Raw genomic sequence first — 57,671 nt, forward strand, 5'->3', positions numbered from 1 at the left:
TAATCGCTGCATCAATGGCAGTTTTCGTATCAGCAGTTTTTTCTTTACCTGTTTCTGCAATTTCTGCTAAAATTCCATCAACATCTTGTTGAATTTTTTCTTCTTCACTATCTATTTGAGCTTGCAGCTTTTGCAATTCTGACTGAGTTTTCACTATAGATTCATGTCTTTTGGTGTTAACTCCTTCAATTGCTCCTTCAATTGATGCTGTGACTTCTTCTTTTAACTCAGTGCCTCTATCTTGAAGATTATCAATTACCACTGAAACGGCATCTTTGACAATCGCACGGATGTCATGCGAACCTTCTTTAAACTCAGCAGTTACTTGAGCAACTGCTGATTTCACAATTTCACGAATGCGTTCAGTTCTTAACTGACCAGTAGCTTTTGCTTGCTGCAAATCAGATTGTATTTGTTCTTTGATATTAGTCATTGTCAACTCTATTATTTAGCTAATCATAGTTTTATAAGAATATTATGATGTGTATTCTTCAGTTTAGGCACTTCCTTTAGATAGAATTTGGCAGGGTTATAAGCCCAACTAGCTGCGGTAGCATTGATAATATCTGTGTCAGCAATACCTCCAGCTTCACTAATGCCTACTATATGAGAAGATAGGTATTGGTTGATAATTATGATAATTAACAGGAATAATATCCGTGAAAAAAATAATCACATTATTATTTATCATGTTATTTATGACGACTACCTTTGCATTACCTGTGAATGCCGCAGATACGGCCAATGGTGCAAATATCTTTAGTGTTCACTGTGCTGGTTGTCATATTAATGGTGGTAACATCATCAGACGGGGTAAAAACTTACAAAAAAAAGCCCTAAAAAGATATGGGATGGATTCAATAGAGGCAATTACAGCCATTGTAACTAATGGTAAAAGTAATATGTCCGCATTCAAAGACCGCCTCAGTGAGCAAGAAATTCAAGATGTTGCTACTTATGTTTTAGAACAAGCCGAAAAAGGTTGGCGTTAGTCAATTAAAAATTAAAAATTAAAAAACAATGAATCTACCAATAGAAAGTCGCTTACAATTTAGGCCTGATTTAAATATTTGTCGGATATTAAATGGAATGTGGCAAGTATCGGGCGCACATGGCAAAATTAATCCCAAAGCTGCCATTGAAAGTATGTTTAAATATGTCGATGCAGGTTATACAACTTGGGATTTAGCAGACCACTACGGCCCCGCAGAGGATTTCATTGGAGAATTTCGCCGTCAGTTAGCCGCTACCCGTGGACAAGCAGCTTTATCTCAGATACAAGCTTTTACAAAATGGGTGCCTCGTCCTGGGAAGATGACGAAGAAATTTGTTGAGGAAAATATTGATATTTCTCTGCGAAGAATGGATGTTAAATCTTTAGATTTAATGCAGTTTCATTGGTGGGAATATCAAGATAAAAATTATTTGGATGCTCTCAAATATATGGCTGAACTGCAAACTGAGGGCAAAATTAAACATTTAGCTTTAACTAATTTTGATACCGAACATCTGCAAATTATTACCGACGCAGGCATTAAAATTGTATCGAATCAAGTACAATTTTCTTTAGTTGACCGTCGTCCCGAAGTGAATATGATCAAGTTTTGTCAACAGCATGACATTAAAATTTTTACTTATGGTTCACTTTGCGGTGGGTTTCTATCAGAAAAGTATGTAGGTAAACCAGAACCACGTAGTTTTGATTTAACTACAGTCAGCTTACGAAAATACAAAAATATGATTGATGGTTGGGGTGGTTGGCAATTATTTCAAGAGTTATTATCTACCCTCAAAGCCATCGCTGATAAACATAAAGTTAGTATTGCTAATGTTGCAGTCAGATACATTTTAGATCAGCCAGCCGTCGGTGGAGTGATAGTTGGTGCAAGACTGGGGATAGCTGAACATATAGAAGATAACGCCAAAGTGTTTAGTTTTAATTTAGATACTGAAGATAGCGATCGCATCAATAGCATATCCCAAAAATCACGGGATTTGTATGAGCTAATTGGTGATTGTGGTGATGAATATCGGAGGTAATTCGTAATTCGTAACGATGCTCCGCCCCGCTACGCTAACGTAATTATATAGGTGGTTTATGAACAGTGTTCTTCTCGCTGGGAATTTACGGAAGGTGCATCACATTGCGCTAAATGTGAAAGATATGCAGGCTTCTCGGTATTTTTACGGGACTATTTTGGGATTGCATGAACTGACTGGGGAGGAAGTTCCAGCTACTTTAGTGGAACTAGTCGCGGAGGGAAAAGTTGCTAACTTTGTTACACCAGACGGTACAATTTTAGATTTATTTTGGACACCGGATTTAACACCACCAAATCCAGATCCAGAACAGGGTTTTACTAGAGCATATCACCTCGCCTTTGACATTGACCCGCAATTATTTGAAAAAGCTGTGGCAGTTTTGCGAGAAAATCAGATTGCGATCGCGCATGGCCCAGTCAGTCGTCCTACTGGTAGGGGTGTGTATTTTTATGACCCCGATGGCTTTATGATTGAAATTCGTTGTGACCCACAATAGTAAATATGTCAGCAAAAATATTTCAGGTAATTGAAGACGTAATTCAAAAACCACCCATTCCCCACGAACCACATAAACAATCATTAAAAGCTTGGGCAATGTATTGTTTAAGAGACAGAGGGTTTATCGTTGTTTATGCCCAAAATGCCGACTTTGCCATTGAACCTAAAGGTGCAAACAAGCTTTATTTTAAAGTCACAACTAATCAAACTGATGTCGATGATGCTTTTAATTGGATAGTTTGGGATAGCGCAACTCAAACCGCTAGCCTCATTCCAGCCAAGGGAAATTAACGGAGTAGGGGATGGGGAATATTTAACCAAAACTAATGAAAACGTATCAAATCATACTAGATACAAATGTCTTACTGGCTGGTTTACGCTCTCGACGTGGTGCATCTTATAAACTATTAACAATACTCAACAACAACCGTTGGCAATTAAATATTTCGACTACTTTAGTATTTGAGTATGAGGAAATCCTTAAACGAGAACAAAGGCAGTTAGGTTTAAGTTTGGAAGATATTGATAATGTTATTGATGCTCTTTGTGCTATTGGCAATAAGCGTAAGATTTTTTACCTTTGGCGACCATTATTAAACGATCCAGATGACGAATTTTTGCTTGATTTAGCAGTAGAAGCGCAAGTAGATTATATTATAACCTACAATCGAAAAGATTTACAACCTGCTGAGAGATTCGGTATTAAGGTAGTCACACCATTACAGTTTTTACAGACAATGGGAGAAATTATATGACTGACTTAAACGTAAAAATTCCTGAGTCTTTATACAAACAAATAGAAGCCTTAGCAACAAAAGAAAATATTTCAATTGAACAACTTGTAGCAGTTGCTTTATCTGCACAAGTGTCTGCATGGATGACGAAAGATTATTTAGAAGAAAAAGCTAAACGCGGGAGTTGGGATAAATTTCAACAAGTTTTAAATAAAGTTCCCGATGTAGAACCAGAGGTTTACGACAAACTAGATTAAATAAATTCCAGATAAAAAAGTATTCAATATTTAGGCTGTGTCAATTCGAGAAAAACTAAATATAACAAGAACCTTCATCGGGTAGACAAGAGGCAGGGGGCAGGGGTAGACAAGGTAGACAAGGGAGACAAGGAGAGAAGTCTGAGCGGAGGTTTCCTCCGAACAGAACTTCAGGGAGACAAGGGAAAGAATTTTAGATTTTAGATTTTGCGGAAAGTCTGAGCGGAGGTTTCCTCCGAACAGAACTTTCCAAGACGGATTTTAGATTGAAATCCAATCCAAAATCCAAAATCCAAAATTGAATTGCCCAATGCCCAATGCCCCATGCCCAATTCCCAATTCCCAATACTATCTCTTAAAAAATCTTTGACGCATCCGCACAGCAAAACTATTCACCTCTGGTATTTTCATTAATGAAGCAATAACAGCAAATACCAAAATCCCCACTAAACCAGATACGCACAACTGCAACAATTGAATAATTAAACCCTGTGTACCTAATAATTTTTGAGTACCCACTAATGTGGCAAAGCTAGCCACACCAGCTACTACACTACCAGCCGTCAATCCTAAAATTGGTAAACTCCACTCACGTAACGGTAAACCATCGAGACGACGGTGCAACAACCATAACAACATTAATATCGAGCTACAATTTACACCTACTGTAGCTAAGACCAAACCAGGTGCGCCGAAAGGTTTTACCAAAATCCAATCTAGTGCCGCATTTAAGAGAATATTAAAGGTACTGATACGGAAAGGTGTTTGTCCATCACCCAAAGCATAAAATACCCGTACCAAAACATCCCGTCCCAAATACGCAAACATCCCAATACCATAGGCGATAAGTAGTGATGAAACTAACTGCGTAGCCTCCTGTTTAAATGCACCACGCTCATACACTACCTGCACAATTGGCACAGACAACGCCACCATTAACGCCCCCAAAGGCAACATTGTCACAGCAGTTAGTAATAACCCCTGACGAATGCGTAACTTTAAATCTGGCCAGTTTTCTGGTTCTGCGAGTTTGGCGAAAATGGGTAAGAGGGGTAACAAAATAATATTAGAAATAATCCCCAAGGGAGTCTGTACTAATAAATTGGCATAGTTAAAACCAGCCGCCGCCCCCTGAATGGGACTAGCAAAATATAAGTCAGTCGCCACATTAATGGGCATCATCCCGGAAGAGACTGTTGCTGGAGTCATGATTTTAATGACTTCTTGCACTCCGGGGGATTTAAAATCAAACCTGAGCCTTAATGTACCGAGTCCTAGCCGCCACTGTACAATTAACTGCACTACCCACTGAAGAATAGCCCCCGCTAAAGTTCCTGCCGCTAAAACTATGCCACCGATGAAGGCATATTCTGGCTTAATGATGTCTTTGCCATACTGCAAAGCCAATACACCAATCCCAATTACCACCGTCACACTAGATAACAGGGGACTAATAGAAAGTAACCAATATTGATTAGCGGCGTTGAGAGTACCAAAACCAATGCCAATCAATCCAGCAAATAAAGCCATTGGGGCCATAATTTGCAGCTGTTGAATAGCGATCGCTCTTGTTTTGGCATCCAAACCATAACCGACAATATCAACAATATTACCAGCAAAGACAATTTGCGCCACTGTCACCAGCAACAGCACACCCCCCACCAAAGTAGTCACCGTTTCTACTAAGGGGGCAGCTTCTTCTTGCTTGCGCTTGGCTAAAACGCTAATAATCGCACTATGTAACGGCCCGTTCACACCCCCTAGTAAGACTAATAAGAATCCAGGGATGACATAGGCATAACTATAAGCCGTAGCAGCCGCACCTACACCAAAAGCAGCTGCTATTGCTTGCTGTCTAATTAAACCAAATACTTTACTAATTAACGTGGCTGCGGCAACAATGCCAGCAATTCCAGCGAAAGAACGAGAGGGTTTTTGGTCTTGATTGCTCACAAATAATACCCGACAACTGTTGCAGTCTGCATCTCTGACTAAATTAAACCGGAAATTTTGCAGCCTGTCAGGCTAATTTTAAGTGATCATGACCAACACAGCATAGGTTATCTGTGTATTGCTAACCCAAAATGGGAAATATAAAAAACGAACATATTTTGAAATTATTCATAGCCCAAACATCAAAAATACCATTTTGTAAAGACACAATTCATCGCGTTTAGAAACATTGCATCTGAAAACTAAATGTTCTCCCTTTGGGGAAATTAGGTATAAAAAATATCCATCATCCCATCTAAAAAACTGACTGCTATGGAATCCCCCACAAATCCACTGTTATTATCTAACACTGAACTACAAGAACAATTAGAACAACAAAAAACCCTAGCCGGAGTAATTCGTAGAATACGGGAATCTCTAGACTTAGATACAATTCTCAAAATTACTGTCCAAGAAGTGCGCCAGTTGTTAAATGCTGACCGAGTTGCCATCTTCCAATTTTATCCTGAGCGAGACTGGGCAGGAGAATTTATTTCTGAAGATGTTGCACCAGATTGGATATCAGCCATTTCAGCTAAAGTCTACGACCACTGTTTTGGCGAAAAATTTGCGGCTCAATATCAACAGGGGAAAGTACAAGCAGTTGCAGATATTTACGCCGCCGGACTCAGTGATTGCCATATAGAAATTCTCGGTAAATTTCAAGTACGCGCTAACCTGATTGTTCCTTTATTAAAAAATCGGGATTTGTGGGGATTAATTTGTATTCATCAATGTAGAGAACCTCGTCAATGGACAGAATCAGAAATTGAATTTATTCGGCAAATTGCTGGCCATCTGACTATTGCCATTCAACAAGCCCAGCATCTGCAAGAAGTTGAATTACAAGCTGCCAAATTAGCACAAGCAGCCTTGCGTGATCAAGTAATTTCTCAAATTGTTGATCAAATTCGTACACCTCTAGATATTGAAACCATCTTTCAAAGCACAACTCACCAAATTCGCCAGTTACTCCAAGCTGACCGAGTTGCTATATTTCGTTTTAATTCTGACTGGAGTGGTAAATTTGTCGCTGAATCTTTCGCTGAAGGTTGGACACCTTTGGTTGATGTGCAACCTGTAATTAATGATACGTACTTACAACAAAATCAAGGAGGACGTTACGCTCACAATCAGACATTTACCGCCAACGACATTTATCAAGCTGGATTAAGTGAATGTCATGTTGTTTTGTTAGAACAATTTCAGGCGAAAGCTTTTGCTACTGCACCAATTCTTCAAAGTGATCAACTCTGGGGAGTTATCGCAGCTTACCAAAATTCTGCTCCTAGAGAGTGGCAAGCTTATGAAGTTGAATCTTTAATTAAAATCGGCACACAAATTGGTGTAGCCTTGCGCCACCACGAGTTATTAGCCCAAGCTCATTATCAAGCAGAACAACATAAGACCTTAACTGGTGTCATTACCCGTATTCGCCAATCCCTAGATTTAGAGATCATCTTTCAGACTACTGTCACCGAAGTCAGGCAGATGCTACAAGCTGATAGAGTAGCCGTTTTCCAATTTGACCCTCAACAAGACTGGGCAGGAGAGTTTATTTCTGAAGATGTCGCCACTGGTTGGGATTCAGTCGTAGCTGCCAAAGTCTATGACCACTGTTTTGGGGAACAATTTGCAGCCCATTATCAACAAGGTCGGGTACAAGCTGTAGCTGATATCTACGAAGGGGGATTAAGTGATTGTCATGTTAAGATTCTAGGCAAATTTCAAGTTAAAGCTAATTTAGTAGTACCCCTACTCAAACAAGGTAATCTCTGGGGTTTATTGTGCGTGCATCAATGTAGTAAGCCGAGAATTTGGCAGCCTTCAGAGATTGAATTTGTCAGCCAAATCGCTGAAAACTTGGGAGTAGCGTTACAACACAACAAGCTTTTATTAGCAGCCCAATACCAAGCAGAGCAACAAAAGACACTAACTAGTGTAATTAACCGGATTCGAGCTTCCTTAGATTTAGAAACAATTTTTCAAACCTCTGTCAGTGAGGTGCGACAACTGCTACAAGCAGACAGAGTAGGAGTCTTTCTTTTTGACAAGCAAACAGATTGGGAAGGGGAATTTGTCTATGAAGATGTAGCTGAGGGTTGTAATTCGGCAGTAGCAGAAAAAGTTTATGATCACTGCTTTGGGGACAACTTTGCTGCATTTTATGCTCAAGGTCGAGTTAATGCGATCGCTGATATTTATCAAGGCCGTCTTCCCAAATGCTACATCCAAATTTTAGAACGATTTCAAGTCCGTGCCAATTTAGTTGCACCCCTCATCATCCAAGAGGGTGAACTTTGGGGACTATTGTGTATTCACCAATGTAAAGCTCCCCGTCATTGGCAAGACTCAGAAATTGAATTTGTCAGCCAAATTGCTGAACAACTAGGAGTTGCTTTAAAACAAGATTCCTATTTAACACAAGTTAAAATTCAAGCCGTCCAGTTAGCAGAAGCTAACGAACGAGAAAAAGCAATGGAACGGCAAGAATTATTAGCTGCAACTATCGATAAAATTCGTCAATCTCTTAATATCAAAACTATTTTTAAAACCACTACTCAAGCTGTGCGGGAGTTGTTAGAAGTAGAACGAGTTGCTATATATCGCTTTAACTCCGATTGGAGCGGTAAATTTGTGGCTGATTCCTTCAAAGATGGCTGGAAACCTGTAACACAAATGCAACCATTAGTTTTACAAACCTTTGAAGACACAGACGAAGATGATAAATTACCCCGCAATGAAACTTTTGTTCCGATTCGCCAAGGCGAACAATTATGGGGATTATTAGTAGCTTATCAAAATTCTCAACCCCGCTATTGGAAAGATGAAGAAATCAACTTACTCGCTCAAGTCGGTGTACAACTAGGAATTGCCATTCAACAAGCAGAATTACTTGAACAAACCAAACGTCAAACTCTAGAACTGACTCAAACTTTGTATGAATTAAAACAAACTCAAACCCGATTAATTCAGGGTGAGAAAATGGCAGGACTTGGACAACTAATAGCTGGAGTTGCCCACGAAATCAACAATCCTGTTAATTTCATTTTTGGTAATCTTAGTCATTTAAATGAATATACTGAAAGCATTTGTCATATATTACAGCTTTATCGTCAACATGAATCTCAATTTCCAGATATCCAAGCAGAAACAAAAAAATTGGATTTAGAATATATCATTGATGATTTACCTAAAACACTCGATTCCATGAAAATGGGTACGGAAAGAATTTTACAAATTGTGCTTTCATTAAGAAATTTTTCTCGTACCGATGATGCTGAATCTAAATCCGTAGATATTCATGAAGGTCTGGATAGTACATTATTAATTTTGGGACATCGCCTTAAAGATAATGGTCAACATCCAGCAATTGAAGTTATCAAAGAATATGGCAATTTACCTTTAGTTGAATGTTATCCCGCACAACTAAATCAAGTTTTTATGAACCTTTTGTCTAATAGTATCGACGCATTAGAAGAAAAGTTTCAAACTCTCTGGAATAAACATTTACAGATTTCCAAAACTTGCCCGCAAATACCATTAACTATTGGGATTAGTACAACAAATATAGATCAGAAAATTATTATTAAATTGTCTGACAATGGTTTCGGTATCCCCGAAGAATTAGCCGCTAAAATTTTTGACCCCTTCTTCACTACCAAAGAACCCGGTAAAGGCACAGGTTTAGGTTTGTCTATAAGTTATCAAATAATTGTGGAAAAACATCACGGTAATATTAAGTGTTTATCTACACCAGGGAAAGGAACAGAATTTATCATTGAACTTCCCTGTAGTCATAGTAAGTAAATATTTTTACTTATAGCTTAATGACTAAGTGATGAGCGGGACTTATACCGTTTCTTGATGAAGATGCACTTTATTCTTTACTGTAGAGACGTTGCATGCAACGTCTCTACATCATTTATTATTAGAGGTTGTTCTTGAGGCTGAGAAACCGGGTGTTTTAAGTTAGTCTTTTTAGCCACAAAAACCCGGTTTCTGATTTTTAAGTTAAACGAAACTTCGGTCTTTTTAGCCACAAAAACCCGGTTTCTGATTAAGCTTTAAATCACCGACAGCCTAAACTTTCTCGTGTAGAAACATTTGTTACAGGATTAATACCTGCGGCTCTTTCGCATAGTAAAGATACCTGATATCTGTCAATAATTGCGTCTGTAAAATCAGCCCCAGTAATATCAGCATCATAAAAACGGCTGCGGGTTAGAGTCGCTTCGGTAAAAATCGCATTTTTTAAATTAGCACCATCTAAAGTTACTCGATCTACCAAAGCACCTGTTAAATTAGCACCTTCTAAATTAGCTTTTAATAATACGCCCTTAGTCAAAATAGAATTGGTGAGATTTGCACCTTGGAAATTTGTCCCCCGCATTTCCGCCGCTACGAAAGTCACACCGACTAAATCAGTGTTTGAAAAGTCACGATTCTCTAGATTAGTATTACTGTAATTAATTGTATTAACTTGAGAAAAAGCTGGCTGGGGATTGATGATAATCCAAAACCAAGCCAGCAATAAAATTACAATTAAGCTAAATAATCTCAGCAAAAATTTTCTCATAACTTTACAAACTTGATTGATAGTCAAAAGTCAACAGTTCAAAATTCCAAGGAATAACTATTGACCCTCCGAATTTTAGATTGTAAATTTTGGATTTTGGATTACCGGATTGAATCTAAAATCTAAAATCCAAAATCTAAAATTGATTGACTTTTGTACATACGACTACACTCTATTAAGAGTATAATCGCCTCCCTACTACTTCCAATCCTTCCCAATACGGATTGTGATGTCTGATTCTAAATCTCCTGTGGATTTGACTTCAACTAAACCCAATCCTAAGATTTTTTGTAGGTTAATTGCTGCCGAGCGATCGCCTTTTTGTACAATAATTTGAGTTTGACGTTGGGTATCAGGCCAAGCTGGGACAGTGTAAATATTTGTAAAGCCTTTCTGTTTCAAGTAAGCAATAACTTTTTGAGTTACTTGGGGTTGATTAGAAGCATTTTGAATAGCAATTTTCAGCTTAGAAACCGGCCGTGTATCTGGTTTCAGACCAGGTATGTCTACGCCTACATAATTATTCAATAGATTTTGCTGCCCGTTTAAATTCAGCCAATAGCTATTGGGATCTTTACTAAATTTGCTGAATGTACCGGGTAACATGGTCATTTGGAAATTATCCCGCTCTAAGTTGACGGAAAAATTCACCAAAGCCATCATTTCTTCTATCTTCAAATTTGTATCAAAATATTTCCGCATCAGGCGGGTTAATTGGGGCAATCTCGGTAAGACTGTAGGACTATGCAGCCTTTGCAACAAGGCCATCACTAATACTTGTTGTCTTTGTACCCTGGGTAAATCCCCTAAACCTTCCTCACGATAACGAGCAAATAGTTCTGCTTGCTCACCATTGAGAGTTTGCCAGCCACTTACTAAACTGACAGTTGCGCCACTACTAGGATCTTGATAAGACATCGCTTTGGGAACAAAAACTTCTACCCCACCCAACTGGTCAACTAATTGTCTCAATCCACTAGTAGAAATACGGATATAACGGTCAATCCGGGCGTTATTGAGAGTGCGGCTAACAGTCCGTGCTGCTAAAACTGGCCCGCCTTTAGCATTGGCTTCTGAGACTTTAGTTAATCCCTGTTCTGGGATAGCAATCATTGTATCGCTGGGAATCGATAATACCCGCATGGTGTTACTGCTGGGGTTGATTCTGGTGAGCAGCATAGTATCACTTTGTCCAGAAAAACTTTCCGGTGAACCATCAACAGCACCTTTGACTGGTTCAATCCCCATAATCAAAATATTCATGGGTTTGGATATCTGATATTGGGAAATTTTGCTCCAAAGTTCCCCAGGTAGGGGCATTTTCTGTTCATCTTGACTAGCAAATCCCAATTCTTCATCGGTGCGGTCTAGGTTACTCCATAAAGGAGTCCACAGTGCCAAGGTGGATACTAACAGCCCAGACATGATAATGCCTAGCACAGATGTCAAAACCCACAGTAACCAGCGAGGCATAGTTAAGCCCAGCCGATCATACAGCTCATTAGGAATTGCCCCTACAGAATCAACGAGATTGCGAGAACTGTTAGGTGTTTCTACTTCCTGTTGAGGTATAATCTCCATCTCGCCTGCTGATGGCGATGTGACTTGATGATCTATACGTTGTAGTTGTGAAGGTCTAACCTCTAAATCTAGATTCGGTATTGCTTGAGGTGTAACTTGATTTTCTGACCATTGAACCTGTTTAATCACAATTATCTCCCCACTTATCCACTCCCTAAAATTTATGTTAATGCAACCCACCAATCTTGCCAGTGTCAGACTGCACTGTACACTTGAAATGTTCTAGCGTAGGTGTGTATGACAACATGAGTAGTTCTTTGTTCCCAGTAATCCTGGCAGGTGGTAAAGGTGAACGTTTTTGGCCTCTGAGTCGCCAAGACCGACCCAAACAATTTTTAAGTCTTGATGGTAGCTCTAGAAGTCTATTACAAGCAACTGCCGAGCGACTACTTGATTTCGCAGGTAGTTGGGATAACTTGTGGGTGATTACTTCTAGCCAGCTAGCAACAGGAGTGGGACAACAATTACCAGAATTGCCATCTCCCAACTTGTTGGTTGAACCGCAAGGTAGAGATACTGCTGCTGCTGTTGCTTGGACGAGTTTGGAAATTCAAAGACGTTATGGAGATGACGCAATTATCGGCTTTTTTCCCTCTGACCATTGGATAGCTGACCAACAGGCGTTTAAACGCACATTAGATGCGGCTACCCAATTAGCGGCAACGACACCAGCAATTGTCACGTTGGGTATTAAGCCTACCTTTCCATCAACTGGTTACGGCTACATTGAACAAGGTGAACACATTGGTAGCTTTAATGAGCTGCCAGCTTATCACGTCAACCGCTTTACTGAAAAGCCCAACCGTGAGACAGCAGAAACATTTCTGTCTACGGGCAGATTTAGTTGGAATAGCGGTATGTTCGTGTTTCGGGCTGGCGTTGTTCTCAAGGAACTGTATACCCATGCACCAGAAATTATTGAACAAATAGCACAAAAAGGCGTTGATGTCTATCCCCAGTTGCCGAAAAAAAGTATAGACTATGCGCTCATGGAAAAAACCAATTTAGCATATGTTTTACCGGCAGACTTTGGGTGGGATGATTTAGGCGACTGGAATGCCATCGAACGCTTAATGAAACAGCCCGAAAATCCCAACGTCGAGCTTGCTACCCATGTGGGTTTAGATACCCAGGGGGCAATTATTTATGCTAGTAATCCAGAGGATGTAGTTGTTACTATTGGTTTAGAGGATGTAGTGATTGTGCGCGATCGCAATGTCACCCTCATAGTGAATAAAGAACGCACCCAAGAAATTAAACAGATCCTCAAAACCCTACAAAGCGATCGCCGATTTACCGACTTACTCTAAATTTAAATCTCAAAGGTAATATTTAAAACCCCTGGCAGATGCTGAAAACCATTACCTGTATTATAACTTGACTATCTGTGTAGTCAAAGAGGCAGGGGGGCGGGGAGCAGGGGGCAGGGGGCAGGGAGCAGGGGGGCAGGGAGACAAGGGGACAAGGGGACAAGGGGGACAAGGGAGAAATTTTTACCCCAATGCCTCATGCCCAATGCCCAATGCCCAATGCCCAATGCCCAATGCCCAATGCCCATGCCCAATGCCCATGCCCTTAACCCAATTCCCAATTCCCAATCCCCAAAATGTTTTTAACATACACTGTTCCGCGCCAAAGAGAAATTATTGAAGTTGTTCTCCGCAATGGTTGGGATTATATGCGGCGGCTGCTCACGGGTGGCAAAGCTGATGAACCACAATTACCCACCCCGGCGGTGTTAAAAAATATTCTGGTGGATTTGGGGCCTGTTTATGTGAAACTGGGGCAGCTACTTTCTACCCGTCCAGATTTACTTAGTGCTGCCTATATTGAAGAACTTTCTACTTTACAAAACGAAGTTCCTCCTGTACCTTGGGCAGAGGTTGAAATAGTTATTCGCCAACAGCTAAAACGACCTCTAGAAGAAACTTTCAAGCACATTAATAACGTTCCCGTGGCGGCGGGATCAATTGCTCAGACTCATCGCGCTACATTAATTGATGGTCGAGAAGTGGCTTTGAAGGTGCAGCGTCCGGGAATTGATATTACGGTTGTTCAAGATATCGCCTTAATTCAAGGGATTGCTGATTTAGTGGCGCGGACTGATTTTGGCCAAAACTACGAAATCAAATCTATTGCGGAAGAATTTACGAAAGCTCTAGAAGCCGAGTTAGATTTTACACGGGAAGCTGGGTTTACAGACCAACTGCGACGTAATTTATCTAGTAGTCGTTGGTTTGATCCCCAACAAATTGTAGTTGCGGAAATTTACTGGCATCTGACTACAGAAAAATTAATGGTGATGGAGTGGCTAGAGGGAGTACCCATACTGTCAGCCAATTTAAATGACAACAATGGTAAAGATCCAATTGCCGAACGCAAAGCTACAACTACATTACTATTTCGGGCTTTCTTTCAACAGTTATATGTAGATGGCTTTTTTCATGCTGATCCCCATCCGGGTAATATCTTTTATCTGAATGATGGGCGTGTAGCTTTATTAGATTGTGGGATGGTGGGTAGACTTGATCCCCGGACTCAGCAGATATTGACAGAAATGTTATTGGCAATTGTCGATTTAGATGCGGGGAGATGCGCCCAATTGACTCTGCAACTAGCAGATTCTGCACAGCCTGTGATTGTAGCGAGGTTAGAAAGTGACTATGACCGGATGCTGCGGAAGTATTACAACGTCAGTTTGACGGAGATGAATTTTAGTCAAATCTTTTATGAAATTTTGCAAGTTGCCCGCAATAATAAAATCCGCTTACCCAGTAACATGGGCTTGTACGCCAAAACTTTGGCGAATTTAGAAGGGGTAGCCCGTACCTTTAATCCAGAGGTAAATTTATTTGAAGAAATACAACCTTTAATTACAGACTTATTTCGGCGGCAGTTATTGGGGGATAATCCAGTGCGATCGCTCCTGAGAACCGCCTTAGATATTAAAAGTCTCTCTTTACAATCTCCCCGACAAATCGAACTGTTATTAGATCGAGTGACATCAGAAACCCTACGCTTGAATCTTTCCCTACACGGTTTAGACGGTGTACGCCGAACAATGGACGATGCCGCTAACCGCCTCTCTTTTAGCATCCTCGTAGGTTCACTAATTATGGGGGCAGCAATGATTTCCAGTAAGGCACAAACAACACAGTTATCCTTTGTGAGCAGCGTGTTGTTTGCAGCCGCTAGTTTATTGGGATTGTGGCTGATTATTAGTATATTGCGATCGGGACGTTTAAAATAATACCTCTATTAATTAATCCCCTCTCCCCACATTGAAAATCAGCTTTTAATTTGCATATTAATGTAGCTGTTGTGAATTTTGTAGCTTTAGCTTCTCTAACGAGACGCTACCGCGTACCTGTAGGGTATTTGGAATTGATTCCTGTAGGGTGCGTGACGCTGCGAAAGTATTTGAACGTAGTCATCAAACTTATAGCGTCACGCACCAGCCATCAATTGTGACACTTACGTAAGTCCTATCTCCAACATGGCAGGATTTTCGAGTTAAAAATTTTCACTATGCAAATCAGATTTCCTTACCCACACAATAATAAGTGGTTTTAACATTTATATATGTCCATTATAATTGCCGAAAACCTCAGTAAATCCTATCCGGTGGCGGTAAAAGAGCCAGGAATTAAAGGTACAATTACCCACTTGTTCCGCCGCACCTACCGTTCCATCAACGCAGTTGAAAATGTTTCGTTTGAAATTACCCCAGGTGAGGTAGTGGGCTTCTTAGGGCCAAATGGTGCTGGTAAAACCACCACACTTAAAATGCTCACCGGACTCATTCACCCTTCTAGCGGTAGCGTCAGAGTAGCAGGTTATGTACCATTTCTGCGCCAAGCCCCGTTTTTACAAAAAATCACCTTGGTAATGGGGCAGAAACAACAACTACTCTGGGACTTACCAGCACTAGACTCTTTAAAAATTAATGCAGCCGTCTACGATATTTCTGATAAAGAATTTCATCGTCGCGTCGGGGAATTAACAGAAATGCTGGCGTTAGAAGGGAAACTTAACCAACCCGTGCGAAAACTCTCTTTGGGAGAACGCATGAAGGCAGAATTACTAGCAGCACTTTTACACCGTCCCCATGTCTTGTTTTTAGATGAACCAACATTAGGCTTAGATGTCAATGCTCAAGTAGCAGTACGGGATTTTTTACGTGAGTATAACCAGCGTTATCAAGCAACCGTTTTGTTGACTAGCCATTACATGGCAGATATTACTGCTTTATGTCAACGGGTACTACTAATTCACCAAGGTAAACTCATGTATGACGGTAGTTTAGATAGACTCCTAGAACGTTTTGCCCCCTACCGAGAAGTTTACGTAGAGTTAACCCAACCTCTGCCCCTAGAAAAACTCCAAGTTTATGGTGATGTCCAACATTTAGAAGGACGAGCCGTGTGTTTTATGGTGCAACAAGAGGCACTTACCCGTACAGTTTCTCAGATTTTAACAGAGTTAGCAGTCATAGATTTAAAAGTTACTGAACCACCTGTTGAAGAAGTTATTGCACAAGTTTTTCAAGCAGGAATTGTCTAAAACGTACCCAACTGACATATTTTTATGTAGGGTGTGTGACGCTAAGAAACTATTGGAACGTAGTCAACAGAATTAATAGCGTCACGCACCAACCATTAATGCAGACACTTGTCTAATTCCTGTAGTCTAAAAAATTCAACAGTCAATGAAAAAAATTATTAGAAAAGCTCTCACTTTGCTGACAGTTTACTACGCCTATATGGTGGAGTATCGAGCCGAACTAATTTTATGGGTTTTGTCTGGTTCTTTACCAATTATTCTCATGGGAGTTTGGATAAAAGCTTCCCAAGGAGGACAGTTTGGTTTATCATCTGTTGACTTTGCCCGTTATTTTCTCACCGTTTTTGTTGTCAGACAAATATCTGTCGTCTGGGTAATTTGGGAGTTTGAAAAGGAAGTTGTAGAAGGTAAGTTATCACCAAAATTATTACAACCTTTAGATCCTGTCTGGCATCATGTCGCTGCCCATTTATCAGAAAGAGTTGCTCGCATACCCTTTGCCATAATATTAATAGCTCTGTTTTTTTTCTTATATCCCGAAGCGTTTTGGCTGCCTAATTTATCCCAATTCATAGCATTTACTTTGGCTGCTAGCTTGGCATTTGTTTTAAGGTTTGCCATTCAATACACCTTTGCAATGTTTGCTTTTTGGACAGAAAGAGCAAATGCTATTGAAAATTTCTGGTTTTTGTTTTATTTATTTCTATCTGGTTTAATTGCACCGTTAGAGGTGTTCCCTGAACCTATAAGAGAAATAGTATTATTTACACCTTTTCCCTACTTAATTGGTTTTCCCGCCAATATCTTAGTAGGATTACCAGTGGATTTAACACGGGGATTTGCCTCACTCCTCGCTTGGATATTCATATTTTTAGTTGTAAATCGCTGGTTATGGCGTGCTGGATTGAAAAGATATTCGGGGATGGGAGCTTGAATTAATTCAAAATCCAAAATTACGCCTGATGTCAATTAGAAAAACCCCCCATCCAATCAATAGTAGGGGCGGGTTAACAAATATCATTCATGATTACCTTTTGATCTCGCTGAACCCGCCCCTAAAAATATCTAGGTATTCGCAAGGTTTTAATTCACAATTAGACGTAAATTAAGAATTTTTGCTTTTAAAAATGATTGTTCTGTTATGCAGAAAATCAATATCTTGAGGATAAGCCCAAACAGGTGGCAGTTTAGACTCTTGATCAAATATCTTCTTATAAGGATATTCCTCACTAATTAAGCTATCAAAAAATTGATTCATTTCTGGATATAACTGCTTTAAACTTGCATTATTAAAAAATCTTTCGTAGTACAGCGAGTTAATAGCAATGTATTCAGTCTGACGGTTAACTAAAGCTTCTAGCGAGTAGAATTTGAGACTGTCATCTGATTTCTGAGATTCTCTCCACCTTTTAATTATCCAAGAATCTGGTTTAAATTTACTGGTTAAATCCTTTTCAAATAACTTTCCTCTTCCAGAAATAAATGGCATATTCCGAGATTTTAATTTCACCCCTGGTAAGCGATTCCATGTAGGAATATATGCAGTATTTTCTATTGAACTCAATTTAGGTATATTAGTTTTTACCCATTCCTGAGATAGCATACGGGGATCGTCTACAAATCTTTTGCCTACATATAAACTACAAACTGTATTGTAACTAAGGAGAATCACCAAAATTACTGATACAACTGTCTTATAAGGCTTAAGTTTCTGCCAAAATGGAGCAGATAAAATCAGCCATATAGGTACTATGGGCAGTACAAAGCGAGTTTCTAATCTAGGGAAATCACCAAATTTATAGTAGTAAGTAAGAAAAACAATTAAAATTAATAAAACAGGTTTAATGGTCTTTTGGTCTTTACTGGTAGCAGTAATGTAGAGAGAATATAATATTCCTGCACCCAGAATTATTAATGAAGGTAATCCAACAATTTCTTTGATATATATAGAGAAGAAAGTAAAGTAGTTATTTCCGCTAACTTCTCCATTGTATATAGGGGTAGTTATATAGTTATATAAAAAATCTGAAATAAACTGAGGATAATTGATTAATGCAAATGGATTTCCAATTAAAAAACCAATCACTACTGTGAATAAACTTAAAAACAGCTTCTTGCTGAAAATGATTTTTCTCCAAGCTGGTTGATGGAATGATAGAGCATGAGCCAAAACAATGCCAATGCCCACTGACAAACCATTATATTTAGTGGCTGTAGCAATTCCTGTGAAAAACCCAGCTAATAAGTAGTCTGATATTCTACCTTGTAAGTATATACTTTGGATGAAGTAAAAAGATAATAACATCCAAAAAGTTACAGGGATGTCTGCTGTTAAAAAATGTGTGTAAACTATAAAGCCGCTACTAGTCGCAAAAAGCAGTGTGATAATACGGGCGGCAAACAAGCCAAAAAATCTTTTATTTATTTGAAATAATAGATAAATTGAACCCAAGAATAGAAAGACTGTAATAATTCTAGACCAAATGAGAATCACTGAGCCAGAAGTCAGAGAATGTTGAGATAGATTAAAAAGTTTCTCTATAACTTTCAGTGGCACGTAGGAGAAAACAAAGTTGAAATATGTGTGAAAGGGAGGCTTGAGAAAGTCACTAGGGCTGGAGAAGATTTCACCCAGAGAAAAGTTTCTTTTGAAAACCATTTGATCTGGATTCCATTCTTCCACTCTTCCCCAATGGATGCCATACACACAAAAAAGAAAGCCTGCAATTAAAGCTATGAGTAAGTAGGGATCTAGTTTGATGTTTTTTAATCTATGGAAAATAGGCATTTTTAATGTGATTTGTCAATTAAGTTAAGTAAAGATACTGGTGCGATCGCAATTCTTTTGTTCTACGTAAATAACTCATTTTCCCCAAAACAGCTATAGGTGTTTTGAGAACTGCTAATGTATATTTAACTAATTACCACGTATAAAATTATATTTACCACAACTTACGCAAAGAAATGATAATTAGTTGTTAAAGATGCGATAAATCACCTCTTTACATAACCGTTGTGGGCTGGCATTAAGGGTATTACTTTATAATTCATCAAGAGAAAAATACGCTAAACCCAAGCTTGGTATCATAGATAACTAAAATAGGGAAGAGCAAAAAATAAATGAGTGATGAGTAATGAGTAATGAGTAATGAGTAATGAGTAATGAGTAATGAGTAATGCCCATTACTTAATAAAGTATCCGAAATTAATGGTTGGGTATAATTTTGCAGCGTCACACACCCTACTGGCATAAATCCTATTTTCATTTACTAGAAATAGTTCGGAATTTTTGTAATGAGCCTAAAGAATAATCTTGGAGTTGAAAATCAGCAAAGGGTTTATTTGCTAATCTATCTCTTAGGGCTTCATCTATAATTACACCTTTTGATTTATTTTTGACTCCAATAATCATGATGCTGTTTTGGTATCTTGTAACAAAGTTATTTTTCTTACAGTTACCACGTTGAAATTGACCTAAGTTTAATAATCTATAACCTCTGACGCTACGAGTATTTTTAAATAAATTTATAACTAAAGTTTGCAGTTTTTGGGAACGTTCAAATGCTCGGCGTTGTGCATCTGCTAATTTACTATTACAGGAATCTTTACCGACAGAAATAATTTCATTCGGCTCTTCCATGATTTTTTGTATGCCCTGTTGTTCTAAGATTAACTTTAAAACATCAAGACTAATAACTTGATTGTTATTGGTCACTTGAAAATTACTGTTAGGCAGCCATTTATAATCTACTGATAAAATTGCTATGTTAAATTCAGCTACTCTACCTTGACTATCTCGCCCTTCTTGATAGGTAAAATAATCAATCTTGCCTTTTCGTTGTGGAGATTGAGTTGCAATTGGTAATAGGGTGGTGAATTGTGGATAACTTATTGCTACGGAAATTAAACTGACTAAACCGAATGAAACGAGAAGTGCTACAAATGAGGAAATTAAAGGTATTGTTTTTAGTGGCTTGATGGATAAAGAGGGAGGAGAATCAAGCTTTGGCTGAGTAAATTCTATAATTTGGGGCTGATTTGGGGCAATAATATTTTCATGATTAACTAAATTATTAGGTATTTCAATTTCTTGGATACGCTGCAAAATTGCTTGAGCATTGGCTGGACGATGAGTTAATTCTGGTGTCATCAGCCAATCAATTAAATTTAATAAGGAATGTGAAACTTGATGAGCATAACTCCGCCAATGTAATAAATTATGACGTGCATCATACATATCTAGGGGATGTTTTCCCGTGAGTAAAAAAGCGAAAGTACGCCCCAATGCAAAAAAATCTGATTGTAATGTCAGTTTTCCTTGCATTTGTTCTGGTGCGCTATAACCAGATGACATGGTAGGAGTAGTACTACGATTTTGGTAATTTTTGGCTAGTTCTCTAGCTGTGCCAAAATCAATCAAAACTAATTGTCCATCTGGTCGGATGAGAATATTTGATGGCTTAATATTTAAATGTAAATACTGTTGATTATGTACTATATGTAAAATTTCTGCTATTTGTTTTAGCCAATTAATTGCTTGTGCTTGGGGAGTGGGTTGGGGGTGTTTTTCTAAACTCTGTTCTAAGTTGATACCCTCAATTTTTTCTAAGACAACGCAGTACAAAGGTAAGTTATTTCTAGTGTAATGTTGAAAATAAGCATCTATTCTGGGAAGACCAGGATGATTGAGTTTTCCTAAGATAACAGCTTCTTGATGAAAAAGTTCTATAGCTTTGACATCAAAAATATTTGCTGGTAGTACTTTAAGGATTTTAGGTGTATTTTGTTCATAAACTTCATAGACTTTGCTAAATCCAGTTGTGTCACTTAATAAGCGCGTCACCCGATAGCGTCCCACTAGTTCTAATTGAGAGCCACAGCTTTGACAAAAGCGGTTTTTTTCGTTGTTGGGATGGTTGGGTTTAGGGCAAACTGGATTAATACAAAGGCTCATGATATAAATTCAAAATTTAAAATTTTATAAATAGATAAATGTTTAATTCGTAATTCGTAATTCCCCTTCCCTACAGGATGCTAACCCGAAAGGTGAAGCAATTTACGTAATTAAGAAATTGAGGTAGAATATGGGTTTGAATGTGTTGGGTAATTTTAGAGAGTTGGTATTAGTACTAGATGCTACTGCGAACGCTAGGTTAAGCAAACGCGATTTTTCTCTGTTAAAGAATAATGGTCTTACTATTCTTTTTTGAGATGAGAAGAATACAAATGAGTTTTACTATTTTGTGAATGTTTATATAATAATAAGATTTGTTTTATTTAAATTCTGCTAAAAAAGTTGCAACTGTTTGGTTAAATGCTTCTGGTGCAGTTAAAAATGGCCAATGATTGCCAGGAATTTGACACAGGCGGAGATTTTTCAGATAGGTTTTATAGGGCTTGATTTGCCAGTCAAAACGATTAAGTCCTTTTTCTGGCTGGATGAATAGGGAAGGAGTGTCTACTGGGATGGTAAAACCAGGTACTTGCATCACGTCTTCAAAAATGCCATCACGAGCGTTCACTGTGAATTTACTACCCCAACTACCATCAGGTTTTTGTTCTATTCCAGCTTGGAATACTTTTTGTTGTAATGTACTCCAACCCTGATATTGATTTAATTGCTTTGCTTGGGCTGCGGCTACTTCATAGCTGGTAAATGGCCCCATACCTTTGAGAAAGGATAGATAACGGTACAATAGGGGGAAGGTTAGCCGGAAGATGCTGGGCATTTTCCAAATAAAAATGGGATCAATTAGCACCATACTCCGCAGACGTTGGGGGTTGACTCTAGCCCAGATAGCAGCTAGTTTACCTGTCCACGAATGACTGACAACATGAGCAGATGACCACCCTAAATTATCCATGAGTGCTTCAAGGTCTGCGATCGCACTTGCAAAAGTATAGTCTGTTTCTGGCTTAGTGCTTTCACCATGACCACGCATATCTGGCGCAACTATATGATAATCTACCGCTAAATAATCGGCTAAACTCGACCACACTAAAGCATGGTCAGCTAAACCATGTAATAACAGCAAAGGTTCTTGACCTTGATTCCACTCCAGGTAAGATAGCTGAATATCAGGTGTTGATAGGGTTTGACGTACAGCCATTGTCTATTTACATCCATCCTTGGAGATATAGTTTCGCAACTATTATCCTACTGCGAAAGCCTTTATATCCCAAGGGTAGAGAAGATGTTTCATTTAACTACGTGAGATGGGTAAGGTAAAAAGACTAGGATTAGTTTGTAGTCAAGACTTTAGTCCTGATTTGAGAACTAAAGTTCTGACTACAAGCCTTTAATTATAAAGGGGTGTAGGGGTGTAAGGGTGTGGGGGAAAGAGTTTTTGATGTGTTCTGGTGTAAGTAGTTTATGATTGCTACTTAAACACTGACTGTCTGTTTATTGTTGCTTGCTGTCTCAGGAGTTTTACTTTGACTATCTTCAGCTTGAGCTAATGCTAATGATTCTTTACCAGTAATCAATCTTGAACCGCGTTTGTTAGTGAGGTAGTTCCATGCCCACTGAATCATGACTACTACTTTGGTGTCAAACTCAATTAAGAAATAAATGTGGATTAATAACCAGAACATCCACGCAGAGAAACCTTTGAGCTTGATTGAACCTAAGTCTACAACGGCGGCATTTTGGGCAATCATAGCTAGGCTACCATAATCAGTATATCTGAATGGGCGCATAGTTTTACCGCGCAGACGTTTTTGAATTAATCTCGCTACATATTCCCCTTCTTGCTTGGCGACTGGTGCGACACCTGGGAGGGGTTGACCATTTTGGTGAGAGAAGTTGGCTAAGTCTCCCACAACGAAAATATTTTTGTGTCCTTTAATGCTTAAATCTGGTTCTACCATCACTCTTCCAGAGCGATCGCATTCTACACCAGTTCTTTGCGCTAAAATATTGCCCATTGGTGAACCTTGCACACCAGCCGCCCATAGTATAGTCTTAGCGGCAATTTCTTTAAATTGATCTCCTTGCTTGACGGTAACGATATCGTTTTCAATATTTGTTACCCTGGTTTTGGTTTGGACAATTACACCCAAGGCTTCTAGAGATGCGGTTGCTTCTTGTGATAACTCTGGGGAAATGTGGGGGAGGATGCGATCGCCCCCTTGCAATAGTACAATTCTAGTCTCTGAGGTGTTGATGTGGCGGAAATCTTCTTGTAGAGTTTTGTATGCTAACTCTGCGATCGCACCTGCTAATTCTACCCCAGTAGGGCCACCACCCACAATCACAAAAGTCAACAAAGCACGGCGTTTTTCGGGATCAGTTTCTTTTTCTGCGGCTTCAAATGCTGAAAAAATCCGGCGACGCATTTCAATAGCATCTTCCACAGTTTTCAAACCAGGAGCTAATTCTTGCCAATTATCTTTACCAAAATAGGAATGTTTTGCACCTGTAGCTACAATTAATGTGTCATATGGTATTAGTTGATTACCCATGATCACTTGTTGTGTTTCGGGGTTAATATCATTGACTTCACCCAGCAACACTTTTGTATTCTTGCTTTTATTGAGTACACCTCTTAATGGTGCGGAAATATCCGCAGGTGATAGCACACCTGTAGCAACTTGATATAAAAGCGGTTGAAATAAATGAAAATTACGTTTATCGATTAGAGTTACATTTACATTTGCTGTCTTTAGTGCTTTTGCTGCATACAGTCCACCAAAGCCACCACCAACGATTACGACCTGATGTGGTTGATGATTCTCAAGTGAAGCTAACATCATAGGATTTCCTTTTGTTAAGAGATTTGTAACTTTTCTTAATTTGTTTGTAACAAATCCGTGATAATTGTTGCGGTTTGATTTGAACAATTATCAAAATAATGAAATTAATGAAGGTTACTATTTTTGGAGTTTAAACTCTACGTTCACTAAAAATATTTGGTAGAAAAGCTTGATTTTATATCCCCAAAGCACTGTTTTATCAGCATCTTAGAGATTTATTGGTAAAGCATAGTAGAACAATACAGATTTGCTATCTGACAACAACTGTGTTTTTATTTCAGATAATTTTTCAGGTTTTGGATTAATTTAATGAGTATTAATAACCAGTTTTTGGTTTATAAATAGGTGAGCAAATGCTCAATTTATATTAAGTTAAATAAATTGCATATATTCAGTTCATTTTGTATTTAATGAACATTAAATAGGATGTAATGAACGACTACATCTCTTGCTCAGAGAGGTTTTAACGCTTTATTGTTTTTGGGAAACAGTATGTTTCACTAACTTAGTAACAATTAATGCCTAAAAACACTGGTTTTTCCTGCTTGTAGCTATTTAGGTTGGTTTTTTACGCTAAAAGTAGCGGCAGAACTAAAATAATTCTAGAATAAGCATTTTTTCTCTATATTGCAGGATAATTACTCCACAAATGGCTAGTTAATAAGTAGCTAATTAACTGATAAATAAAAAATTTACATCTGTCAGTTTTCAAGATATGTATGATAATTAATGTTGAAAATTTTAACTAAATTGTTGTTTATCTCTGCCAAAATTTTGCAATATATATATTATTTTTTGGTAGAAAATTGAATAATTCAGATGTTTTTCAAAAATTAACGTTTATATTTGCAGATTTCAGACATTATATAAATAGTGATGTTGATACATCATATTTTTTGAAATATCACGTCATCTTGAAGGAGTGCTTTATGAAAAGCAGATTAATGATAGTTGTGGCTGGTGTGATGCTGGTTTTTACAAGTAGTATTTCACCCACATTAGCCTTAAATTCTTCATCTGAGCCTGACTATAGAAATGGCTTACAGGATACTGATTTGGGTAATGTCGTTAATACACAAGGAGATTTAATTGCTCAAAGAAGGCCAGTTCAAAGAGTCTTTTATAGAGTCAGGTGTGGAAGATGGTACAGACGTGGAAGATACTGGTTTAGGCGATGTATTCGGTATCGTTGTACGGCTGGTAGAGGTTGCGTAGCTATCAGGAGATATATTCAGCGAAGACGAGCATAATCAAAAAAATTCCTCCTCTTAGCAACCTTAATCATTAAGAGATAGAAAACCTCTGAAATTCTGGTTTAAGAGTTTATACCAATTCAAAATTTACGCATAGTTATCCGTTCGGCTAATGCCTGCATAGTAAAAGCTTGTGCCTAGAAAATTGAAAATTCAAAATGAGAAAAGCCTTACTAATCAACGGTTACTAAATTTGGATATGTTACCTAATTTTGGATAATTGGTATTAGAGGATGTTTGAAAACTATCATTCCTAAAACCAAAATCTTAAAAACCTAACCCCCCTAGCCCCCCTTCCCTACAAGGGAATGGGGGTTTCAAAGCCTCTCTCTGTTTCGGGGAGAGGTTTGGAGAGGGGTTTCTAGTATACTTTTCGACTTTTCAAACACCCTCTTAGGGATGTAGGGTTGATGACACTTGTCATCTCACCCTATTCCCTATTCTTTGTTCTCTATTGAATCCTAAACATTAACTGGCTGCCTATTTTCTGTCGGCTGGTAATGACTACTATTGTTCACAGTTTTAACTGCTAGAGAAACTTCTTGACCTGTAATTAATCTAGCTCCACGATTACGAGTGAGATAATTCCATACCCACTGAATTGTGACTACTAACTTATTGTCAAACTCAATTAAGAAGTAGATGTGAACTACTAGCCAAAACAACCAAGCAAAGAAGCCTTTCAACTTTATAAACCCTAAGTCTACAACGGCTGCATTTTGTCCAATCATGGCCAGACTACCATGATCAGTATACTTAAATGCAGGCAGAGTTTGACCTTGTAGACGTTTCTGCACTAAGGCAGCGACATATTCACCTTCTTGTTTAGCGACGGGTGCAACCCCTGGCAGGGGTTTACCGTTTTGGTGGGAGAAGTTGGCTAAGTCTCCCACAACGAAAATATTCTGATGTCCCTGAATACTTAAGTCTGGTTCTACCATAACTCGTCCGGCGCGATCGCATTCTACCCCAGTTCGTTGCGCTAAAACTTGACCCATTGGCGAAGCTTTTACACCCGCAGCCCATAATACTGTTTTAGACGCGATTTCTTTAACTTCATCGCCTTGTTTAACGGTAACAATATCATTTTCAATATTTGTCACCATAGTTTTTGTTTGCACAACCACACCCAACTGTTGTAAAGATGCTTCCGCTTCTTGGGATAACTCTGGTGCAAAGGGTGGGAGAACTCTATCTAAACCTTCTAAAAGAATAACTTGCGCTTCTGTAGTGTCGATTTTGCGGAAGTCTTCTTTGAGGGTTTCGTAGGCTAACTCAGCGATCGCTCCTGCTAATTCTACCCCAGTCGGGCCACCACCTACAATTACAAAAGTCAACAAAGCCCGGCGTTTGGCAGGATCTTTTTCCCGTTCTGCCGCTTCAAAGGCTGTAAAAATTCTACGACGCATTTCAATAGCATCTTCTACAGTCTTCAAACCCGGCGCAAATTCTTCCCAGTTATCTTTACCAAAATAGGAATGCTTTGCACCTGTAGCCACAATTAAGGTGTCATAAGGTATTGTCTCATCACCCATCATTACTTGTTGTGTTTCTGGATCAATATCATTGACTTCTCCTAGCAACACTTTTGTATTCTGACTCTTTTTCAAAACTGCACGCAAAGGTGAAGAAATATCAGCTGGTGATAGCGTCCCGGTGGCCACTTGGTAGAGTAGTGGCTGAAATAGGTGAAAGTTACGTTTATCAATTAGAGTAACTTCTACCTTCGCTTTGGCAAGGGCTTTTGCTGCATAAAGTCCACCAAAACCACCTCCCACAATCACAACTTGGTGGGGTGGTTTATTGTCAAGTGCATCTACCATAAGAAACATTTCCTTGTGTTACGGACGCTGTAACTATTCTTTACAAATTTGTATCAAAATTGTCACAAAACCTGCTGTTCACTCTGCACATATGAAAAAGTTATTAAAGTGATGAAAGTTACAGTTATTTAGTCAATAACTATACTCACATCATCTTTTTGGGTTTCTAAGCATTTATCTGCTTAATTTTCGGATTTTATGCACTTGTCTGGTTGAGCATCAGTATAAGTATCAATATTGACAAGCTAGATGGCACGAATTAGATTAAGAACAGTAAACCTTTATATTACAAAAGTTTAAATTGGTAGGGAACAGATAACCTCAATACGAGTTTGAACATTCACCTAGATTCACTTTATTGAAACGTTATTAACAGTGCCAATTCTAGATTTTCACTCTGTGATTCTAGATTTGTTTTGGTAGAATCCCCACTGCTATTTAGTGGAACAAATCTAAATTCTAATTTAGACACAGAGTAATAACTAACTTGAATAAAACCAATTCGCAATACCCTGGAGGAAGCAAGCTACGCAATGGACTAGCGTCCCACTACGCTGTAAGCGCAGCTATGCCGCAGGCTGTAGGCAATTCGCAATAGAAATAAGAAAAATTATTTTATGACCTGATTTTTACTATTTTTCATATTGAAAATATGAAAAATAATTTTGTGGTTATAGAGGGGATTATGAGTCAAAAATTGGTAATTAAACCAGGAAATAAAGGGTTAATTGCATTATTAATTGTAGCTACAACTATAACTAGTAGCATTATTGTTTATGCAATGTCTCAATTTGGGCAAATTATCAAAACTGCGGCATCAGATCCTAATCTAGAAGTACCAGAGATCGCGCCGCAAGTTACAGCCCTAGGTAGACTAGAACCAGAAACGAAAGTGATTAAACTATCTGCACCCTTAGCTTTAGATGGCGATCGCATTGCCGAAATTCGTGTACAAGAAGGTGATACAGTCCGATTAGGGCAAGTAATCGCCATTTTAGACTCCCATGTCCAGTTAACAACGGCTGTAGTTCAAGCAGAGAAACAAGTAACAGTAGCACAAGCCAAACTCAATCAAGTCAAAGCTGGAGCTAAAAGCGGCGATATTTTGGCACAGCAAGCTAATGTAGAACGCTTACAAGCCCAATCTCAAGGAGACATCAAAGCACAAATAGAAACCATTGGCCAAATTGAAGCACAATGGCAAGGAGACAAAATCGCCCAAATAGCCAGCATTAAAAAACTAGAAGCTGAACTCAATAACGCCGAAGCAGAATATCGCCGCTATCAACAGCTACATTCCCAAGGGGCAATTTCTCATTCCACCTTTGATAGTAAACGCTTAAGTCGAGAAACTGCCAAACAGCAACTAAACGAAGCCAAAGCAGTGCTGAACCGGATTAACACCACCGCCAGCAAACAACTAACTGAAGCCTCAACAGCACTCAACCGAATTAACATCACCACTAGAAAACAGGTGAGCGAAGCCAAAGCCACACTTACAAGTATTGCCGAAGTGCGGGCGGTAGATGTCCAAGTTGCCCAAGCAGAAGTAGAAAATGCGATCGCTGCACTCAAACGCGCTCAAATTGAATTAGAAGCTGCTTATATTACAGCACCAATAGCCGGTCAAATTCTCAACATTCATTCACGAGTCGGCGAAAAAATTACTAATGATGGCATTGCAGACTTAGCCCAAACCGCACAAATGATAGCAGTAGCAGAAGTTTATCAAAGCGACATCCCCAAAATCAGACTAGGGCAAACCGCAACCATTACCGGGCAAGCCTTTAGGGGAGAACTACGGGGCGAAGTTGCTCATATCGGCTTGCAAGTCAACCGCCAAAACGTCTTTAGTAATCAACCAGGAGAAAACCTCGACAACCGAGTTGTAGACGTAAAAATTCGCCTGACTCCTGAAGACAGCAAAAAAGTTGCAGCCTTAACCAACCTACAAGTACAAACAGCAATTGAATTGTACAGGTAATAGTGTACCCAGCCTGAATCACTAATTACTTATACCAATTTTCTATGAAGTTGCGCCAAATAAATGATGTAGAGACGTTGCATGCAACGTCTCTACAGTACAGAATAAAGTGCATCTTCATCAAAAACGGTATTAGGCGTAAGCCTAGCCGCAGGCTATTACTAATGACGTTAGCGGAGCGGGGCGTTAGCCCATTACGAATTAACCCATGTTGCCTAAAATATTTCTCAAAACGCCATTAGCTTGGCGGCAATTAATGAAAGAAAAAATGCGGGTAGTAGTAGCAGTAGCGGGTATTACCTTTGCAGATTTACTCATTTTTATTCAATTGGGATTTGAAGGTGCGCTATTTGATGCAGCAGTAAAACCCCATCGCAATTTACAAGCTGATTTAGTATTAATTAATCCGCAATTTCAAACATTATTTTCAGTCAAAAGTTTTTCTAGAGAACGACTGTATCAAGCTTTAGGTTATGAAGGTGTGCAGTCAGTCAGTGGAGTATATATTGGTACTGGACAATGGCGCAATCCCAAAACCCTACAAGATCGAGCAATCTTAGTTTGGGGGATTGATCCCACCAGTTCTGCATTTAAGTTTCCCGAAGTCAAAAGAAATCAGGATGCCCTTAAACAATTAAATCAGGTGTTATTTGATCAGGCTGGTCGTCCAGAATATGGTGCGGTTGGTGATATCTTCAAGGAAACAGGTAAATTTAAAACAGAACTTAATAATACAGCCATTGATGTCAAAGGTGTATTTAGTAACGGTGCATCCTTTGCGGCTGATGGTAACGTCATCGCCAGTGATTCTACATTTTTAAGACTATTCCCCACACGAAAGGCAAACCAAATAGAGGTAGGTTTAATTACCTTAAAACCTGGTGCAAATGCTGAAAAAGTGCGATCGCAACTAGCCGCAGGTTTACCGAATGATATCAGAGTCCTGACTCCCGAAGGTTTTGCCTACACAGAAATACAATACTGGGCAAATGGTACAGGTATCGGTTTTATTTTCGGCTTAGGGGTGGTAGTAGGGTTTATTGTCGGGATAGTAATCGTCTATCAAATTCTGTACTCTGATGTGTCTGACCACTTACCAGAATACGCCACCCTCAAAGCAATGGGTTACAGCGATCGCTATTTACTGATCACTCTGCTACAAGAAGCATTATTATTAGCCTTATTAGGATATCTTCCCGCCTATCTTCTCTCCTTTGGACTATATCAAATTACCTTCGCTGCTACCATGTTGCCCATCTCCATGAAATTAGATCGGGCAATCACTGTATTTATTCTTACCATTATCATGTGTAGCGTTTCCGGTGCGATCGCCATGCGAAAATTACGTTCTGCCGATCCTGCCGATGTATTTTAAATTTTCACTCTTGTAAAGACGCGATTCATCCCGTCTGTAAAATACTAAAAAAACTATGCTACCAGAATTTACACCAGTAATTACCGAGTCCCTATCCTCTGCCACTGAACCTGTGATTGCTGTGCATAATCTCAATCACTACTTTGGCTCAGGTAAACTACGCAAACAAGTATTATTTGATATCAATTTAGAGATTCAACCAGGGGAAATTGTGATTATGACGGGGCCTTCTGGCTCAGGTAAAACTACCCTGTTAACTCTCATGGGTGGTTTGCGTTCGGCTCAAGCAGGGAGCATGAAAATTTTAGGACAGGAAATATTTGGTGCTAGTAAAAGACAGTTAACTAAATTACGCTGTCAAATTGGTTATATTTTCCAGGCGCATAACCTGATGACATTTTTAACAGCTAAAGAAAATGTGCGAATGTCTTTAGAATTACATGATCAGTATTTAAATCACGATATTAACGCCAAAGCGATCGCTATGTTAGAACACGTTGGCTTAGAAGATAATATCAATTCCTACCCCGAAAATCTTTCCGGGGGACAAAAACAACGAGTTGCGATCGCTCGCGCTTTAGTTAGTCATCCTAAAATTGTCTTAGCAGATGAACCTACAGCCGCACTTGATAAACAATCTGGGCGGGATGTTGTCGAACTCATGCAGAAACTCGCTAAAGAACAAGATTGTACAATTTTGCTCGTCACCCACGACAACCGCATCTTAGATATCGCTGACCGAATTATATACATGGAAGATGGTCAACTGAAAGCTGACAATGCAGATTTGACAGCCAAGATGCAGTAACATTGTTGCACTCAGATATGAAAAATCAATGTTCTTTTAGCTAGTAACAAATCTAGATGTTACTTTTAGTCAGCACTAGGGAATATTAGACAGTAAAGCGTGATACATAATACTGTTTTTTAGCTATTGGCTGACTCATTCATGAATAAGATTGCTGACTCCGTCATTATCTGTAGCATACTGCTTGGTTTATCCAGTTGTAGTGCTGTCATCTCAAAAGATTCTACAAAATCGCGTCAAACTGTCAAGCAGGCTGATTCTCAATCCCAACAAATTATCAAAATTGGTGGTTCTAGTTCAACTGCATTCGCATTAAAACTATTAGCTAAAGCATATCAAGCTAAAGATAAAACAGTCAAGATTGAGTTTATCTCGAATAGCCAATCAGAAGGTGCGATCGCATCTCTCAAAAATGACATTATTGATATTGCTGGTAGTAGTCACAAACTTAAACCAGAAGAAGATAACGGTCAAATTCAATATCGTGAAATAGCACAAGATTTATTAGTTGTTGCCACTCACAGCAGCGTTAAAGGTGTTACCAACTTATCCACCAAGCAATTAAAAGCAATTTACAGAGGTGACATCACCAATTGGCAAGAATTGGGTGGGTCTAATGCCAAGATTATTGTATTGGATAGACCAGAAGATGAATCTGCAAAAAATTTATTACGAAAATATTATTTGGGAGAGGAAAAGACTACCAGTAAAGCTGTGATATTGAACAAAGAGGGAGAATTAATCGAAACCTTACAGATTACTCCTAATTCTATCGGTGCTTTTTCTTTGGCTTATTCTTTGAGTAATCAATTACCAGTCAATCGCCTCAGTCTTAATGGTGTTGCTCCCAACATAGATAAAGTAACAAGTGGTCAATACAAAATGGTGCGTCATATAGGTATTTTATGGGATAAAACACCTGCAAAATCTACTCATGACTTTATTGAATTTATCTTCAGCCAGGAAGGTAAAGAAATACTACATAAAAATGGCTTTGCCCCTGCTAAATAAATTTAATCATATGCCATGCAGAGATTTTTTAGAAAACTCAGGCTCAGTCAAAAAATTGTGCTACCGCTTATTACTGTCTGCCTGAGTGTATTTATGTTTGGCTTAGTAATCCTAGGATATTGGTTTACAGATAGTCTACAGCAGACTTTCCGCCAAGACATCAAAGATTTTGCCGAACGAGTTTATCAAGATTTACAGATTGAACAACAAATTTTAGAAACTCAAATTGAGCTAATTACCAACCGGGATATGCTCAATCAAGCAGTTGAACAACGTGACCTAGGGTTTCTTTTACAGATATTATTACCAATGAAATCTGTATTGAAATTAGATTTAATCAAGGTAGTAGATTTACAGGGTAACGTTCTAATAGATTTACGGAGTAAATCACTAAATCAAGTTAAACTACTAGATAAAGTAATTACTACTAGTGCTAGCAGTGGAGCGCACTTAACAGATTTAATAGATGTAGAAGGTAGTCAACAAGTTCTGCAAGTAGTAAGTAATAGCATCAAATCACCAGCAGGACTGTTAGGAGGAATGATCATCGGTAAAACAATAGATGATACCCTACTCAAAAAAATTGCTGCGGGTTCGTCCAAACAGCTGATAGTCCAGAGACAAAATCGGGTAGTTGCAACAACTTTCCAAGAAGCAAGACAAGGAACTTGGGAAATTCTTCCTTATGATTTACCTGTGACACAAATTACCTTTCAAAACCAGAAATATTTAGCCAAAAGTATCCTATTCAAAGGAGCGAGTCAGTCTTTAACAACTACAGTTTTATATCCGATTTCACCTCTAGAAATAGCTAAATGGAAACTATGGCGGCGTTTGGGGATGTTGTATGTCTTCGGTAGTGCTATTGTAGCGATTATAGGATTTTTGATTGTGCGGACAATTAGTCGTCCCCTGCAAGCTTTAACTCAAGTAGCACAACGAGTCACCCAAGACTCTAATTTTGATCTGCAAGCCTCCATAACTACTGAAGATGAGGTTGGCATCTTAGCCATTGCTTTGAACCAGTTGATTCAACAAGTTAAGCAACTACTAGCAGAACAATACGAATCACACAAAAAACTGGCAGCTTACAACCAAAACCTCGCACAACAAGTATACGAACGAACACAGGCACTGAACCAAAAAAATATCGCGCTCAAAAGTACTTTACAGAAACTCAAGCTTACCCAGTCACAACTAGTTCAGCAGGAAAAAATGTCATCTTTGGGGCAGTTGGTAGCGGGTATTGCCCACGAAATCAATAACCCAGTCAATTTTATCTACGGCAACCTCAAGTATACTGATGATTACACTCGTCAGCTGCTTTTGTTACTTGAGCTTTATCAAAAGCATTACCCCCACCCAGAACTAGAAATTCAACAAGCTCAACAGGAAGCTGATATTGAATATTTAACAGAAGATTTACCTAAAATATTGTCTTCTATGAAGATAGGAGCTAATCGCATCCGTGAAATTGTCCTCAGCTTGCGAATCTTCTCTCGTTTAGATGAAGCAGAATTTAAAATGGCTGACATACATGAAGGCATTGACAGCACTTTGTTAATTTTACAACATCGGATTAAAGCACAAAATAACCGTCCTGAAATCGAAGTGGTTAAAGAATATGGTGAAATCCCATTAATTCAATGCTTTGCAGGACAATTGAACCAAGTATTTATGAACATCCTAGCCAATGCCATAGATGCTTTAGAAGAGGCTTTCTACAAACAGTTTTGTTCAAACCCTGTCATTCGGATTACTTCCGCCCAGGAGAATAAAAACGTCGTTATTAAAATTGCTGATAACGGTACAGGAATTTCAGAAGCAATCAAATCAAGGTTATTTGAACCATTTTTCACTACTAAACCAGTTGGGAAAGGGACTGGTATGGGTTTATCTATTAGCTACCAGATTATGACTGAAAGGCATGGTGGATCTTTAGAGTGCATTTCATCGCTAGGAAAAGGGACAGAGTTTATTATTACCCTGCCTATTCGTTGATATTCCCACACCTTCAAGTCTATAAGATCGGCTGTCTTTTTTCTTGGCTCTAGTAATCTGCTAACCTAAGTTGACATTGATCCAAGTGAGTAGCAGTAGATGGCGATTATTAATAATTTATTTACAGCCGGTGGCGTGGTTATGTGGCCACTGCTGGGATTTTCGGTGTTAGCAGTAGCCTTGATTATCGAACGAATTAGGTTTTGGGCAAAAATCGTTGGTAAACAAAACCGTGTAGTCCAAGAAGTTCTGAAGCTTTACCGTCTAGATAATGTCGTCAGTGCTGTAGATAAGTTGCAGCAAAATACAGATTTACCTATAGCACGGATTTTTTTAACTGCTTTAGAGTTAGAAGACGCAACCCCAGAAGATTTTCGATTAGCTTTAGAAAGTGAAGCACAAGCTGAGATCCCAATACTAAAACGCTTCCAAAATATTTTTGACACAATTATCGGTTTAGCACCGCTTTTAGGTTTGTTGGGCACGGTTTTAGGATTAATTACATCATTTGCTTCTTTAGATATCGGTGATGTAGGCGGAACAAAAACCGCAGATGTCACAGCAGGTATTAGTGAGGCCTTAGTTTCTACAGCATCAGGACTAGTTGTGGCTATATTCACCCTCTTTTTTGCTAACACCTTCCGAGGACTCTATCAGCGTGAAATTGGCCGGATTCAAGAATATGGCGGACAACTAGAATTACTTTACCGTCGTCGTTATGAACGAAAAGATAAGTTTTGATGAGAAATTATTCAGGTTTTAACCCTTAACTGAGTATATTAAAAAAATAAATTATCTTGCGGAGAAAAGTCTATGACTATCTGGGTAAATGAGCAAATCGATCCCTCTGGAATGATTCACGCTTGTATTGCTTGTTGTGATGAATCTCAAGCTAAAGATTGTCATGAGTCCTTTGAGGGTAATTTGACTGATATACAAAAGGCATCAGGTTGGGTAGCCCGTTTGCGGAAAGTTGATTCTTGGGATGAAGTGCCAGTTAATGCTTTAAAACTCGATTAAGGTAGTGAAAAAATTTACGATCTCTATTGGTTAAAGTCTCATCAAGTCGCTTCTCTACGAGACGCTACGGGAACGCTCCAATTCAAAATTCAAAATTAAAGAATTTTGGGCATTGGGCATTGGCGTAAATATTTCTCCCTTGTCTCCCTTGTCTCCCTTGTCTACCCCTGCCCCCTGCCCCCTGCTCAAAGATTGATTATTTTTTTATTGGAAATCCCTTAATTGGTTTACGTTAATAAAAATTAAAAAATACATTAAGACTTGACAATTTATTCATCATAGTTTGATCAGGAAATAAATTTTCCTGATCTCTTGATGATTTTTTGTAATTATTAAGAGTTATCATCAATTTTAAATAATCAATTACAAATTTGCAGAAACCGAATCAATGTGGTGAACTATTATCCAGTTTATGCTGCAACACCAACCAGTCCCATTAGTTTGGTTGGCAAACCGGGACAAGCTGTTCAAATTTCGATTCATTCCCCCAGTCAGTATATCTGTGCCAACCGCGATCGGATATTCCCAGATTGGCAACAACAACCTCTATTTTGGGTCGTGATTGTTTTACAGCGATCGCAATATCCTTTAGTAAAGATCACCCCAGAAACGGAAATAGAAAAAGAACGTTTGCGAGCCAAATTTATGCGATTTGGCTGTGATTTAGCCTTTAACCTGCGCGATCGCGGTTATTGTGCTGACCTCATCGACCCCCGTACCGGCTATCCCCTCTTTTCTCGTCCTGGTGAAATACCTCACAATGACACAGCAGTTGTCAAAGCTTTACTTCACTACCCAGTATTGAAAAATAAATGTTGTGTATTAGTTCATCCCACTTGGGGGACAGCCGTTTATCCCAGTATCTTTATCTCCACTGCACCACCCATCATTCTGGAATTGGCGATCAAAAGTGTAGCACTCATCCACGGCTGGCAAGAGGAAGGTACAACTTGAAATATATCCTATCAGTGTGTAGACAGGGCGGCGGGGGGAGACAAGGGAGACAAGGGAGACAAGGGAGACAAGGGAGATAAGGGAGAAATAATTTATTTTCTGGAAGTGTCCTAAATTCCTGAATTAATTACCCAATTCCCGATACCGTTCCTGAAGGTCTTTAATAGTAAACACCGCCTCAAATTTTAAGCCAACAGACTCATAAAATTCTGCTCCTCCTTGAAGTCTATCTACTAATGAAATGACTTCATCGACAACATAACCAGCCGCCCTGAGTCTTTCAACGGCTTTCATGGCTGATTGTCCAGTAGTGACGACATCTTCCAACACCACCACCTTTGCACCTTCAGGTAAATTTGGCCCTTCAATATAAGCTTTAGTGCCATGACCTTTCGCTTCTTTGCGAATAATCAAAGCCGGGATTGGTCGATTTTCATAGGCAGAAACTACACTCACTGCCGATACAATCGGATCAGCCCCTAGGGTTAAACCAGCTACAGCTTGAGTCTCTGAAGATAATAAAGATAAGAGAATGCGCCCAATTGCTAAAGCACCTTGGGGATGGAGTGTTACTTGCTTACCATTGATGTAATAAGAACTCGGTTGTCCAGAAGAAAGAACAAAATCACCTTCTTGATAGGCAAGTTGACAGAATAAATCCAGCAGTTTTTGACGCAAAGTGTTGACATCGGCAGTAGCTGCCCAAATATCTGACTGGGTAAGGGTTTCAGTAGAATACGTCATTACAAAACAGTAAAAGTTATGCTACACCAAAGGTTGAACTCATGAGAGTTCTGAACTTAAGCATAAGTTAAGATTTACCCAAAAATTGAGGAGCAAGCAAGATGGGTATCAAATTTAAGTCTCTCTGTGGCTTATTGGTGCTTTTAGCTACTAGTATGGTTGCGCCGGCGATCGCTAATGCTGAGTCAGAAGTACCCAACTATGAAAGCACAAATGATGTATTTGAGCGAGCTTATTTTCGCCACGATCGCAATTTTTATGAAAATAGCACAGCCAAGCGTCAATTAGACTCATTTTTGGGTTCTGGTTCTGGTTTTCGTAATTCTTTCCCGGAAAACGAAATTGCCCGTGATGCAGAATTGCTCAACACTCTTTACAGAGATGTATTGACACAGCAGTCAATGAATGATCCTTATCTACGTACACCTGATTTACCAAATCCCTATAATTCATCCCTACTGATGTCTCCTCGCTTGAATGCTCACAAATTAAAGGTAGGGACAGAATTTCGCTTTGATACTTCATTACAGCCATAGGACTGCTGAGGTGAGGGATTTTTATCCAAAAAAGTTTAGGGTGTGTAACTAGGAGAAACACTAGTGACACACCCTACTAAATCCAGGGTGCAGGAGTTGAACCTGCCTTGGGCGAATTATGAGTTCGCTGCCTCAACCGCTCGGCCAACCCTGGTTAGAACTAAATTGTATCTTATTATTTGCTGTTTGTGTGCGATCGTCAATGATCTTACTGGTTTTTATACAACATAATTTATTTATGTGATACTCCAGACTATGATTAATTAAGTTATCTTAAAGATTTAAGGATAGAGCTTTAACACTCTTAATAGACTCTAGTTAATATAGACCAGCATTCTTTTGCAATAGCTTGTCAGCGATGAAGATAAATTCTACGGTAGTTCTTACTCTGGTTTTGTTAATCCTAATGTTGAGCGCAGGTTCAGTCAGTGCCTTTTTAGGGTTTAGCTTTGGCAGTTCTGCACTCAAAGGTGTGACCACACCAGATGGCCGCCCCACTAGCAAATTTGCTAGTACTAAGTCTAATAGCGCGCAATCGGGAGAAGTGACATTCTTAAAAGAAGAAGAAATTCTCAAAAATGTGAAGGCGCGAATTGAAGGTAAAGCCAAGGCTGCTAAATCAAATCAACTAGATGAAGACGATGAGGAGATTAACAGCAGCAAGCAGAAGCAAAAACAGAAGTCTGAGACGGTAGCGGAAGAAAAACTCCAACCCGGATTTCCAGTGACTGCCGAAAGCGAAGGCGTAACTTTTGCAGTGCAGTCAGCTCGTTATTCTGGTGGTGATTTACTCCTAAGAGTCAAAATGCAGAACAAAGGGGCTGATTCTGTGCGCTTTTTGTATAGTTTCTTAGATGTTACTGACGATAAAGGTAGAACTCTCAGTGCTAGCACCGAGGGTTTACCAGCAGAACTACCAGCCAATGGTTCGCCATTTTCTGGTACAGTCAGCATCCCTACAGCTTTATTAGATGATGTCAAGAAAGTATCCCTCTCTTTGACAGATTATCCTGATCAAAAACTGAAGCTAGAGGTATCGAATATTCCCGTAGATAGATAGGAATTGGGGAGGCAGGGGGCAGGGAGCGGGGGGAGACAAGGTAGACAAGGTAGACAAGGTAGAGAATAACTCTTGAATTTTGAATTTTTCTGCCCAATGCCCAATGCCCGATGCCCAATGCCCAATAGGAATAGTGTTGTATGAGCTGTGGCGGTGAACGAATTTCCTAGTTTGAGTTTGACAGATGTGGGGCTGCGGTTGTTATCAGTACTACTGCTGATTTTAATCAATGCTTTTTTTGTAACAGCAGAATTTTCTATAGTGACAGTGCGACGATCGCGTATTCATCAGTTGGTGCAAGCAGGGGATGTGCCAGCGATCGCGGTCGAATCACTGCAACGTAGTATTGATAGAGTATTATCAACAACACAGTTAGGTATTACCCTTTCTAGTTTGGCTCTGGGGTGGATTGGTGAAAGTTCAATTGTGGTAGTGATTGGTTCATGGCTGAAATCTTTGCCTGTACCTGTCAATATAAATAATGCAATCGCTCATTCCCTCTCAATTCCTCTCACCTTTTTTTTAGTCGCCTATCTACAAATTGTTTTAGGGGAGTTATGTCCTAAATCAGTAGCTATGCTGTATTCTGAACAGTTAGCACGTTTTTTAGGGTCTTCCTTTAAAGCGATCGTGCGGTTTTTCAGCCCCTTTATCTGGATTCTCAACCAATCCACTAGTTACCTGTTGCGACTATTTGGAATAGAATACACAGGTCAAAGCTGGAGGCCACCCGTAACTCCTGAAGAATTACAGCTAATTATCTCTACAGAATATGAGTCTACCGGCTTAGAAACCACAGAAAGAGAACTGCTGAATAATGTTTTTGAATTTGGTGATGTCACAGCCCAAGATGTGATGATTCCCCGTACCGGTATTGTCTCTCTATCTAAAGATGCTACTTTTGAGACTTTACTACAGGAAATGCTCTCTACTGGTCATTCTCGTTATCCCGTTATTGGTGAATCTTTAGACGACATTCGGGGAATTGTTTACTTTCGAGATTTAGCCAAACCCTTAGCTACAGGGCAACTCCATTTACACAGCCAAATTCAAGCTTGGATGCGTCCCACTCGCTTCGTACCGGAAATTACCCCGCTAAGTGAACTTTTGCCCATGATGCAGCAGGAAAAACCAGCTATGGTCATAGTTGTGGATGAATTTGGCGGAACGGTAGGACTTTTGACAATTCAAGACGTAATTGCGGAAATTATTGGTCACGCTGGAGAATCCCAAACCAGTGACGATTTACTCATTGAGATGATAGACCCCCAAACATTTTTGGTACAAGCCCAAGTTAACTTAGAAGACCTCAATGAAGTTTTACATCTTAATCTACCTTTAACCAAGGAATATCAAACCTTAGCTGGTTTTTTACTCTACCAATTGCAGAAAATGCCCAACATTGGTGAAATCTGCCGTTATGAAAACTTGGAATTTACCGTTGTATCTGTTGATGGGCCGCGTCTGCATCAGATTCAATTGCGACGATTTGAGGAATAGAGGGGGCAGGGAGCAGGGGGCAGGGAGCAGGGAGCAGGGTGCAGGGTGCAGGGGGCAGGGGGCAGGGAGCAGGGGGCAGGGAGCAGGGGGCAGGGAGCAGGGTGCAGGGGGAGACAAGGTAGACAAGGTAGACAAGGTAGAAAGATTTACCCCAATTCCCAATTCCCAATGCCCAATTCCCAATTCCCAATGCGCAATTTAAGCATAGGGTAATGGATCTTGTAATCCTAATTCTCGGAAAGCGGCTAGTCGTAAACGGCAAGAATCACAGACACCGCAAGCTACATCACCACCGGCGTAGCAAGACCATGTTAGTTCCCAAGGAACTCCTAATTGGTTGCCAAGTTGAATAATTTCGGTCTTTTTCAGTTCCAGCAATGGGGCAACGATTTGGATTGGTTGTCCGATGCGTCCTTGTTTAGTTCCGAGTCGGAAAACTTCTTGCATGGCTTGGATATAATCAGGACGACAGTCAGGATATCCTGAATAATCTAAGGCGTTGACTCCAATGTAAACTCGTTCAGCTGCGATCGCTTCTGCATAGGCTAGAGCAAAACTTAAAAATATTGTATTCCGTGCAGGTACGTAGGTAACAGGAATATTTTGTGACATCTCATCTAGAGAACGGGCTTGAGGTAGAGCGATCGCATCGTCAGTCAATGCTGAACCACCCCATTGCCTTAAATCAAAGTTTACTAGCTGATGTTGTACAACCCCAGCTGTTTGTGCCACCAGTAAAGCTGAATGTAACTCTCGGCGATGTCGCTGTTGGTAATCAAAGGACATCGAGTAACACTCACAACCATCAGCCTTGGCTCGGTAAAGAATTGTGGAAGAATCTAATCCCCCAGACAACAAAATTACAGCTTTCATTTGCGTCGTTAATTTTGAATTTAAATCGCTCAATCAAAATTACCCCTAAGAACTTGGTTTTCCTGATTAGCATCCGTAAAAATCATTGGACAAATCTGTCAGGAATGCAAATAATTATCCAAAAATCATCAGGGTATAACTGTGGTAGACATCTTAGATAAATCTTTTTTTATGTCAGTATTCCAGTATGATATTGTTGTTAATTAATCTGTAGTTTTCCTCACAATGGAATTGCTAATCTTTCATCCAGATCAACTATTATCTAACTGTCTTTTAAAAATTCACACTTAGAACTACTGAAGTTTTAAAGGTAATAAAAAGGCATATTTCGGTTTGTGTAAACCAGGAAAACCGAACAATTCAGCAAAGTCGATACAAAAGACAGCGAATTACGGGAACTGATTACAAACTTTGAAATTCTTCATAAACAAGGCCTCTATGTTACCATCTGGATGGTTTTAGACGGAGCATAACTGGCTGTCAAGTATAAACGCCAACGGCCATAGCGTCTCTAAATTTGGTGGTTGAGGAGAGAACAATAGTGCAAAATAGCATGTCAGTGGCAGAACCAAATTCATACACACAGCGCAACCAGCCACGACCGATTCGTATAGGTGTAATCGGCGTAGGTAACATGGGACAACATCACACCCGCACACTGAGTTCAATGAAGGATGTTGAACTAGTCGGCGTATCAGATATTAATGTTGAACGAGGCTTAGAAACCGCTAGTAAATACAAGGTGCGTTTTTTTGAAGATTACTGTGACCTACTCCCCCATGTAGAAGCGGTGTGCATAGCTGTTCCCACTCGCTTGCATTATGCTGTGGGCATCAACTGTCTTTTGGCAGGCATTCATGTTTTAATTGAAAAGCCCATCGCTGCTAGTATTTCGGAAGCAGAATCCTTAGTGAATGCTGCGGCTGAATCTCAGTGTATCCTGCAAGTAGGTCATATTGAGCGATTTAATCCCGCCTTCCGCGAACTGCACAAGGTGCTACAAACAGAAGAAGTTCTAGCACTGGAAGCTCATCGCATGAGTCCTTACTCAGACAGAGCTAATGATGTTTCAGTCGTGCTAGATTTGATGATTCACGACATTGATTTGTTGTTGGAACTAGCAGGTTCACCAGTCACCAAATTGACCGCTAGCGGCACTCGCTCCTTAGACTCCGGTTATTTAGATTATGTGACTGCTACCTTGGGATTTGCTAATGGCATTGTTGCCACTCTGACAGCCAGCAAAGTCACACACCGCAAAATCCGCCGTATTGTCGCTCACTGTAAAAACTCATTTACTGAAGCAGATTTTCTCAAAAATGAAATTTTAATTCATCGTCAAACAGCCGCTAATTCTCTTAACGATCATAAGCAAGTGTTGTATCGGCAAGATGGTGTGATTGAAAAAGTTTATAGTACTAATATTCAACCCTTAAGTGCAGAATTAGAACATTTTGTCAACTGCGTACACGGTGGTAATCAGCCTTCTGTGGGTGGTGAACAAGCACTGAAAGCTTTGAGATTAGCTAGTTTAATTGAGCAGATGGCTTTGGAAGAACGGGTATGGAATCCGTTAGATTGGGAATCTGAATCGAGAGTGCAATCATTAACTCCCACAGTGTAGACAAGTCCCCAGGTAAAAGGCAAAAGGTAAAAGTCAAAAGTAAAAAATTTGACTTTTACCTTTTTAGTTTTTAGTTGTTCGTAGTGAGGACTTTAGTCCTCAAAAGCTTAAGGACTAAAGTCCTTACTACAAACCTAACTTACAAGTTTTTAAGTAAATATTCTATGTTATGTCATCAGATTGGATCAAAAATATTATTGAATCTTTGGGCTATGGAGGAATTGCCCTATTGATGTTTGTGGAGAATTTGTTTCCGCCAATTCCTTCAGAATTGATTATGCCACTAGCAGGGTATGCAGCCAATCTACCCAATTCCCATCTCAATATCTTGGGTGTGTTTTTGTCGGGATTATTTGGTTCTGTGACTGGCGCACTAATTTGGTATTATCCCGGTAAGTTTTTAGGTGAAAGGCGGTTGAAAATCTGGGCGAGAAAGTATGGCAAGTGGATTAGTGTATCTAACCGGGATATTACCAAAGCCAAGCGGTGGTTTGATTATCAAGGTAATAAAGCCGTGTTGATTGGTCGTCTAGTGCCAGGGGTGCGGACTTTGATTTCCGTACCAGCAGGGATGAGCAATATGCACTTGCTACCATTTTTATTTTATACAACATTAGGTAGCGCAGCTTGGGTTGGTTTGCTAACATACTCAGGATATATATTGGGTAGTCAGTATGAACTGGTGGATAAGTACCTAGCCCCTGTATCCAAAATTGTACTTGGGATTTTGGTTTTAGCATTTGTCGGCTGGATACTCAAACGTAAGGCCAGAAACAGGAGAATTTGAAAAACAGTTACTTTTAGTTGGCAACTGGGGGTTACATCTGGTAAAAATTCGCCTACACTATGCCCAATAATAGTGAAGAAAGCGATCGCCTAAATTTTATTAAAACTTTAAAATTTGGCGTATTTGTAGTTACACTTGACGAAGCTGAAAATTTCTGGTATCCCGCATATTTGTACGATAGGCATGGTAACTTTTTACAGTTAAGTAAGGACTAGGAGCTTGTATGACTGACCAACCTTCCGCCGCTACCCCAATGAATGCTGCTGCTATCCCTCTCAACAGGGTGACAGCATCTACCCCCATCAATACCACCACAGTACCTAAATCTAATAACGGTTTGGGCAAATCTATTCTCAGTGTCGATTTGGGCAGAACCTCCACAAAAACCTGTGTGAGCCGTGAACCCAACAATGTCATGTTCGTACCTGCCAACGTTAAGCAAATGTCCATCGAACAGGTACGCGGTGGCGTGTTTGAAGCTCGCGCTACCGACCCTCTGATGGATTTATGGCTAGAGTATCAAGGCAAAGGCTACGCCGTTGGTCAATTAGCAGCAGACTTTGGGGCTAACTTAGGAGTTGGCCAGTCCAAAGTAGAAGATGCTTTAGTAAAAGTTTTGTCCTGTGCTGGCTACTTTAAACTCAAAGATGAAATTTCTGTAGTTTTGGGTTTACCTTTCCTCTCCCTAGAACAATTTGAACGAGAAAAAGCTCAGTTAATCAGCCAAGTCACCGGGCCCCATGTGTTGAACTTCCGTGGTGAATCTTTATCTTTGAATATCACCAAAGTTTGGGTAATGCCAGAAGGCTATGGCAGTTTGTTATGGTCAGAAGCCCAACCCAAAAAAGGCGGAAGCAGCCCTGATTTTACAAAAATATCGGTGGCAATTGTAGATATCGGACACCAAACCATTGATTTACTCATGGTAGATAACTTCCGATTTGCTCGCGGTGCTTCCAAGAGCGAAGACTTTGGTATGAGCAAGTTCTATGAAATGGTAGCAGCCGAAATTGAGAGCGCAGATAGTCAATCTCTAGCTTTGATTTCTGCCGTCAACAAACCCAAAGGCGATCGCTTCTACCGTCCCAAAGGCGCAAGCAAGCCTACCAACCTAGATGACTTTCTCCCCAACTTAACCGAGCAGTTCTCACGAGAAATTTGCAGCCGTGTGTTAGCTTGGCTGCCAGAACGTGTCACCGATGTGATTATCACCGGTGGCGGTGGCGAATTTTTCTGGGAAGATGTACAACGTCTACTCAAAGAAGCCAAAATTAACGCCCACCTATCAGCTCCTTCTCGACAAGCTAACGCTTTAGGGCAGTATATTTATGGAGAGGCGCAATTATCCGCCAGTCGCTCTTCTAGGGCTTAAACAGAATGTTCCAATGGTCAAAAAAAGTAGTTAAATCGGTTACGTTCAACCCAGAGGTCGCTGACGAAAGCTTGTTAGCGGTTGTAGAAAACTATCTAGAAAAACAACCAGACAAAACTTTCAGTGACCTCTGTAAAGAAGCCTTGTGGCAAACTCTATGCGTACCGGAATCTGTAAAACCTGGTTTCAACACGGCAGCAACAGGCGCGGTTGAACAAAAAATCGATGACCTGCAACGTCAAGTAGCTGACCTTGAGGAACGTTTTTTTGCCAAAGAATCAAATCGTCTAGAAGCACTAGAACGCCAGGTATTGCAGTTAACGCAACAACTGGCGCATCTCGCTATCACGGTGACAGAGCGACCCGTGATTTATTCTTCCCCTCCACCTGCACCAGCAGTAGAAGCAGTTAATCCTAGCACTACTACAACTACCAATACGAATACCACTAGTTATCCTGTTAACCCTCCTGAAGAAGTTGACCCCTTAATTAGTCGTTTAAGTCAGTTTCTTGATGATTTTTAAGAAAACATCATAAAAAAACTTCAGGAACAGGGCATGGGGCATTGGGCATGGGACATTGGGCATGAGTCCCTTTTGTTACCTGCCCAACTGTACAAATGCTAAAATCCTCAAGTGTATGCTGAGGATACCGAAATGCCAGTTATAACTAGCCCAATTAAGTTTGGTACGGACGGCTGGAGGGGCGTGATTGGTGATGAGTTCACCTTTGAACGTCTGGCTTTAGTCGCACCAGTTGCAGCAAAAGTATTGTATGATACATACTTCTCGACGGTGGGTAGCCGCACAATTATTGTGGGTTACGATCGCCGATTTATGGCCGAAGAATTTGCCCGTGTTGTCGCCAATTCTGTCACCGCAGTCGGTTTTGATGTACTCCTAAGTGAAAGTTATGCCCCAACCCCGGCTTTTAGTTGGGCAGCTAAACAACTCAATGCTTTAGGGGCATTAGTGATTACAGCTAGTCATAACCCAGGGGCTTATCTAGGATTAAAAGTCAAAGGTTATTTTGGTGGTTCAGTTTCACCAGAAGTCACAAAAGATATAGAAGCACTGTTATCCACAGGTGTAACACCAATAGCTACCCCCGGTAAGTTAGATCAGTTTGACCCTTGGCCGAGTTACACCCAAGGCTTAGAAAAAAAAGTTAACATTACCAAACTCAGGGAAGCGATCGCCTCTGGTAAACTCACCGTATTTGCTGATGTGATGCACGGTGCAGCCGCCAGTGGTTTGGGTAGATTATTAGGTGAACGCGTCCAAGAAATTAATAGTAGCCGTGATCCTTTATTTGGTGGTGGTGCGCCTGAACCCTTACCGAAATATCTTTCCGAACTTTTTGATGTGATCAAAACTCATCGTGATAGCCATCCATCAGGTTTAACAGTCGGCTTAGTCTTTGATGGAGATTGCGATCGCATTGCTGCTGTTGATGGTAATGCCAATTTCTTGAGTTCCCAAGTACTCATCCCGATATTAATCGACCATTTAACCCAAAGACGCAACTTTACAGGGGAAATCGTCAAAACCGTCAGTGGTTCAGATTTAATTCCCAAGGTAGCAGAATTACATAACCTGTCTGTATTTGAGACACCAGTGGGTTACAAATATATTGCGGATCGGATGTTAGCTGCACCAGTCTTGTTAGGTGGGGAAGAATCGGGAGGTATTGGTTATGGTAGCCATATACCCGAACGAGATGCCCTATTATCAGCATTGTATGTTTTAGAGGCGATCGCTGAATCTGGGCAAGATTTAGGTGATTATTATCGTCACCTACAACAGCAAACAGGCTTTAGTTCTGCTTACGATCGCATTGACTTACCCTTAGCCAGCATGGAAGTTAGGGCGCGTCTTTTGCAACAACTAGAAACTCAACCCTTAACAGAAATTGCAGGCAAAGCCGTAATTGATTGTAAAGCCATTGACGGCTACAAATTCCGCCTTGCTGACAATAGCTGGTTAATGATCAGATTCAGTGGTACAGAACCAGTATTAAGACTCTACTGCGAAGCCTCTACCATCGAAGAAGTACATAAAACTTTGGCCTGGGCGAAACACTGGGCAGAGTGAAGAAGGTAGAGGGCAGGGGAGCAGGGGGCAGGGGGCAGGGGGAGACAAGGGAGACAAGGGAGACAAGAGAGAGAATAACTTATGCCCCATTCCCAATGCCCAATGCCCTATTCCCAATGCCCAATATCAACTTACGATTAATGACAAATGACAATATTAGTAGTAGCTACAAGTAATCCGGGTAAGTTGCGGGAAATGCAAGCTTATCTTCAAGATACTGGCTGGGAATTACAACTGAAGCCAGAAGAATTAGAAATTGAGGAGACGGGCGATACTTTTGCGGAGAATGCTTGTCTCAAAGCTTCACAAATTGCTCAAGCAACAGGACATTGGGCGATCGCGGATGATTCTGGTTTACAGGTAGATGCTCTCAACGGCGCACCAGGGGTATATTCTGCCCGTTATGGAAAATCTGACTCAGATCGGATTGAGCGATTACTGAGGGAATTAGGTAGTGAAGTTAACCGTAAAGCTCAGTTTGTCTGTGTAGTAGCGATCGCCTCTCCTGATGGTAATATTGCTATCCAAGTTGAAGGTATTTGTCCTGGGGAAATTCTTCATGCACCCCGTGGTGATGGTGGTTTTGGCTACGATCCAATTTTTTACGTTCCAGAGAAGCAATTGACTTTTGCTGAAATGACACCACAATTAAAGAAATCAGTTAGTCATCGGGGTCAGGCTTTCTCTACTTTACTTCCTCAATTGGCAAAATTACACAGATAATTCCGAAATTAAGTAAGAAATACTAAAAGCAAACATTGCCAAAATGACTGGAATTATCGTGGTTGGTTCTAGTTTCCGTGTCTGAAAAACTTCTATCAACGACACGGGAACAATCACAGGCCAAAAAATAGTTGTGATTAAGAACATCACAAAAGATAAAAATTTATCTTCAGGAGTTGAATGAGGGTGACGCAAAGTAAACTGTAACCAGTTAGCGAAAAAGTAACAACTCATCAACAGATAACTAATCACTAAGGTTAATTGTATTTGGTGCATTGGGATTACTCCTCAAGCTTTTTGATATTTAAACAATAATGGGCATCGAGTGATTAAACAATGTATTTAATAGAAAAGAATCTGATATTTAGAAGTAATCTTTATATGCCTTTGTAGACAAATATACTGATAGAAATATACTATTTTCAAGTCAGATAAATACTATGATAATTCCGAAAATATCTGAAACTGTAATTATACTTAAATTGTTCTCAGAGGATGTTTAACAAGACTTACGCAAGTGCCGTAATCAATGCTTGGTGCGTGACGGTATAACTATCATGACTACATTTAAATACTTTCACCGCTTCACACACACTACATACATAAAAAATATGCCAGTTGCGTCAATTAGTCTTGGGAATGATTCTGAGGAAATAAAACAGCGATCGCAGCGTAACCAGATACAGTAATTAAACTGACTAAGAATGTAGCTAAAATTAAGGTAGACATAGAAGTAAGATGACCATCTAGTCCTCAAGAAAGTATCTTGTTTTTAACCTAACAGTTCGGTATGACGTAGATACAACCAGGTTATGACAATTTCTTGTATGTGAAAGTGTAGGGGTGTGGGGTAGGCTGTTGACTCTGTACTTTTTTTAGGGGTAAAAGTTCATGCAGTTTCTGTGTCTTCGTAATCAGGAGAAAATAATATTTTTCGTTTCGAGAGCGAAGACTGACCAAAAACCTGAAGAAACCATGCTTCAACATCAGCAAAGCTAATATTTAAAAGTGCATTTTTAACAACAGTAGTTGTTAAATCCATAGTCGATAGACATATGGTTAGTAGCATTTGACTGATTTCTTTAAATGGACAGCGAGCAGAAAATTGCTTGTATTTTCCAAAGAGTGATTCAATGACATCAGAAGTAGCCAAAAAAGTACCTTCATGCTTGATTTTGTTACATTGAACAGCTAGATAACCCAAAATATCTTGCTGAAGCTTCTGGAGACAATTATCATCATAATTATCTTGATTATTTGCGAAATGCACAAGAGAATCATGATTGATTCCTGATTGTTTAAGCTCAGTTTCGATACGGCGTGTTAGCAATACCATTTGATTCCATTTAATTAAATCTGATTGATAATCATTTAACCACCCCAACTTATCTCTGACTTTTTGATAAATCACTGTGGGGGCAATATCTGGAATCAGGCTAATTAGAGTTTCCACTGATGAGTTTAATAACTTAATTCCCCAATTAGTTAGCCTTTCAATATTAAAATAACGACATTGAGAACGCTGTGATGGCGGAGCTAAAAAAGATAATTCTGTTTGCTGTAATTGCTGCCTACATATGCTACACTTTTGGATAAATGATTGATATCTCTTATCTGATTCTAATTGATATTTTAATAGTAATGCCATTGCGTGAGTCACATCATGCGTATAAATTACCTCTGGATTATTTTCTTGATATAGCTTGATTCCACGCGCTAGGTCACTACTATTATCTGCAACGATTTGTCTTGGTACTCCCACCCTTTGGCTAATTTTATCTAATTGCTTTTCTATGATTTCTCCTTTGGTAGACTCCATTATTTCTATTGCTAGTATTTCTACGTCTTTATGTGATAATCCCCTCTTTTCCTCAATTACATTTGATAATAAGTATTCCTGTGACACCCCTAGCACAACTAAAGCTTTATGTTTTCCCAATGCTAAAGTAAAATCCACAATGTAAATCCAATCCCTGCGATACTCTTTTTCTCTTTTTAACTCATATATTGCTATTCTTCCTAACCATTTTCTAATACAGCTAAAGCTAGGAGTTGCCTGTGATTCACAATCATTAAATAATTCAAAAACTTTCTCTACACCTCTAAAACTAATCCCACTGTTGATTAACAAATGTATCGCTTGCTGAATTGTTTTTACATCATAATAGTGACCCTTAATCTTTAAGTCTGTTTCACCCATCTCCGATTCTATGTCGGCTGATTGGTTTTCGATTTCTGCTTTTTTTCGCTCTCCTCCTCCAACTTCAGTTTTTTTAACCTTGCTTCTGCCGCCATCGCACGCTTTTTCCACTTCTCTCTCGAATCCGTTAAGTCTCTCACTTTTATTTCTAAAGCTCTGATTTGCTTCTGTTTTACGACCGCCTTCTCTTTCCAGTTTTCTCTACCTTTCTTGAACAATCTCGCTAATCTACTCACTGGGCTTTTAAACTCTTGCATAGACTTTGACTTTGCTGGATTTTTCCGACACAATTATTGTATGAACTAATTCTGCCTTAAAACCGACAAAGTCAACAGCCTAGGTGTGGGGGTGTAGGGGTATAAGGGTGTAGGGGTGTAGAGTAAAGAACAAATATAAATTAATGAAACAGATCCAAACCCTAAAAGCCTGACTAGGCCAGACTTTCTCAATTACGAATTACGTAGCTTGCTTCCGCGTAGCGGTATTACGAATTACGAATTACGAATTACGAATTATGCTAAAGGTAAACAAAAGCGAAAGGTAGTACCTGTTCCTAGTTGACTTTCTACGTAGATTTGACCGCCTTGTAATTCAACCAAACGTTTGGTAATAGTTAAACCAATACCTGTACCTCCAGAATGGCGATCGCGTGATTGATCAGCTCGCCAAAACCGTTCAAATACATGAGGTAAATCCTCTGGAGCAATACCAATACCTGTATCAATTACAGCAATCCAAAGTTGACCCAATTCAGTCCAAGCACGGATGGTAATTGAGCCTGAGACAGTATAACGGATGGCATTACCTAATAGGTTAACTAAAATTTGTTCAGTGCGATCGATATCTGCTAAGACCATTGGTAATTGTGGAGGTAATTCCGAACACAGCACGGGGCCATCTTCCATTAACTGATCAGAAAATTTCTCTACCAATGACTCCAGCAAAGCATATAAATCCACAGGTTGAATATTAATTGGTAAATAACCAGCCTCCGCCTTAGAAAGTTCTTGTAAATCGTTGACTAAACGCTCTAAACGCCTAGTTTCTTTCACCAACCGCCGATAAACTTCAGGGGATGCTTCCATTGCGCCATCGGCCAGTTCTTCCAAGTAACCACGCACCACAGTTAATGGTGTGCGTAGTTCATGAGTCATATCACCAATTAATTCTCGTCGTCGTATTTCCACACCCTCCAAACTATCCGCCATCCGATTAAAACTAGTCCCCAGTCGATTTAGTTCAGGAATGTCAGATAAAGGTAATCGTGCTTCTAAATGTCCAGAGGCAAATTGTTGGGTAATTTGCTCCATTTGCGTTAATCGCTGCATAATGCGTTGAGAAACCCAATAACTCAATCCTCCCGCCGCACTACCACCTACCAACACCGACCAAAGTGTGCTACGTTGCCAAGCAATTTCAAACCCCTGCACTAATTCTGTGCGACTATGAAAGATATTAAATCCCCTACTTTCTAATCTTTCTAAATGTAAGATGAAAAAACGGGGGGAAGAAACCTTACTAATAATTACCAGACTAATTAACCCCACTATCATCACTACCAAGTGGGAAATAAACAAACGCGATGCTAAAGGTAAAGATTTCATCTACTGGCTAATTACTGTATCTTCAAACTTATAACCAACTCCAACTACAGTTTTAATAAAAGTGGGATTAGCAGGATCAGGTTCAATTTTTTTGCGTAATCTTGCCACATGAGTATCTACTACCCGCTCATCACCAAAGAAATTATCTCCCCACAGTTTGTCAATTAGCTGGGTACGATTCCAAACTCGACCGGGATTACTGACAAACGTACTTAATAAATTAAATTCTAGAGTGGTTAAGTCTAGGCTTTCTGGTGGTTGGGAATTAATCTGGCGGCTGGCGGTGCGTTGGTCTACATCTACTATAAAGTGTTGGGTACGATTTACCTGAGTTTGTCCCCCCTGTCGTAAACTACGCCGCAACAAAGCTCTCACCCTAGCTACTAACTCTCTGGGGCTAAAGGGTTTTACCATATAATCATCCGCACCCGTAGACAAACCAATTACCCGGTCTATTTCTTCACCCTTAGCTGTCAACATGAGAATATAAGGGTCTTTTGTACCAGGTTTTTGGCGAATCCTCGCGCACACCTCCAAACCATCCAACCCAGGAATCATTAAGTCTAAGATAATTAAATCTGGTGGTTGCTCTTGAAATAGCCGCAAAGCATTGATACCATCACGGCTAATACGACAGCTAAATCCTTCTTTTTCTAGAGAATGTTGAATTAACTGAGCAATTTCTGATTCATCTTCAACAATTAAAATATCCATTTTGATTAGGATTGAAATACGCAGAGCTTCTGGATTTTTATTTTACTTGAGTTCTAGGGGTGTAGGGGTTTAGGGGTGTAGGGGTGTAGGGGTTTAGGGGTGTAGGGGTGTAGGGGTTTAGGGGTTTAGGGGTTTAGGGGTGTAGGATATGCCCTATTTCCCAGTACCCAATCCCCAATCCCCAGTCCCCAATCTACAGATTAGAATGAGACATAGTCCGATAGCTATACCCCATGTGGGAATCTTTCTGAATATATTGCTTAATGCTATCGAGGTCTACAAAATAGTCAGCAACATCAATTAAACAGTCGTTAGTCATGGTTCGCAAACTCACCACTTCTACCCGCACCCCTGTACTCGTGACAGCGTTGACGGCATAGGCTAAATCTCCATCTCCACTTACTAAAACCGCAGTATCGTAGTAGGGAGCTAAGGTAATCATATCTACAGCAATTTCTACGTTTAAATTGGGTTTTTTGGAGTTATCTGTAACTTGTACGTCTTTTGTGACTACACGATAACCATTACGACGCATCCAAAACAGAAAACCCTGTTGCTTGTCGTTGTTCCGAGGACGGTTATTATTGGGGCGAGAAATATCAATTCCGGTGTAGAAAAATGCCCTTAATAACCGTGAACCGGCGGTTAAACGACAAAGTAATTTCAGATAATCGATTTCGATACCAAGTTGCAAAGCTGCATTAAATAGATTGATACCATCAATAAAAATTGCTACTCGACCACGATTTGAATCATTGGTGACAGCGATATCATTTCTAGTGTCTCGCTGTCTGGTCGATTCGTTTTTATGACCATTTTTTATCTGCACTTTCCCTGATAAATTTGGTTCTTCGGACAGGGGTTGATATGTATTTATTGCTTTGGTAAAACTAGGGTTAGTCATTGATTCCTCTGGATGTTAAATCTCGCAAGGCTTTGGGATAATTGACAATAGGTTGTCTGTGGTAAGGCAAAAAATATATGCAGTTGCTTGATACAAATGCACGGAAATTTTGTTCAATGTTGAGATTCCAAAGTTAAATGACCAAGAGGTTTAACAGTTATCAGTTATCAGTTACATACAAAGGTGAAACACCATACCAATTGCTGGTAAGCGCGTTGTGGTGGGTTTAAATCCCCCACTATCAGCTTGATAACTGTTTACTGTTCACTGATTTAAACTCTTGTCTAGGCAATGTTTACCAGATATCCCCTCTGTCGATATGCTGCTTTCTCTTACCACTACAGCACATCAACTTGCTCTTATGGTCTGACAACAAACCATTGGCATCTTAATTCTTATTGTAACCCCGTCTTTAAAATTTCTTACATTAAGGCAATATTTATATATTCATATTCTGATTTGAGGCAGAAGTTATTATTAGTTAACATTTACATATAAATCCATTGATTTCATATAATTTTAATGTCCTCAAGTAATTTCAGGTTGACTCTGGTGAGCCTCCAACGAGCAGGGTTACGCACTACCAAAATATAGAAAAAACAGATTTTTCTTCCCTGACACCCCTAAACCTCTTTGTTTCTTGACAGAGCGATCGCACTCATGCAATTATCTATTCACTTATTTACACAAAACTTAACCCTGAGTATTCCTGGAGATAGAGGGAAGGTATTTTAAGGAACAGATAAATTAGTCAATAGACTAGTCCACAATTAAATGTCTTTGATCATTGCCTCCTCAAGCGTCTAAGTTGGAGGTAATTTTTTTGCCAAGAGAGAATTTGAATTTTTGTTAAAAAAAGACCCCCGGTAGTTAGCCGAGGGATTCTGCAAGTCGGTATTGTCGCACAAAGACATTCGCAAATATCACAATACCAACCGCAAAAGTATGATATGTGCCAAAATGCCAAAAGAGTGATCAGTTACAGCTAGATAAGTAGATTGGCGTTAAAAATTATCGTTGGGATAAGGCAGGGAGCAGGGGGCAGGGAGCAGGGAGCAGGGGGCAGGGAGCAGGGAGCAGGGAGCAGGGGGCAGGGGGAAAAAGGGTTTTAGGCTTGTTTACTTTCCTTTACACAGTTTGGTTTTATTCTGCCTACCTATTTATCATTTGCTCACACAACTAAATCGTTGCACAGCCGGAACAAAGCCTACTGGCGTGCCAAGGCTTAAATGTTGCATTAAAGGCTGGCTACACCACTACACTTTAACTTGCAATAAATCTAAATCCTGTGCAAATATTTGATCAATGGGTAACATTTGACCGTCTGTAGTCATAAATTTATGGTCTTTTGTTGCCCTAATAATTGAACCATCTTCTAAGCAATATTCAAATACTTCTTGTTGACCGCGATCATGCCATTGGGCAATGGGTTGAGTGTAGATAGTGCCATTACTGTTAACAGTATATACTGTACATTCAATCTGTTGTTCGACAATTTTACCAATGGGTAAAAAGCCATATTCAACTGTTAAGATTTCTGTATCAGAACTTAAACAATATTCCGCGAATTTTAACATATCATCAAATAGCTGCTCGGCTACTTGTTTTTTCACACCGTTTTTAGTCGCACCATCAATAAATTTTTCTTGCTGCTTTTGCATTTCTGCAACTTTCTTTTTACCCATAGCACGGCGCAGCAAGTCAGCTTGTCCTAATGAATAGCCAGCCATATCTTGAGCAATTTTCATGATTTGCTCTTGATAAACCATAATCCCATAGGTTTCATTTAAAATTGGCTCTAAAATTTGGCTGTCGTAATCAATATTTTCTCGGCCATGTTTACGGTTAATAAATTTAGGGATCAACCCCGCATCTAAAGGGCCTGGTCGATATAATGCCAAGATAGATGAAATATCTTCAATGTTAGAAGGTTTCAAATCTCGGACTATCTGTTTCATTCCTGAAGATTCTAATTGAAATACACCTTCTAATTCACCAGATTCTAATAATTCATAGGTTTTTTGAACATCTTTAGGTAGGGTTGTATGCTCCCCTTTAGCTAATATCTTTTGGGCTTTTCGTTCTTGATTAGTAATTTCATAGGGGTCAATTTTAAAGCCATGATTTTCTGAGATTAAATCAATGGTTTTTTGAATCATGGTTAAGTTTTTTAAACCTAAAAAGTCCATTTTCAACAAACCCATTGATTCTAGGTCTTCCATGAAATATTGAGTAATTACAGAACCGTCATTATTGCGTTGTAGAGGAACAATTTCATCTAATGGTTCGGCGGAAATGACAACACCGGCGGCGTGAACACCAAAGGTTTTGTTAGTTCCTTCAATTCGCATGGCCATATCCAGCCAACGGCGCACATTGGGATCATTATCATATTTGGCTTTAAATTCTGGTTCTGGGGTAGCATCAGAAACCATTACCTTGAGTTTAGTGGGTTTCCCCCGTACTACAGGAATTAATTTCGCCATTTTGTCAGCATCCCCATAGGGAATGTTTAATACTCTGGCGACATCTTTTAATACTGCTTTGGAAGTGAGACGGTTAAAGGTGATAATTTGGGCAACTTTATCTTTACCGTATTTTTCTGTTACGTAATCAATGACTTTATCCCGTTGTTCAATACAAAAATCTGTATCAATATCAGGCATTGATTTACGTTCTGGGTTCAAAAATCGCTCAAATAGTAAGCCATGATGTACTGGGTCAATATTAGTAATTCCCATTGTATAAGCTACTAAAGACCCTGCGGCTGAATTATGAATTGCGATTGAGTTTCCGATATAGGAAGTATCACCAGGAACGCTAATATCATAGACATAACCGTTATAGTTTAATGTCTTGGTTTCTTTGATTTTGAGGTAGATATAGTTATCATCTACATAAAAACCATCATTGCGATAAAACTTTTGCGGTTTGATACCTACAGGAAAATCAATAAAGTCAGCATTCCAGTCTAAAAGCTGTTTACCTGATAGCTTTACTGAATATTCTACAGACCAATTGGCTTTTGGTTTTTGTGTTTTAATGATAGATGCCCAATATCCAAAACGTGCCAATAGTAATCTTAATTGTGCAGCAAGATTACTAGATGTGGTTGTATATTTGATATTGATAGTTTTATCTTTTGTGCCAGAATGACCATCACCGCGAAAAAGATAAGCAATTAAAATTCTGATGTATTCTGACTTACCTTTGGTGACAATTTCATCGGGTATATGCTTATGGTTAGCTCCTTTACCACACAAGCTGGATAAAAATTCTCCCACAATTCTGGAGTAACAGAGAATTTGTAAAGAGTTCTTTTCTTGATGCGGAAATATTTTACTTTCTAAACCAAAAACTTGATTAATGAGACGACAAATTTCCTCAGCATAATTCATTTCATCTTTGGCAAGCCCAAAGCCAACCGCGCATTCTCTTTCTCCTAGTCTTGACCATCCCTCGGCAATATAATAGCCAATAATTCTGGCCAGGTCTTCGTTAAAAGTGATGTATCTGGGTATTTTCCGGGTACTTAAATGATTTGTGCCGATTTCATACCAGATAAATCCCTGATCAAATCTTAAATGCGATTTACTTTCTACAAAATTTACTAAATCAAAAACAACTTCTTGTTCAGCAGATTTAACTCTTGGAAAGACAACAAAATCATTTTTGCGGAGATTTCCGGCTGCTGTCCACTTTAATTGATAATTTTGATAGGGTTTAACAGAACAGTAGCGAGTACAGCTAGGTTTACAAACATTGGCTTTTTTGGTACTCATGACCACACATTGATCAGTTTTAACTGCCAAAATTTTATGGTCTTTAGTTAAAAATATTTCTTCATTAGCAGCTTGAATTTTGACAATTTCTTCATTACAGGGATATTCATGTTTATGAGTAACAGGTAAGATATTTCCTTGATGAGTAATTACCTGTTGTCCAACTTGAATATCTTTGATAAAAATTTGTTCGCCACTGGCCAGCATCACCTTAGTATCGCCTAGAACACATCCCCGTCCTGGCCCTACAGGAATATTATTATCTCTAGCAAATTTGATGTAGTCCCACACTACTAAAAAGTAAGTGGAAAAACCCATTTGTTGCAGCATTTTTAGTTCATATTCCAATCTTTCGCGGTAGACTAGATCAACTTCGCTGCGAGATTTGCGATTTAATCTTTCTAATAATCCTTGCCAAGCAACTTCTTCGACGTAAGTATCAGGAGTATGTCCGGCAGGAATGGGATAATTAGGAATGCGAGGTTCACCCATGATTTGGTAAGGCTCGACTTTATCGGCTACTTCTTGAGTGGTGGCGATCGCTTGTGCAATAATCTCCTCTGGTAAATGGTCACGAAATAGCAAGTGCATCTCCTCAGCCGATTTGAGGTATTCTGTACCGCTATAACGCATCCGGTTATCTTCAATAATCAGCTTACCTGTTTGAATACACAGCAAAGCGTCGTGTGCTTCTACGTCAAAACAAGAAATAAAATGTGAGTCGTTAGTAGCAACAAATTTAATGTTTAATTCTTTGGCAATTTTAATAATTTCAACATTGACAATTCGGTCTTCTTGTGAACCGTGGTCTTGAATTTCTAAATAAAAATCATCCCCAAATACATCTTTATACCACTGCGCTACTTTCCGCGCTGCGTCTGGCCTCCCACTCAAAATAGCTTGGGGTATTTCTCCACCTAAACA

The 57,671-nt window shown here is 39.5% G+C and carries 51 protein-coding genes and 1 tRNA gene (2 of these 52 running past the window's edge); 33 read left to right on the forward strand and 19 right to left on the reverse strand.

The features are described from left to right. A protein-coding gene (locus ACPZ3T_RS21260; protein WP_490271441.1) for a histidine kinase crosses the window boundary here: on the reverse strand, nucleotides 1–433 show its 5' portion. 365 nt of this gene lie to the left of the window's left edge; the window shows 433 of its 798 coding nt (coding positions 1–433); its start codon is at nucleotides 431–433; its stop codon lies off the left edge, out of view. A 256-nt stretch (nucleotides 434–689) separates the two neighbouring features. Between ACPZ3T_RS21260 and petJ the strand changes: the two genes are divergently transcribed. From petJ to ACPZ3T_RS21290, 6 genes are read left to right on the forward strand one after another with little or no spacing between them, the layout of a single operon-like run. Continuing rightward, nucleotides 690–992 (forward strand): cytochrome c6 PetJ, encoded by a 303-nt coding sequence (gene petJ, locus ACPZ3T_RS21265; protein ID WP_490277311.1) that lies wholly within the window; start codon nucleotides 690–692, stop codon nucleotides 990–992. Between the two features lie 28 nt (nucleotides 993–1,020). Next, nucleotides 1,021–2,040 carry an aldo/keto reductase gene (locus ACPZ3T_RS21270; protein ID WP_490271442.1) on the forward strand — a complete coding sequence of 340 codons (1,020 nt, stop codon included), beginning with the start codon at nucleotides 1,021–1,023 and terminating at the stop codon, nucleotides 2,038–2,040. A gap of 58 nt (nucleotides 2,041–2,098) precedes the next feature. Further along, the gene (locus tag ACPZ3T_RS21275; RefSeq protein ID WP_490271443.1) at nucleotides 2,099–2,539 is read left to right on the forward strand and encodes a VOC family protein; all 441 of its coding nucleotides are present in this window, start codon (nucleotides 2,099–2,101) and stop codon (nucleotides 2,537–2,539) included. A 5-nt stretch (nucleotides 2,540–2,544) separates the two neighbouring features. Beyond that, entirely contained in the window at nucleotides 2,545–2,832 is a 288-nt protein-coding gene (locus ACPZ3T_RS21280; protein ID WP_490271444.1) for a hypothetical protein, read from the forward strand. 35 nt (nucleotides 2,833–2,867) lie between these two features. Beyond that, the gene (locus tag ACPZ3T_RS21285; RefSeq protein ID WP_490271445.1) at nucleotides 2,868–3,296 is read left to right on the forward strand and encodes a putative toxin-antitoxin system toxin component, PIN family; all 429 of its coding nucleotides are present in this window, start codon (nucleotides 2,868–2,870) and stop codon (nucleotides 3,294–3,296) included. Next, nucleotides 3,293–3,532, forward strand: coding sequence for a hypothetical protein (locus ACPZ3T_RS21290; protein ID WP_490271446.1), 240 nt, complete (start codon nucleotides 3,293–3,295; stop codon nucleotides 3,530–3,532). The genes ACPZ3T_RS21285 and ACPZ3T_RS21290 overlap by 4 nt, the downstream gene beginning before the upstream one ends. Before the next feature lie 348 nt (nucleotides 3,533–3,880). Here the strand turns inward: ACPZ3T_RS21290 and murJ are convergent, their stop codons facing one another. Then, nucleotides 3,881–5,485: a murein biosynthesis integral membrane protein MurJ gene (murJ, locus tag ACPZ3T_RS21295; RefSeq protein ID WP_490271447.1), complete on the reverse strand. Its 1,605-nt coding sequence runs from the start codon at nucleotides 5,483–5,485 to the stop codon at nucleotides 3,881–3,883. Nucleotides 5,486–5,797: 312 nt separating this feature from the next. Between murJ and ACPZ3T_RS21300 the strand changes: the two genes are divergently transcribed. After that, entirely contained in the window at nucleotides 5,798–9,334 is a 3,537-nt protein-coding gene (locus ACPZ3T_RS21300; RefSeq protein ID WP_490271448.1) for a GAF domain-containing sensor histidine kinase, read from the forward strand. 262 nt (nucleotides 9,335–9,596) lie between these two features. On the opposite strand, the gene ACPZ3T_RS21305 is transcribed toward ACPZ3T_RS21300, so the two are convergent. Both ACPZ3T_RS21305 and ACPZ3T_RS21310 read right to left on the reverse strand, forming a co-directional pair. Then, on the reverse strand, nucleotides 9,597–10,103 hold the full coding sequence (locus ACPZ3T_RS21305) for a pentapeptide repeat-containing protein (protein WP_490271449.1): 507 nt from the start codon (nucleotides 10,101–10,103) through the stop codon (nucleotides 9,597–9,599). A 198-nt stretch (nucleotides 10,104–10,301) separates the two neighbouring features. After that, a complete protein-coding gene (locus ACPZ3T_RS21310; RefSeq protein ID WP_490271450.1) occupies nucleotides 10,302–11,813 on the reverse strand; it encodes an LCP family protein in 1,512 nt (503 codons plus the stop codon). Nucleotides 11,814–11,929: 116 nt separating this feature from the next. Between ACPZ3T_RS21310 and ACPZ3T_RS21315 the strand changes: the two genes are divergently transcribed. The 5 genes from ACPZ3T_RS21315 (at nucleotide 11,930) to ACPZ3T_RS21335 (ending at nucleotide 17,181) form a co-directional block, all read left to right on the forward strand. Beyond that, a complete protein-coding gene (locus ACPZ3T_RS21315; protein WP_490271451.1) occupies nucleotides 11,930–12,994 on the forward strand; it encodes a mannose-1-phosphate guanylyltransferase in 1,065 nt (354 codons plus the stop codon). A gap of 67 nt (nucleotides 12,995–13,061) precedes the next feature. Next, the gene (locus ACPZ3T_RS21320) at nucleotides 13,062–13,334 is read left to right on the forward strand and encodes a hypothetical protein (RefSeq protein ID WP_490271452.1); all 273 of its coding nucleotides are present in this window, start codon (nucleotides 13,062–13,064) and stop codon (nucleotides 13,332–13,334) included. Further along, a complete protein-coding gene (locus ACPZ3T_RS21325) occupies nucleotides 13,291–14,934 on the forward strand; it encodes an ABC1 kinase family protein (protein ID WP_490271453.1) in 1,644 nt (547 codons plus the stop codon). Before ACPZ3T_RS21320 ends, ACPZ3T_RS21325 begins: the two co-directional genes overlap by 44 nt. A 332-nt stretch (nucleotides 14,935–15,266) precedes the next feature. After that, nucleotides 15,267–16,247: an ABC transporter ATP-binding protein gene (locus ACPZ3T_RS21330; RefSeq protein WP_490271454.1), complete on the forward strand. Its 981-nt coding sequence runs from the start codon at nucleotides 15,267–15,269 to the stop codon at nucleotides 16,245–16,247. A gap of 145 nt (nucleotides 16,248–16,392) precedes the next feature. Then, entirely contained in the window at nucleotides 16,393–17,181 is a 789-nt protein-coding gene (locus ACPZ3T_RS21335) for an ABC transporter permease (RefSeq protein WP_490271455.1), read from the forward strand. A gap of 171 nt (nucleotides 17,182–17,352) precedes the next feature. Here the strand turns inward: ACPZ3T_RS21335 and ACPZ3T_RS21340 are convergent, their stop codons facing one another. From ACPZ3T_RS21340 to ACPZ3T_RS21355, 4 genes are all read right to left on the reverse strand, one after another. Continuing rightward, nucleotides 17,353–19,035 (reverse strand): ArnT family glycosyltransferase, encoded by a 1,683-nt coding sequence (locus ACPZ3T_RS21340; protein ID WP_490271456.1) that lies wholly within the window; start codon nucleotides 19,033–19,035, stop codon nucleotides 17,353–17,355. 474 nt (nucleotides 19,036–19,509) lie between these two features. Next, nucleotides 19,510–21,201, reverse strand: a complete 1,692-nt coding sequence (locus ACPZ3T_RS21345) for a protein kinase domain-containing protein (RefSeq protein ID WP_490271457.1) — start codon at nucleotides 21,199–21,201, stop codon at nucleotides 19,510–19,512. 319 nt (nucleotides 21,202–21,520) lie between these two features. Further along, complete coding sequence (locus ACPZ3T_RS21350; protein WP_490271458.1) at nucleotides 21,521–22,357, reverse strand: alpha/beta fold hydrolase; 837 nt, start codon at nucleotides 22,355–22,357, stop codon at nucleotides 21,521–21,523. Nucleotides 22,358–22,631: 274 nt separating this feature from the next. Beyond that, on the reverse strand, nucleotides 22,632–23,999 hold the full coding sequence (locus ACPZ3T_RS21355) for an NAD(P)/FAD-dependent oxidoreductase (RefSeq protein ID WP_490277312.1): 1,368 nt from the start codon (nucleotides 23,997–23,999) through the stop codon (nucleotides 22,632–22,634). Between the two features lie 932 nt (nucleotides 24,000–24,931). Here ACPZ3T_RS21355 and ACPZ3T_RS21360 point away from each other — a divergent pair. Next, nucleotides 24,932–25,252 (forward strand): hypothetical protein, encoded by a 321-nt coding sequence (locus ACPZ3T_RS21360; RefSeq protein WP_490271459.1) that lies wholly within the window; start codon nucleotides 24,932–24,934, stop codon nucleotides 25,250–25,252. Between the two features lie 464 nt (nucleotides 25,253–25,716). Here the strand turns inward: ACPZ3T_RS21360 and ACPZ3T_RS21365 are convergent, their stop codons facing one another. Continuing rightward, on the reverse strand, nucleotides 25,717–27,078 hold the full coding sequence (locus ACPZ3T_RS21365; protein ID WP_490271460.1) for an NAD(P)/FAD-dependent oxidoreductase: 1,362 nt from the start codon (nucleotides 27,076–27,078) through the stop codon (nucleotides 25,717–25,719). Nucleotides 27,079–27,763: 685 nt separating this feature from the next. Between ACPZ3T_RS21365 and ACPZ3T_RS21370 the strand changes: the two genes are divergently transcribed. The 7 genes from ACPZ3T_RS21370 (at nucleotide 27,764) to ACPZ3T_RS21400 (ending at nucleotide 35,277) form a co-directional block, all read left to right on the forward strand. After that, nucleotides 27,764–29,062 carry an ABC exporter membrane fusion protein gene (locus tag ACPZ3T_RS21370; protein WP_490271461.1) on the forward strand — a complete coding sequence of 433 codons (1,299 nt, stop codon included), beginning with the start codon at nucleotides 27,764–27,766 and terminating at the stop codon, nucleotides 29,060–29,062. A 208-nt stretch (nucleotides 29,063–29,270) separates the two neighbouring features. Continuing rightward, nucleotides 29,271–30,437: an ABC transporter permease DevC gene (gene devC / locus ACPZ3T_RS21375; RefSeq protein WP_490271462.1), complete on the forward strand. Its 1,167-nt coding sequence runs from the start codon at nucleotides 29,271–29,273 to the stop codon at nucleotides 30,435–30,437. Nucleotides 30,438–30,492: 55 nt separating this feature from the next. Beyond that, nucleotides 30,493–31,245, forward strand: coding sequence for a DevA family ABC transporter ATP-binding protein (locus ACPZ3T_RS21380; protein ID WP_490271463.1), 753 nt, complete (start codon nucleotides 30,493–30,495; stop codon nucleotides 31,243–31,245). A gap of 141 nt (nucleotides 31,246–31,386) precedes the next feature. Then, nucleotides 31,387–32,256 carry a substrate-binding domain-containing protein gene (locus tag ACPZ3T_RS21385; protein ID WP_490271464.1) on the forward strand — a complete coding sequence of 290 codons (870 nt, stop codon included), beginning with the start codon at nucleotides 31,387–31,389 and terminating at the stop codon, nucleotides 32,254–32,256. Nucleotides 32,257–32,349: 93 nt separating this feature from the next. Then, a complete protein-coding gene (locus ACPZ3T_RS21390) occupies nucleotides 32,350–34,257 on the forward strand; it encodes a sensor histidine kinase (RefSeq protein ID WP_490271465.1) in 1,908 nt (635 codons plus the stop codon). A 99-nt stretch (nucleotides 34,258–34,356) separates the two neighbouring features. Next, complete coding sequence (locus ACPZ3T_RS21395; protein WP_490271466.1) at nucleotides 34,357–34,998, forward strand: MotA/TolQ/ExbB proton channel family protein; 642 nt, start codon at nucleotides 34,357–34,359, stop codon at nucleotides 34,996–34,998. Between the two features lie 72 nt (nucleotides 34,999–35,070). Further along, complete coding sequence (locus ACPZ3T_RS21400; protein ID WP_490271467.1) at nucleotides 35,071–35,277, forward strand: glycogen debranching protein; 207 nt, start codon at nucleotides 35,071–35,073, stop codon at nucleotides 35,275–35,277. A gap of 54 nt (nucleotides 35,278–35,331) precedes the next feature. On the opposite strand, the gene ACPZ3T_RS21405 is transcribed toward ACPZ3T_RS21400, so the two are convergent. Then, nucleotides 35,332–35,466 (reverse strand): hypothetical protein, encoded by a 135-nt coding sequence (locus tag ACPZ3T_RS21405; RefSeq protein ID WP_490271468.1) that lies wholly within the window; start codon nucleotides 35,464–35,466, stop codon nucleotides 35,332–35,334. A gap of 201 nt (nucleotides 35,467–35,667) precedes the next feature. On the opposite strand from ACPZ3T_RS21405, the gene ACPZ3T_RS21410 reads away from it, so the two are divergent. Then, complete coding sequence (locus tag ACPZ3T_RS21410) at nucleotides 35,668–36,231, forward strand: methylmalonic aciduria and homocystinuria type D protein (RefSeq protein WP_490271469.1); 564 nt, start codon at nucleotides 35,668–35,670, stop codon at nucleotides 36,229–36,231. Between the two features lie 123 nt (nucleotides 36,232–36,354). On the opposite strand, the gene pyrE is transcribed toward ACPZ3T_RS21410, so the two are convergent. Then, nucleotides 36,355–36,975 carry an orotate phosphoribosyltransferase gene (pyrE, locus tag ACPZ3T_RS21415; RefSeq protein ID WP_490271470.1) on the reverse strand — a complete coding sequence of 207 codons (621 nt, stop codon included), beginning with the start codon at nucleotides 36,973–36,975 and terminating at the stop codon, nucleotides 36,355–36,357. A gap of 101 nt (nucleotides 36,976–37,076) precedes the next feature. Between pyrE and ACPZ3T_RS21420 the strand changes: the two genes are divergently transcribed. Continuing rightward, entirely contained in the window at nucleotides 37,077–37,511 is a 435-nt protein-coding gene (locus ACPZ3T_RS21420) for a hypothetical protein (protein ID WP_490271471.1), read from the forward strand. Between the two features lie 81 nt (nucleotides 37,512–37,592). Here the strand turns inward: ACPZ3T_RS21420 and ACPZ3T_RS21425 are convergent. Continuing rightward, nucleotides 37,593–37,665, reverse strand: a tRNA-Ile gene (locus ACPZ3T_RS21425). Nucleotides 37,666–37,869: 204 nt separating this feature from the next. On the opposite strand from ACPZ3T_RS21425, the gene ACPZ3T_RS21430 reads away from it, so the two are divergent. From ACPZ3T_RS21430 to ACPZ3T_RS21440, 3 genes are all read left to right on the forward strand, one after another. Next, on the forward strand, nucleotides 37,870–38,571 hold the full coding sequence (locus ACPZ3T_RS21430) for a hypothetical protein (RefSeq protein WP_490271472.1): 702 nt from the start codon (nucleotides 37,870–37,872) through the stop codon (nucleotides 38,569–38,571). 153 nt (nucleotides 38,572–38,724) lie between these two features. Beyond that, nucleotides 38,725–40,071 carry a hemolysin family protein gene (locus ACPZ3T_RS21435; RefSeq protein ID WP_490271473.1) on the forward strand — a complete coding sequence of 449 codons (1,347 nt, stop codon included), beginning with the start codon at nucleotides 38,725–38,727 and terminating at the stop codon, nucleotides 40,069–40,071. Beyond that, complete coding sequence (locus ACPZ3T_RS21440) at nucleotides 40,061–40,273, forward strand: hypothetical protein (RefSeq protein WP_490271474.1); 213 nt, start codon at nucleotides 40,061–40,063, stop codon at nucleotides 40,271–40,273. The genes ACPZ3T_RS21435 and ACPZ3T_RS21440 overlap by 11 nt, the downstream gene beginning before the upstream one ends. Here ACPZ3T_RS21440 and queC read toward each other — a convergent pair. Further along, entirely contained in the window at nucleotides 40,270–40,944 is a 675-nt protein-coding gene (gene queC / locus ACPZ3T_RS21445; protein WP_490277313.1) for a 7-cyano-7-deazaguanine synthase QueC, read from the reverse strand. The genes ACPZ3T_RS21440 and queC overlap by 4 nt on opposite strands. Before the next feature lie 541 nt (nucleotides 40,945–41,485). Here queC and ACPZ3T_RS21450 point away from each other — a divergent pair. The 8 genes from ACPZ3T_RS21450 to rdgB all read left to right on the forward strand — a co-directional run bounded on the left by ACPZ3T_RS21450 (nucleotide 41,486) and on the right by rdgB (nucleotide 47,543). Next, on the forward strand, nucleotides 41,486–42,568 hold the full coding sequence (locus ACPZ3T_RS21450) for a Gfo/Idh/MocA family oxidoreductase (RefSeq protein WP_490271475.1): 1,083 nt from the start codon (nucleotides 41,486–41,488) through the stop codon (nucleotides 42,566–42,568). Nucleotides 42,569–42,737: 169 nt separating this feature from the next. After that, complete coding sequence (locus ACPZ3T_RS21455) at nucleotides 42,738–43,355, forward strand: DedA family protein (RefSeq protein ID WP_490271476.1); 618 nt, start codon at nucleotides 42,738–42,740, stop codon at nucleotides 43,353–43,355. Between the two features lie 59 nt (nucleotides 43,356–43,414). Further along, on the forward strand, nucleotides 43,415–43,570 hold the full coding sequence (locus tag ACPZ3T_RS21460) for a hypothetical protein (RefSeq protein WP_490271477.1): 156 nt from the start codon (nucleotides 43,415–43,417) through the stop codon (nucleotides 43,568–43,570). An 8-nt stretch (nucleotides 43,571–43,578) separates the two neighbouring features. Beyond that, on the forward strand, nucleotides 43,579–44,727 hold the full coding sequence (gene fcmB, locus ACPZ3T_RS21465) for a filament morphology actin-like protein FcmB (protein WP_490271478.1): 1,149 nt from the start codon (nucleotides 43,579–43,581) through the stop codon (nucleotides 44,725–44,727). A 5-nt stretch (nucleotides 44,728–44,732) separates the two neighbouring features. After that, nucleotides 44,733–45,251 (forward strand): filament morphology membrane protein FcmC, encoded by a 519-nt coding sequence (gene fcmC, locus ACPZ3T_RS21470; protein ID WP_490271479.1) that lies wholly within the window; start codon nucleotides 44,733–44,735, stop codon nucleotides 45,249–45,251. A 132-nt stretch (nucleotides 45,252–45,383) separates the two neighbouring features. Next, complete coding sequence (locus ACPZ3T_RS21475; RefSeq protein ID WP_490271480.1) at nucleotides 45,384–46,820, forward strand: phosphoglucomutase/phosphomannomutase family protein; 1,437 nt, start codon at nucleotides 45,384–45,386, stop codon at nucleotides 46,818–46,820. Beyond that, complete coding sequence (locus tag ACPZ3T_RS21480; protein ID WP_490271481.1) at nucleotides 46,817–46,996, forward strand: hypothetical protein; 180 nt, start codon at nucleotides 46,817–46,819, stop codon at nucleotides 46,994–46,996. Before ACPZ3T_RS21475 ends, ACPZ3T_RS21480 begins: the two co-directional genes overlap by 4 nt. Then, entirely contained in the window at nucleotides 46,968–47,543 is a 576-nt protein-coding gene (gene rdgB, locus ACPZ3T_RS21485) for an RdgB/HAM1 family non-canonical purine NTP pyrophosphatase (protein ID WP_490271482.1), read from the forward strand. The genes ACPZ3T_RS21480 and rdgB overlap by 29 nt, the downstream gene beginning before the upstream one ends. On the opposite strand, the gene ACPZ3T_RS21490 is transcribed toward rdgB, so the two are convergent. The 6 genes from ACPZ3T_RS21490 to dnaE form a co-directional block, all read right to left on the reverse strand. Further along, entirely contained in the window at nucleotides 47,532–47,819 is a 288-nt protein-coding gene (locus tag ACPZ3T_RS21490; RefSeq protein WP_490271483.1) for a hypothetical protein, read from the reverse strand. The two genes, rdgB and ACPZ3T_RS21490, sit on opposite strands and share 12 nt — an antisense overlap. Before the next feature lie 613 nt (nucleotides 47,820–48,432). Then, nucleotides 48,433–49,854 carry a hypothetical protein gene (locus tag ACPZ3T_RS21495; protein ID WP_490270384.1) on the reverse strand — a complete coding sequence of 474 codons (1,422 nt, stop codon included), beginning with the start codon at nucleotides 49,852–49,854 and terminating at the stop codon, nucleotides 48,433–48,435. A gap of 401 nt (nucleotides 49,855–50,255) precedes the next feature. Beyond that, a complete protein-coding gene (locus tag ACPZ3T_RS21500) occupies nucleotides 50,256–51,347 on the reverse strand; it encodes a sensor histidine kinase (protein WP_490271484.1) in 1,092 nt (363 codons plus the stop codon). Beyond that, nucleotides 51,348–52,061, reverse strand: coding sequence for a response regulator transcription factor (locus ACPZ3T_RS21505; RefSeq protein ID WP_490271485.1), 714 nt, complete (start codon nucleotides 52,059–52,061; stop codon nucleotides 51,348–51,350). Nucleotides 52,062–52,254: 193 nt separating this feature from the next. Beyond that, a complete protein-coding gene (locus ACPZ3T_RS21510) occupies nucleotides 52,255–52,965 on the reverse strand; it encodes a LabA-like NYN domain-containing protein (RefSeq protein ID WP_490271486.1) in 711 nt (236 codons plus the stop codon). Nucleotides 52,966–54,221: 1,256 nt separating this feature from the next. Next, nucleotides 54,222–57,671, reverse strand: partial view of a DNA polymerase III subunit alpha gene (gene dnaE / locus ACPZ3T_RS21515; protein ID WP_490277314.1) — the 3' portion only. The gene runs 414 nt beyond the window's last position; 3,450 of the gene's 3,864 nt are visible here — the last part of the coding sequence; the start codon falls outside the window, past its right edge — the gene reads right to left on this strand; it ends in the stop codon at nucleotides 54,222–54,224.

Source organism: Aliinostoc maniaoense, assembly GCF_058172895.1.

Coding starts and splice junctions, on each gene's coding strand:
- petJ (WP_490277311.1), top strand. CDS start 690: ATGTTATTTATGACGACTACCTTTGCATTACCTGTGAATGCCGCAGAT.
- ACPZ3T_RS21270 (WP_490271442.1), top strand. CDS start 1,021: ATGAATCTACCAATAGAAAGTCGCTTACAATTTAGGCCTGATTTAAAT.
- ACPZ3T_RS21275 (WP_490271443.1), top strand. CDS start 2,099: ATGAACAGTGTTCTTCTCGCTGGGAATTTACGGAAGGTGCATCACATT.
- ACPZ3T_RS21280 (WP_490271444.1), top strand. CDS start 2,545: ATGTCAGCAAAAATATTTCAGGTAATTGAAGACGTAATTCAAAAACCA.
- ACPZ3T_RS21285 (WP_490271445.1), top strand. CDS start 2,868: ATGAAAACGTATCAAATCATACTAGATACAAATGTCTTACTGGCTGGT.
- ACPZ3T_RS21290 (WP_490271446.1), top strand. CDS start 3,293: ATGACTGACTTAAACGTAAAAATTCCTGAGTCTTTATACAAACAAATA.
- ACPZ3T_RS21300 (WP_490271448.1), top strand. CDS start 5,798: ATGGAATCCCCCACAAATCCACTGTTATTATCTAACACTGAACTACAA.
- ACPZ3T_RS21305 (WP_490271449.1), bottom strand. CDS start 10,103: ATGAGAAAATTTTTGCTGAGATTATTTAGCTTAATTGTAATTTTATTG.
- ACPZ3T_RS21315 (WP_490271451.1), top strand. CDS start 11,930: ATGAGTAGTTCTTTGTTCCCAGTAATCCTGGCAGGTGGTAAAGGTGAA.
- ACPZ3T_RS21325 (WP_490271453.1), top strand. CDS start 13,291: ATGTTTTTAACATACACTGTTCCGCGCCAAAGAGAAATTATTGAAGTT.
- ACPZ3T_RS21330 (WP_490271454.1), top strand. CDS start 15,267: ATGTCCATTATAATTGCCGAAAACCTCAGTAAATCCTATCCGGTGGCG.
- ACPZ3T_RS21335 (WP_490271455.1), top strand. CDS start 16,393: ATGAAAAAAATTATTAGAAAAGCTCTCACTTTGCTGACAGTTTACTAC.
- ACPZ3T_RS21340 (WP_490271456.1), bottom strand. CDS start 19,035: ATGCCTATTTTCCATAGATTAAAAAACATCAAACTAGATCCCTACTTA.
- ACPZ3T_RS21345 (WP_490271457.1), bottom strand. CDS start 21,201: ATGAGCCTTTGTATTAATCCAGTTTGCCCTAAACCCAACCATCCCAAC.
- ACPZ3T_RS21350 (WP_490271458.1), bottom strand. CDS start 22,357: ATGGCTGTACGTCAAACCCTATCAACACCTGATATTCAGCTATCTTAC.
- ACPZ3T_RS21355 (WP_490277312.1), bottom strand. CDS start 23,999: ATGTTAGCTTCACTTGAGAATCATCAACCACATCAGGTCGTAATCGTT.
- ACPZ3T_RS21360 (WP_490271459.1), top strand. CDS start 24,932: ATGAAAAGCAGATTAATGATAGTTGTGGCTGGTGTGATGCTGGTTTTT.
- ACPZ3T_RS21365 (WP_490271460.1), bottom strand. CDS start 27,078: ATGGTAGATGCACTTGACAATAAACCACCCCACCAAGTTGTGATTGTG.
- ACPZ3T_RS21370 (WP_490271461.1), top strand. CDS start 27,764: ATGAGTCAAAAATTGGTAATTAAACCAGGAAATAAAGGGTTAATTGCA.
- devC (WP_490271462.1), top strand. CDS start 29,271: ATGTTGCCTAAAATATTTCTCAAAACGCCATTAGCTTGGCGGCAATTA.
- ACPZ3T_RS21380 (WP_490271463.1), top strand. CDS start 30,493: ATGCTACCAGAATTTACACCAGTAATTACCGAGTCCCTATCCTCTGCC.
- ACPZ3T_RS21385 (WP_490271464.1), top strand. CDS start 31,387: ATGAATAAGATTGCTGACTCCGTCATTATCTGTAGCATACTGCTTGGT.
- ACPZ3T_RS21390 (WP_490271465.1), top strand. CDS start 32,350: ATGTTTGGCTTAGTAATCCTAGGATATTGGTTTACAGATAGTCTACAG.
- ACPZ3T_RS21395 (WP_490271466.1), top strand. CDS start 34,357: ATGGCGATTATTAATAATTTATTTACAGCCGGTGGCGTGGTTATGTGG.
- ACPZ3T_RS21400 (WP_490271467.1), top strand. CDS start 35,071: ATGACTATCTGGGTAAATGAGCAAATCGATCCCTCTGGAATGATTCAC.
- pyrE (WP_490271470.1), bottom strand. CDS start 36,975: ATGACGTATTCTACTGAAACCCTTACCCAGTCAGATATTTGGGCAGCT.
- ACPZ3T_RS21420 (WP_490271471.1), top strand. CDS start 37,077: ATGGGTATCAAATTTAAGTCTCTCTGTGGCTTATTGGTGCTTTTAGCT.
- ACPZ3T_RS21430 (WP_490271472.1), top strand. CDS start 37,870: ATGAAGATAAATTCTACGGTAGTTCTTACTCTGGTTTTGTTAATCCTA.
- queC (WP_490277313.1), bottom strand. CDS start 40,944: ATGAAAGCTGTAATTTTGTTGTCTGGGGGATTAGATTCTTCCACAATT.
- ACPZ3T_RS21455 (WP_490271476.1), top strand. CDS start 42,738: ATGTCATCAGATTGGATCAAAAATATTATTGAATCTTTGGGCTATGGA.
- ACPZ3T_RS21460 (WP_490271477.1), top strand. CDS start 43,415: ATGCCCAATAATAGTGAAGAAAGCGATCGCCTAAATTTTATTAAAACT.
- fcmB (WP_490271478.1), top strand. CDS start 43,579: ATGACTGACCAACCTTCCGCCGCTACCCCAATGAATGCTGCTGCTATC.
- fcmC (WP_490271479.1), top strand. CDS start 44,733: ATGTTCCAATGGTCAAAAAAAGTAGTTAAATCGGTTACGTTCAACCCA.
- ACPZ3T_RS21475 (WP_490271480.1), top strand. CDS start 45,384: ATGCCAGTTATAACTAGCCCAATTAAGTTTGGTACGGACGGCTGGAGG.
- rdgB (WP_490271482.1), top strand. CDS start 46,968: ATGACAATATTAGTAGTAGCTACAAGTAATCCGGGTAAGTTGCGGGAA.
- ACPZ3T_RS21490 (WP_490271483.1), bottom strand. CDS start 47,819: ATGCACCAAATACAATTAACCTTAGTGATTAGTTATCTGTTGATGAGT.
- ACPZ3T_RS21500 (WP_490271484.1), bottom strand. CDS start 51,347: ATGAAATCTTTACCTTTAGCATCGCGTTTGTTTATTTCCCACTTGGTA.
- ACPZ3T_RS21505 (WP_490271485.1), bottom strand. CDS start 52,061: ATGGATATTTTAATTGTTGAAGATGAATCAGAAATTGCTCAGTTAATT.
- ACPZ3T_RS21510 (WP_490271486.1), bottom strand. CDS start 52,965: ATGACTAACCCTAGTTTTACCAAAGCAATAAATACATATCAACCCCTG.